This window comes from Mesorhizobium sp. M0051, from assembly GCF_040323235.1.
Classification (GTDB): domain Bacteria; phylum Pseudomonadota; class Alphaproteobacteria; order Rhizobiales; family Rhizobiaceae; genus Mesorhizobium.
In genome coordinates this window covers 1-57,671 of sequence record NZ_JAMYUT010000020.1, presented here as the reverse complement: position 1 = coordinate 57,671, position 57,671 = coordinate 1, and the positions used below count along the sequence as shown (strand labels likewise).

Annotated in this window: 44 protein-coding genes and 1 pseudogene (1 of these 45 running past the window's edge); 25 read left to right on the top strand and 20 right to left on the bottom strand. The window is 62.7% G+C overall.

Going from position 1 to position 57,671, the window contains the following annotated elements:
• From NKJ90_RS20585 to NKJ90_RS20560, 6 genes are all read right to left on the bottom strand, one after another.
• Positions 1-507, bottom strand: the 5' portion of a protein-coding gene (locus tag NKJ90_RS20585; protein ID WP_245266819.1) for a GNAT family N-acetyltransferase. 36 nt of this gene lie to the left of the window's left edge; only the first 507 of its 543 coding nucleotides appear in the window; the start codon lies at positions 505-507; the stop codon falls past the left edge of the window.
• A gap of 18 nt (positions 508-525) precedes the next feature.
• Entirely contained in the window at positions 526-1,845 is a 1,320-nt protein-coding gene (locus NKJ90_RS20580) for a DUF8189 domain-containing protein (protein WP_023761873.1), read from the bottom strand.
• 30 nt (positions 1,846-1,875) lie between these two features.
• Positions 1,876-2,394: a phage tail protein gene (locus NKJ90_RS20575; protein WP_023761874.1), complete on the bottom strand. Its 519-nt coding sequence runs from the start codon at positions 2,392-2,394 to the stop codon at positions 1,876-1,878.
• Positions 2,395-2,403: 9 nt separating this feature from the next.
• Positions 2,404-2,907, bottom strand: a complete 504-nt coding sequence (locus NKJ90_RS20570) for a phage tail protein (protein ID WP_023761875.1) — start codon at positions 2,905-2,907, stop codon at positions 2,404-2,406.
• Between the two features lie 12 nt (positions 2,908-2,919).
• On the bottom strand, positions 2,920-3,420 hold the full coding sequence (locus tag NKJ90_RS20565) for a phage tail protein (protein WP_031260933.1): 501 nt from the start codon (positions 3,418-3,420) through the stop codon (positions 2,920-2,922).
• A 69-nt stretch (positions 3,421-3,489) separates the two neighbouring features.
• Positions 3,490-15,738, bottom strand: coding sequence for an inverse autotransporter beta domain-containing protein (locus NKJ90_RS20560; RefSeq protein ID WP_352486669.1), 12,249 nt, complete (start codon positions 15,736-15,738; stop codon positions 3,490-3,492).
• Positions 15,739-15,995: 257 nt separating this feature from the next.
• Between NKJ90_RS20560 and NKJ90_RS20555 the strand changes: the two genes are divergently transcribed.
• Positions 15,996-16,544, top strand: coding sequence for an invasion associated locus B family protein (locus NKJ90_RS20555; RefSeq protein ID WP_245266820.1), 549 nt, complete (start codon positions 15,996-15,998; stop codon positions 16,542-16,544).
• 110 nt (positions 16,545-16,654) lie between these two features.
• Here the strand turns inward: NKJ90_RS20555 and NKJ90_RS20550 are convergent, their stop codons facing one another.
• Positions 16,655-17,662, bottom strand: a complete 1,008-nt coding sequence (locus NKJ90_RS20550) for an AraC family transcriptional regulator (protein ID WP_023761879.1) — start codon at positions 17,660-17,662, stop codon at positions 16,655-16,657.
• Between the two features lie 221 nt (positions 17,663-17,883).
• Between NKJ90_RS20550 and NKJ90_RS20545 the strand changes: the two genes are divergently transcribed.
• From NKJ90_RS20545 to NKJ90_RS20505, 9 genes are all read left to right on the top strand, one after another.
• The gene (locus NKJ90_RS20545; RefSeq protein ID WP_023761880.1) at positions 17,884-19,266 is read left to right on the top strand and encodes an FAD-binding oxidoreductase; all 1,383 of its coding nucleotides are present in this window, start codon (positions 17,884-17,886) and stop codon (positions 19,264-19,266) included.
• 177 nt (positions 19,267-19,443) lie between these two features.
• Complete coding sequence (locus tag NKJ90_RS20540) at positions 19,444-19,974, top strand: hypothetical protein (RefSeq protein ID WP_352486668.1); 531 nt, start codon at positions 19,444-19,446, stop codon at positions 19,972-19,974.
• Positions 19,975-20,052: 78 nt separating this feature from the next.
• Complete coding sequence (locus NKJ90_RS20535) at positions 20,053-20,181, top strand: hypothetical protein (RefSeq protein ID WP_023761882.1); 129 nt, start codon at positions 20,053-20,055, stop codon at positions 20,179-20,181.
• Between the two features lie 158 nt (positions 20,182-20,339).
• Entirely contained in the window at positions 20,340-23,432 is a 3,093-nt protein-coding gene (locus NKJ90_RS20530) for an ATP-binding protein (protein WP_050589586.1), read from the top strand.
• A complete protein-coding gene (locus tag NKJ90_RS20525; protein WP_023761884.1) occupies positions 23,432-24,580 on the top strand; it encodes a YcaO-like family protein in 1,149 nt (382 codons plus the stop codon). The genes NKJ90_RS20530 and NKJ90_RS20525 overlap by 1 nt, the downstream gene beginning before the upstream one ends.
• Positions 24,581-24,641: 61 nt before the next feature.
• A complete protein-coding gene (locus NKJ90_RS20520; protein ID WP_352486666.1) occupies positions 24,642-25,310 on the top strand; it encodes a TfuA-like protein in 669 nt (222 codons plus the stop codon).
• Between the two features lie 85 nt (positions 25,311-25,395).
• Positions 25,396-26,577: a gluzincin family metallopeptidase gene (locus tag NKJ90_RS20515; RefSeq protein WP_032908001.1), complete on the top strand. Its 1,182-nt coding sequence runs from the start codon at positions 25,396-25,398 to the stop codon at positions 26,575-26,577.
• A gap of 28 nt (positions 26,578-26,605) precedes the next feature.
• Positions 26,606-26,821: a hypothetical protein gene (locus NKJ90_RS20510; RefSeq protein ID WP_352486665.1), complete on the top strand. Its 216-nt coding sequence runs from the start codon at positions 26,606-26,608 to the stop codon at positions 26,819-26,821.
• A 92-nt stretch (positions 26,822-26,913) separates the two neighbouring features.
• Positions 26,914-27,327, top strand: a complete 414-nt coding sequence (locus NKJ90_RS20505) for a hypothetical protein (protein WP_352486664.1) — start codon at positions 26,914-26,916, stop codon at positions 27,325-27,327.
• Between the two features lie 275 nt (positions 27,328-27,602).
• Here NKJ90_RS20505 and NKJ90_RS20500 read toward each other — a convergent pair whose 3' ends face one another.
• Entirely contained in the window at positions 27,603-28,532 is a 930-nt protein-coding gene (locus tag NKJ90_RS20500) for a LysR substrate-binding domain-containing protein (RefSeq protein WP_023761888.1), read from the bottom strand.
• A 279-nt stretch (positions 28,533-28,811) separates the two neighbouring features.
• Here NKJ90_RS20500 and NKJ90_RS20495 point away from each other — a divergent pair.
• The 10 genes and pseudogenes from NKJ90_RS20495 (at position 28,812) to NKJ90_RS20450 (ending at position 38,194) form a co-directional block, all read left to right on the top strand.
• Positions 28,812-29,395, top strand: a pseudogene (locus tag NKJ90_RS20495) (DUF308 domain-containing protein).
• 196 nt (positions 29,396-29,591) lie between these two features.
• Positions 29,592-29,915 (top strand): acylphosphatase, encoded by a 324-nt coding sequence (locus NKJ90_RS20490; RefSeq protein ID WP_245266821.1) that lies wholly within the window; start codon positions 29,592-29,594, stop codon positions 29,913-29,915.
• A gap of 93 nt (positions 29,916-30,008) precedes the next feature.
• Positions 30,009-30,662 carry a Rieske 2Fe-2S domain-containing protein gene (locus NKJ90_RS20485; protein ID WP_023761891.1) on the top strand — a complete coding sequence of 218 codons (654 nt, stop codon included), beginning with the start codon at positions 30,009-30,011 and terminating at the stop codon, positions 30,660-30,662.
• The gene (locus NKJ90_RS20480) at positions 30,659-31,504 is read left to right on the top strand and encodes an aromatic ring-hydroxylating oxygenase subunit alpha (protein WP_023761892.1); all 846 of its coding nucleotides are present in this window, start codon (positions 30,659-30,661) and stop codon (positions 31,502-31,504) included. Before NKJ90_RS20485 ends, NKJ90_RS20480 begins: the two co-directional genes overlap by 4 nt.
• A complete protein-coding gene (locus tag NKJ90_RS20475) occupies positions 31,501-32,160 on the top strand; it encodes a glutathione S-transferase family protein (protein ID WP_023761893.1) in 660 nt (219 codons plus the stop codon). The genes NKJ90_RS20480 and NKJ90_RS20475 overlap by 4 nt, the downstream gene beginning before the upstream one ends.
• Position 32,161: 1 nt before the next feature.
• A complete protein-coding gene (locus tag NKJ90_RS20470; RefSeq protein ID WP_023761894.1) occupies positions 32,162-33,541 on the top strand; it encodes an amidohydrolase in 1,380 nt (459 codons plus the stop codon).
• A 26-nt stretch (positions 33,542-33,567) separates the two neighbouring features.
• Positions 33,568-34,665, top strand: coding sequence for a BMP family ABC transporter substrate-binding protein (locus NKJ90_RS20465; RefSeq protein ID WP_198032272.1), 1,098 nt, complete (start codon positions 33,568-33,570; stop codon positions 34,663-34,665).
• Positions 34,666-34,668: 3 nt separating this feature from the next.
• On the top strand, positions 34,669-36,189 hold the full coding sequence (locus NKJ90_RS20460; RefSeq protein WP_023761896.1) for an ABC transporter ATP-binding protein: 1,521 nt from the start codon (positions 34,669-34,671) through the stop codon (positions 36,187-36,189).
• On the top strand, positions 36,186-37,286 hold the full coding sequence (locus NKJ90_RS20455) for an ABC transporter permease (protein WP_023761897.1): 1,101 nt from the start codon (positions 36,186-36,188) through the stop codon (positions 37,284-37,286). The genes NKJ90_RS20460 and NKJ90_RS20455 overlap by 4 nt, the downstream gene beginning before the upstream one ends.
• Entirely contained in the window at positions 37,283-38,194 is a 912-nt protein-coding gene (locus tag NKJ90_RS20450; RefSeq protein WP_023761898.1) for an ABC transporter permease, read from the top strand. The genes NKJ90_RS20455 and NKJ90_RS20450 overlap by 4 nt, the downstream gene beginning before the upstream one ends.
• Before the next feature lie 202 nt (positions 38,195-38,396).
• Here NKJ90_RS20450 and NKJ90_RS20445 read toward each other — a convergent pair whose 3' ends face one another.
• A complete protein-coding gene (locus NKJ90_RS20445) occupies positions 38,397-38,600 on the bottom strand; it encodes a CsbD family protein (RefSeq protein ID WP_023761899.1) in 204 nt (67 codons plus the stop codon).
• Between the two features lie 341 nt (positions 38,601-38,941).
• The gene (locus tag NKJ90_RS20440; RefSeq protein ID WP_023761900.1) at positions 38,942-40,057 is read right to left on the bottom strand and encodes a LacI family DNA-binding transcriptional regulator; all 1,116 of its coding nucleotides are present in this window, start codon (positions 40,055-40,057) and stop codon (positions 38,942-38,944) included.
• Between the two features lie 575 nt (positions 40,058-40,632).
• On the opposite strand from NKJ90_RS20440, the gene NKJ90_RS20435 reads away from it, so the two are divergent.
• The 3 genes from NKJ90_RS20435 to NKJ90_RS20425 all read left to right on the top strand — a co-directional run bounded on the left by NKJ90_RS20435 (position 40,633) and on the right by NKJ90_RS20425 (position 44,298).
• Complete coding sequence (locus NKJ90_RS20435; protein WP_031260946.1) at positions 40,633-41,595, top strand: sugar-binding protein; 963 nt, start codon at positions 40,633-40,635, stop codon at positions 41,593-41,595.
• A 115-nt stretch (positions 41,596-41,710) separates the two neighbouring features.
• The gene (locus NKJ90_RS20430) at positions 41,711-43,249 is read left to right on the top strand and encodes a sugar ABC transporter ATP-binding protein (protein ID WP_031260948.1); all 1,539 of its coding nucleotides are present in this window, start codon (positions 41,711-41,713) and stop codon (positions 43,247-43,249) included.
• 53 nt (positions 43,250-43,302) lie between these two features.
• Positions 43,303-44,298: an ABC transporter permease gene (locus NKJ90_RS20425; protein WP_023761903.1), complete on the top strand. Its 996-nt coding sequence runs from the start codon at positions 43,303-43,305 to the stop codon at positions 44,296-44,298.
• Between the two features lie 17 nt (positions 44,299-44,315).
• Here NKJ90_RS20425 and phnN read toward each other — a convergent pair whose 3' ends face one another.
• The 9 genes from phnN to NKJ90_RS20380 all read right to left on the bottom strand — a co-directional run bounded on the left by phnN (position 44,316) and on the right by NKJ90_RS20380 (position 54,187).
• Positions 44,316-44,945 (bottom strand): phosphonate metabolism protein/1,5-bisphosphokinase (PRPP-forming) PhnN, encoded by a 630-nt coding sequence (gene phnN, locus NKJ90_RS20420; RefSeq protein WP_023761904.1) that lies wholly within the window; start codon positions 44,943-44,945, stop codon positions 44,316-44,318.
• The gene (locus NKJ90_RS20415; protein ID WP_023761905.1) at positions 44,942-46,096 is read right to left on the bottom strand and encodes an alpha-D-ribose 1-methylphosphonate 5-triphosphate diphosphatase; all 1,155 of its coding nucleotides are present in this window, start codon (positions 46,094-46,096) and stop codon (positions 44,942-44,944) included. Before NKJ90_RS20415 ends, phnN begins: the two co-directional genes overlap by 4 nt.
• 47 nt (positions 46,097-46,143) lie before the next feature.
• A complete protein-coding gene (locus tag NKJ90_RS20410) occupies positions 46,144-46,851 on the bottom strand; it encodes a DUF1045 domain-containing protein (protein ID WP_023761906.1) in 708 nt (235 codons plus the stop codon).
• Positions 46,852-47,003: 152 nt separating this feature from the next.
• On the bottom strand, positions 47,004-47,816 hold the full coding sequence (gene iolB, locus NKJ90_RS20405; protein ID WP_023761907.1) for a 5-deoxy-glucuronate isomerase: 813 nt from the start codon (positions 47,814-47,816) through the stop codon (positions 47,004-47,006).
• 277 nt (positions 47,817-48,093) lie between these two features.
• On the bottom strand, positions 48,094-48,306 hold the full coding sequence (locus NKJ90_RS20400) for a hypothetical protein (protein WP_023761908.1): 213 nt from the start codon (positions 48,304-48,306) through the stop codon (positions 48,094-48,096).
• A gap of 58 nt (positions 48,307-48,364) precedes the next feature.
• Complete coding sequence (gene iolE, locus NKJ90_RS20395) at positions 48,365-49,282, bottom strand: myo-inosose-2 dehydratase (RefSeq protein ID WP_031260951.1); 918 nt, start codon at positions 49,280-49,282, stop codon at positions 48,365-48,367.
• A gap of 185 nt (positions 49,283-49,467) precedes the next feature.
• On the bottom strand, positions 49,468-51,318 hold the full coding sequence (iolD, locus tag NKJ90_RS20390) for a 3D-(3,5/4)-trihydroxycyclohexane-1,2-dione acylhydrolase (decyclizing) (RefSeq protein WP_023761910.1): 1,851 nt from the start codon (positions 51,316-51,318) through the stop codon (positions 49,468-49,470).
• A 33-nt stretch (positions 51,319-51,351) separates the two neighbouring features.
• The gene (locus NKJ90_RS20385; protein ID WP_023761911.1) at positions 51,352-53,286 is read right to left on the bottom strand and encodes a bifunctional 5-dehydro-2-deoxygluconokinase/5-dehydro-2-deoxyphosphogluconate aldolase; all 1,935 of its coding nucleotides are present in this window, start codon (positions 53,284-53,286) and stop codon (positions 51,352-51,354) included.
• A gap of 172 nt (positions 53,287-53,458) precedes the next feature.
• Entirely contained in the window at positions 53,459-54,187 is a 729-nt protein-coding gene (locus NKJ90_RS20380; RefSeq protein ID WP_023761912.1) for an SDR family oxidoreductase, read from the bottom strand.
• Between the two features lie 287 nt (positions 54,188-54,474).
• Between NKJ90_RS20380 and NKJ90_RS20375 the strand changes: the two genes are divergently transcribed.
• Positions 54,475-55,215, top strand: a complete 741-nt coding sequence (locus tag NKJ90_RS20375) for an AraC family transcriptional regulator (protein WP_352486661.1) — start codon at positions 54,475-54,477, stop codon at positions 55,213-55,215.
• On the opposite strand, the gene NKJ90_RS20370 is transcribed toward NKJ90_RS20375, so the two are convergent.
• Complete coding sequence (locus tag NKJ90_RS20370; RefSeq protein WP_023761914.1) at positions 55,212-56,057, bottom strand: MurR/RpiR family transcriptional regulator; 846 nt, start codon at positions 56,055-56,057, stop codon at positions 55,212-55,214. The two genes, NKJ90_RS20375 and NKJ90_RS20370, sit on opposite strands and share 4 nt — an antisense overlap.
• A 156-nt stretch (positions 56,058-56,213) precedes the next feature.
• Here NKJ90_RS20370 and NKJ90_RS20365 point away from each other — a divergent pair, with 156 nt between their 5' ends.
• Positions 56,214-57,323 (top strand): Gfo/Idh/MocA family protein, encoded by a 1,110-nt coding sequence (locus NKJ90_RS20365; protein WP_023761915.1) that lies wholly within the window; start codon positions 56,214-56,216, stop codon positions 57,321-57,323.
• Positions 57,324-57,671 lie beyond the last annotated feature (348 nt).

The window sequence follows — 57,671 nt, the reverse complement described above, 5'->3', positions numbered from 1 at the left end:
GGCCATCAGATCATGGACGCCCTTGTCCTCGACGACCGCGAAGCCAAGCTCGACATAGAGCCGCTTCGCCGGATTGTTCTTCTCGACGTGGATCGAGGCTGATTTGCCGGCTAACCATGCCTCGTCGACGAGATCCCGCAGCAGCGCCGCGCCGTAGCCCTTGCGCCGATGCGCCGGCAGGAACGCAATGTCGATGATGCGGTGCTGGCTCGGCCAGCGCTCGATATAGAGCCGCCCGATGTCCTGTCCGGCTCGTTCCACCACCAGCCAGTCGGCCTCGGGATAGTGTCTTTGGTAATGCGCATGCTGCGCCTGGAACTGCAAGTCGAGGAACGCAGTCTTTTGCCTATCGGTCCACGACGTCACCGCGAGTTCTTCCATGCGCGTGGAGGCGTAGAGCCGCGACAGGAACGGCAGATCCGCCGCCGTCGCCGCACGGAAGCCGAGCCCGGCCTTATCAGACCGGGGCCAGACTGGACGGGGCTGTGCCTGCTTCGCTTCTGTCACGCTGCCGGAAATCAACCGTCAGACCGGCGGCGTCAGGTCGCGAACCACGACAATCTGCTTGAGATTGTTGTCGGCAAGCGTCGTCCAGCCATACTCCCATTCGGAGCTGTCGATGCCCATCTGCGAGATCGTCCACAGCCCGTTCGTACCGTCCGGCATGAGCAGCAGGCTGAACAAAGCGAGCCGGCCATCGGCATTGTAATCGAGCGAGAGCCGTGTCCGCAGCGAAGACATGCTGAAGTCGCGCCATCCCGACCAATTCTGGGTGACGGCATCATATTGGGCGTTGAATGAGTGAACAAGCTGCTGGTCGGATGCGACCAGTACGATGTCGCCGTCGCCCTGGATGCCCGCGGCAAGTGTGTATTTGGACACCCTGCTGTAGCCGGGCGTTGCCCACTGCGTCCAGCTGTCCGATCCGGCAGGCTTCTGGCGCGTGTGCAAGACCTGGCCATTCTGGGTCAAGGCGAACAGATTGGTGGCGCCGAGCGGGCCGACCACCGGCGCCATTTCGATGAACCCACCGGTTTGCCCGGTGTCGATCTGCACCCATTGCGTCCAGTCGGCGACCTTCAGTGCCTGCGGCTTCGCCTGCTGGCAGCGATAGAGATGGAGGCCCGAATTGATGCCGAACAGCGCAATGCGGCCGTCGGCCTGGCGGATCGCCGTGATCGCTACCAGTTGCCCGGTCAGTTGGATCCAATCGCTCCACATCTTGGCGGGCGGCGCGAGCACGTCGACGGTGACGACGATCGGCGTCGTCGAGCCGGGCGGCGTGATGGTTTTCTGCACCTGCACGATCTGGTCCGGATTCTGGTAGATCCACCAGATACGGCCCTGATTGTCGGTGAGGAACACCTCGATGCGACCATCGGCATCGTTGGCCATCGAAAGCTTCTGGTAGGAAGTGGCGCCGGGCGGCGCGCCGATGTCCATCGGCGCGGTCCATTTGTCGATCGGGCCGATCTGGTTTGCGTCCTCGGTGATGAAGGACAGCTTGGTGGTACCAGACGGCTGCGCGATCACCGCCACCCGACCGTCCTTGGTCAGGCCGGCGGTCATGATCACCCAGGCTCCTGGAGCGATGATCGACCAGGCCGCCGGCCATGCGCCGTTCGGCGCATCTTGAGCCTTCTGGATCAGGCGCCCGGCCGCGGAATCGATGCCCACCACCATCAGCCGCGACAGCTCGAAGAACGCCGCGCCGGCCGGCATGTGCTGATAGGCGGGCGGGACGCTGGGCCGGCCGCCGCCTGCCCTGGCTTTGGAAGCCGCTCTCGGCGCTGCCGGCATCTTCGCGGCGGGGGCTTTCGACTTTGGTTCTGCTTTCTTGGCCATGGTCTTGGTCCTGCCCTGTTGGTTCGGAATTCAGGTTCTCGGTGGGAAAACGCCTTCCAGCGCGATGCAGAAATAGAAAGTCAGATAGGGCATCAAATTGTTGTGCGGCTGATCGCCGCCGGCCGGCGCGAGTGCTTCCGGTGCAAGCTGGGCATTCACGGCGGGGTTTGAGCCGAGATACATCTGGTTGCCCGCCGCAAGGAAATTCCCTTGCGGGGTCTTGAAGCTACCATCATCCTCGGATCCCAGCATGGTATGCGAATGGGACGGCATCTCGCTTTCGAGCAATGTCGTGGTTTCCGAGCCGCCGGTCTCACCGAGGTCGTGCAAGGATAGGCCAGGGCCTTGTCCCGGGTGCATTGGCGCGCGGCCCTGGAGGTCGGGCAAGGCGAAATTGGACTTGCCGTTGCCGCCATAGGTGGTGCCAAGCAGGGAAAACAGCGCGGTGTTCTGTGACAGCGGCAGAAGTTGGCCATCGCACCAGGCCCATCCCTTGGGTGCGAAATTGAACGGGAAGATACGGATTTCGGCGACGAATGGATCGGCCATGACGTCCTCTCAAGTCTGGGACGGGAAAATCCCGAACAGTGAAATGATGAAATTGACGCAGAGATAGGGTTGAAAATTATCATGGGGCTGGCTGCCGCCCGCCCCCGCAATGGCATTCGCCGCCATGGGCGACGCGTTGTCAGCCAAATTGTAGTAGGTCTGAGCCTGCGTATTGGCCAATACCGAACTGCCCGGCAGCTGGGACGTTGCTGTCGCCACAGATCCCAGCAGCGGATGCGAATGCGCCGGAATCTGGGAGACCGTCAGCGCAACCCCCTCGGCGCCACCGGTCTCGGCCAGAATGAGACCATTGCCCTGATGGACAGGCAGGCGCCCGCGCAAATCGGGCAAGGCGAACGTACTCTGGCCGTCGCCACCATAAGTGGTGCCTATCAATTGGAACAAAGTCTCGTTCTCCGAGATCGGCAGCAGCTGTCCTTCGCAGAAGTACCAGCCGGCCGGCGCGAAATTACCGGCAAACATGCGGATTTCACCAACATAAGGCTGTGCCATGGTGCGTCTCCGTCAATTCGGCGAGGGGAAAATGCCCTGCAGGGCGATGCAGAAACTCAGCGTCAGGTAAGGTTGCATGTTGGTGTGCGGTTGAGTCCCGCCGATGTTGGAGACGGCAGCCGGCGCCATGGCGATGAGTTGGGTGGCTATGCCATAGGTATTGGCGGGCGCCTTGGCGAGTATCGCTCCATTCGGATTGGCGACCCCTCCGGGATTGCTGTTGGCATTGACCATGTGCGTGTGCTGGGGCAGTTCCGCTACCGAGAGCGTATGGCTCGGCTCACCGCCCCGTTCGCCCAGCGTGTGGCCGCTGCCGACATGCATCGGCATGCGCGCCCGCAAGTCCGGCAAGGCGAAATTCACGCGACCGTCACCACCAAAGGTGGTGCCAAGCAGCGAGAACAGCGCCTGGTTCTGGTTGATGGGCAAAAGCTGACCATTGCACAACGCCCACCCCTTGGGTGCGAACACGAAAGACATCATACGGATTTCCGATAAAAACGGTTCAGCCATGCTGCCCCCCTTGCCTTGCCTGAAACCACTATTCGGCAGACGACACTGTGATGTGACGCGAGCCGTCTCTCAGAAACCGCCGGTCGGCAGAGTCGGCAGCGCGACCGAACCGATAGTTCCGAACGAGCCGCCTGTTGTGACCGTATCACCGTTGTTGTTGGTACTTACCGCGGCGATGCCGCCTTGAATGTTGAACGTTCCGTTCAACTGCCTAAGCCGGATTTCGCCGAGCGCCGCTCCGCCCAGTGTGGTGTTGTTGCCCGATATGTTGAAGTTAAGCGTCTCGCCGTCCCCGGCGCTGCTGTTCACCACATCGAGAACGTGACCGGTCGCGCTGTTGTTAACAAATACGTTGTTGAGAATCGTGGCATTCAGAACGGCAGTCGTTCCGGACGCCGCCGTCCCACCAATGTTGGTTATGTCCAGAGTACCGCCTGTAGCGGCACTGTCGTTGTTTACGGCAATATTGCCCTGAATCAGCAAATTATTGACCATGTCGGCGCCACTCGTAAATGAGTCGAAATTCGTTTCGAACTCGATGGCCGAGCTGCTGTCGGTATTGCCCTCCGTGCCCACCGGCGAGGTGTCGCCGAGATGATTGTTCTGGATTGTCCAATTGGCATCGGTCACGCTGCCGCCGCCAACCGAGACAATGGAAACGTGGACGGCTTGCTTGGAGACGTTGTTGATGGTGTTATCGGATATCGCAACGGCGATCTTTCCGAGATCGTGCGAGTCCGCCTCGACTTGGACGTCGATGGCGCGGCGGCCATTAACGAAGCCGGCGTCGTTGTTGATGGTGTTGTTGCGGATAGAGCCGTTGATCTGCCCACCATCCGGGGTTGAGGCATCGCCACCGGCGGCGTCAACCTGAACGACGCCGGCCAAGGTCGTCAATCTTGCCAGGTTGTGGAAGGTGTTGCCGTCCGCAACGGTCGGCCCGCCAATTGTGAAATTGAGAATGCCGTTGGCGGAATTGCTGAGATAGAGGGTGTTATTGCCGTCGCCGCCGGTGTTGTCAGCATCGTGGAAATTGTTCTTCTGCACGATAGCGTTGACGATGCCGGACCCCTGGTTGCTGATCTGCACAGCGTCCTGATCGATCAGCGTGAATTCGCTGCTGGTCACGTTCACCGTGCCTGAAGTCGTCCCGAACAGGTTGGCAAGGAAGCCGTCCGCGCCCGTAGCCGAAGTGGTGAACAGTGCATGGTCGACAGTGAACGAGGTGAAATTCGTGTTGGTGTTGTAGAGCAGCACGCCGTTCGATTGCGACGACTGCCAGCCGGAAACCTTTGAGTTGTTATCGAAGGCGTTGGTGCCGGTGATGTTCTGGGCGAACCAGCCATTGCCGCCGCCAAAGCCTGCCGGATTGCCGCTCGATCCATCGGATGCCGGATTGGATGCGCCCGGGCTGGTGATGTTAACGGCGGACAGTTTGATGTTGCCGCCACCAATGCTCTGCACACCATCTAGGCCGGCATTGGCGATGTTCATCTGGTGCAGATTGACGTTGAATGCATTGGTCAGCACCACGCCGTCACCGGTGGTGTTCAGGATTGTGCCGCCGGTGCCGTTTAGCACGAGCAGGCCGCCTGACGTGGCGCCATCGCCGGTCACCGTCAATCCACCCGAGCCCGTGTTGTTGAGCACGACGCCGTTGACGGCACCGTTGGCCGAAATGCTCCGGAAGGTCAGCCCGCTCGCGCCGATCGTCGTGTTGGCGACGTTGAGCGCCGTGCCCGTTGTGGACGTGATCGTGTTGCCGGTGCCCTGCACCGCCACCGTGCCGCCACCCGTGGCGTTGAAGCCAGCGCCGCTGGTTGTGGTGATGGCCAACCCACCGCCGGCAAAGTCGATCGTCGCGCCGGTGTTGTCGGTCAGACTGACGCCTGCGACCGTCGTCGAACTGATCGACTTCGACGTACCCGAGAAGGTGATGGTGCCGGCGGCGTTGTCGTCCAGCAGGATACCGGTCTGGGCGGCCACGTTGTGCGCGATGCTGCCAGACAGGGTGATGTCCTGCGCGCCCGCCGCGCGGTCCTGGATGTCGACCCCCTCGCCCGAACCGCTGGTGATGGTGCCAGCATAGGTGAAGCCCGCCGTGCCGCCGCTGTTGGCGGTGCCGAGACCATCGCCGATACGGATTACGGCGCCGTTGATGCCTGTCGCGCCGCCGCCGAGTAGCGCGCCGGTACCCAGGTCGATCGCCCCGCCGGTGACGGTATCCAGGATGACGGCATTGGTGCCGAGGGCCAGCGTCTTGTTGGTCGTGGCGAAATTCACGCCGCCGCCGGCGACGACGACGGTGTCGAGGTTTATGGCGACGCCGCTCGTCGTGGTGATGGAATTGCCGGCGCCCGTCACGGAGACCGTACCGCCACTAACGGCGTTGAAGCCGGTGCCGTTGGTGGTGTTGATCGCCAGCCCGCCATTGGTGAAGTTGATCGCCGTTCCGCCATTGTTGGTCAGACTGACAGCATTGTTGCCGCCTGTGGTCAGCGTCTTTGTCGCACCGCCGAAAGTGATCGTGCCAGCCCCATTGCTGGTGGCGAGGATGCCCAGGCCATTGTCGGTCCGGGTGATCGTGCTGGCAGCGTCGAAAGTGACCGAACCGCTATTCATGCCTTGGATGTTGACGACATTGCCGCCAGGGTTGGTGATGTCGACATTGTTCAGGTTGACGACGGCGCTGACGTCGTTGTTGGGCGGCAGGCCTTGATCGCCATCGATAACGAAGGCGTGGTTCGTCGCCCCGACCGCGGTCTGGATGGCGACATTGTTGAAGGTGAAGGTGCCGGTCGCGTTGTTCAAAGCGTCACCGAGGATGGTGATGCCGCGCGCTCCGGTCAGGCTCGCATTGTTGACGGTGACGTTACCCGCCGCACCGTCGATCAGGATGCCGGTGCCGGTAGTGGCCGAGTTGTTGAGGCCGTTCGCCACCGCTGTGGTGAAATTGACCGCGCCGCCGGTCGTGTTGGCGATGGCGATCATGCGCTGGCCGGCGGTGGCCTGGGTGATGGTGCCGGCATAGGTGACGGTGGCGCTGCCGCCGCTGACATCGAACGATGTGCCCGTCGCGCCTGTCAGCGTGCCCGAGCCGAGGGCGACGGTGCCGGTCACGTTGGTCAGGTTGACATTATTGACGCCGCCGCTCGAATTGGTCGAAGTGAACGTGACCCCGGCAGCAACACCGTTCACCGCGACGGCCTCTGCAGCAGTGGAACTCACGGTTCCGGTGGTGACGTTGACTGTGCCACCATTGCTGGCGCTGAAGCCGGTCGTGCCGTTGGTGGCGATGGCGAGGTTGGAGAAGCTGACCGTAGAGGCGGTGGCATTGTTGTCGATCGAAACGGCGGTGCCGGTCAGCACCAAGCTGCTGCCGAAATCAACGCCGCCGGTGAAGCTGACCGTGTTGGCGGCCGTCGCGCCGGAAACGCTGATGCCGCTCGCCGCGCCATTCGCCACGACCGCGCCGGCAAAGGCGAAGCTGCCGCCACTGCGGTTCGCGATGGTGACCGCCGTGCCACCCGACGTGCTGGCAACGAAGCTCGCCGCATCGAACGCGATGGCAGCGTTGCCGCCGGTAACCTTGATGCCGCCGCCGGCGCCGCCCGTGACATCGACATTGGCGCCGGTGATCGTGCCTTGCGGGCCGGTCCCCCCGCCGAAGACGATGCCGGTGCCGGTCGACGCCGTGGTGACGTTGAGGTTGGCCAGCGTCGTGGTGCCGGTCGTGTTGCGGATATCGAAGGCGATCCCGGTAGCGCCGGTGCTGCTGACATTGGTGATGGTGGTGTTGAGCGCGTTGACGATGACGTCGGTGGCGTTGCCGGCGAATGTCACATGGTCGATCGCCGTGCTGGTCGACGGCGTGATCTCGACGCCGGCGGTGGCGAAGTTCCGGATCGTCATGTGGCTGATGATGTTGCCGGAAGCGCCGCCGCCATTGTCCTTGATGCCCCGCGCCGCGCCTGCGGGGCTGCCGTCGAGGGTGAAGCCGTCGATGAAGTTGCCGCTGGCGCCGAGCGTGATGGCATTGCTGCCGGCACTCGTCGTCAGCGTGGCGGCGCCATCGGCCGTGGCGTCGACGATCGAGATGTTGTTGTTGGCAAGCTGGATGGTGGATGGCACCGTCATCGCCAGATTGATGTTGCCATTGCCAAAGCCGCGCACCTGCTCGCCGGTGGCCAGCACCAGCGTGTCGTTCGCATTGCTGCCGGCCGCGGTGATGGTCCCGCCGTCGTTGACCAGCACCAGGACATCGCTCGTTACCGCCGCCGCTTCCGCCGTGGAAAGCGTCGCAAGATTGTTCTGATCGCGGCCGGTTCCGTCGCCGGTCGCGCTGGCGCCGACGAAATAGATCTTGCCGACGCCGAAGCCGAGGCCGGGGCTGGCGGCAAAGTTGACATCCTGGAAGTTATAGGTGCCCAGCGTCGGCGCGCTGGAGGCGTCGATGCCGACAGTGGCGCCGATGGTCGAACTCTGGTCGATCGCCGATTCGCCGTCGCCATAGGTGAAGGCAAGGTTGGTGGCGCTGTTCAGGTACACGCCGGTGTTGACGCCGGAGATGCTCGAGCTGGCGCCGCCGACAACGGCGTCGCCGAGGCGCACGATCTGGCCACCCGTGGCGCCGCGCAGGTCGATGCCGATTGTGTTGCCGGCTGCCGCCGCGCCGACGTCGAAATCATCGGCTGTGATCGGTGCGTTGATGATCGAGCTGTTGAGGTCAAAACCAACGGCCAACGGGCCGCTCAATCCGATGTTCAGGCTGTCGAAGCTTAGCGCCGCGCCGAGCGTGCCGGTGACATCCACGCCGGCCAGGGTGATGCCGTTCAGGTTGGCCGTGCCGAGAGCGACGGCGCCGCCGCCGGACGATGAGACGTTGGTCAGCAAAATGCCGATTGCCGCGGCGGTGGTGGACACCGAGGAGAAGCTCAGCCCCGCGGACCCGACTGTCACGCCGTTGAGATTCAATGCGGTGCCGCTGGTCGTCCCCAGCACGTTGCCCGTGCCGCTCACACTGACGGTGCCGCCACCGCTGGCGCTGAAGCCGTAGCCGCTGGTGGTGCCGATAGCCAGGCCGCCGGTGAAGTCGACAGTGCCGTTCGAATTGCCAGCCAGGTCAACGGCGTCGGTCGTGTCGGAGTTGATCTGCTTGCTGAGGCCGGAGAAGGCGACATTTGCCGCGGTGCCGTTGTTGATGTTGGCCACGACGATATTGCCGCCGCCGGCAGCGTTCGTATCGGTCAGATTGCCCGAGAGCGTTACCGAGCCGCCGGTCAGTTCCTGGATCGAGACGGCTGCACCCAATCCGGCGCTGACGATGGTGCCGGCGTAGGAGATATCAGCGTTGCCGCCGCTGAGATCGGTGCCCGAACCGACATTGAAGGCGGCGCCGGCGCCCAAGTTGTTCAGCGTGCCGGCACCAAGGTTCAGCGTGCCGGTCAGATTCTGCAGATTGATGCCGTGGCCGGCGCCGAAGGAGGCGCTGGTCGAGGTCAAGGTGCCGTTGACGTTTGCCGAAGTGATGTCGACGGCCTCGCCGGCCTGCGCGGTGATGGTCTTTATGCCGCCACCCGTGAAGCTCAGGCTCGTATTGGCGGGCGTGGCGCCACCGACGGCACGCAAACCGGTGCCGGTGCCGGTGGTGATCGCCAGTGTGCCGTCGAAGGTGGCTGACGTGACGCCGGTTGCGTTCTCGATGTTGACGCCGCGGCCGAACGACTGGGAATTGTCGATCGTCGTGTTGCCGAACATGTAGGTGCCGGCCGAGTTGAGGATTTCGATGCCGGCGCCGTTGGAAGTTGTCACGTTGACCGCGTCGAGATCGACCGCGCCGCCGCTGGCGCCGCTGACCAGCACGCCCTGTGTGCCCGCGTTGGTCGAAGTGACACTGTCGAAATGGACACCGCCAGCGCCGAGTGTGCCCTGCAGCGACAATGCCGTCTGGCCGGTCCCGTCGATCGTCGTCGTGCCGGCATCGGCAACGGTCAGGCTGTTCAGCCCGGCAAGGCTGAGGCCGGTGGCGGTCGATGCCGCGATGGCGAGGCCGCCGTCGAAATTGACCGCCGCCGCCCCGCTACCGCTCGAAATCGCCACGCCGCCGCCATTGATGGTGACCTGGTCGGTGAAAGTCACCGAACCGCCGGTGCGGTTGGCGATATTGATGCCGCCGCCGGTCAGCGTGCCTGCCGGTCCGGCGTTGGGCAGGAAGCCGCGCGAGACCGAGATGGTGCCGGTGCCGCCATTCACGTCGAGCAGGGTACCGGCGACGTTGATGTTGTTGTTGATGACCGACAGATTGCCATCAAGGCCGGCAACCTGGACGGCCCTCTGGCCCACCGAGACATTGCTGATCGTCACGCCTTCGATGGTGATGCCGCTGGCATTGCTGAAGCCGACCGCGCCCTGGTCGATGAGGAAGGCAGCGCCGGTGGCGCCGCTGAAGTCGAAGGCGGTGTTACGCACGGCATTGTCGCCGAGCAGCTCCATGAGATTGGCCGTGCCGCTGACCACGGCCTCGTCGCCGGTGATATTGCCCCCGGTGGCGCCGAGATTACCCTGGACATTGGCCGGCTGGATCGTGCCGGTCGAAACGACGCTGCTATTGCCGAAGCCGGCAATGGTCTGTCCTGAGTCGAGCGTGAAGGCGGTGGCGCCGAGATCGATCGTGCCGACGAAGACGAAGTTCTGCGCGCCGGTCAGCGCATCGGCTGCGGCGAGCGAGATGGAGTTGACGCCCGTGCTGAGATTGCCCGTCGTGCCGGCCGCGATGAAGCCGCCCGATTGCGAAACCAGGGTGACCGAACCGGGCGCCGTGGCCAGATTGGCGCTGCCGGTGAAGGACACGTCGTCGAAATCATAGCTGCCCTTCGTCGGATCGAGCCCGACAGTGTTGACGGTGTAGCCGCCGGATGCCGCGATGATGAAGGATTCCAGCCCGTCGGTCGAATCGCCGTCGCCGAAGGTGAAGGTGGCGTTGGCAGTGGTCGCGGTGCTGAGGCCCGACGACAGGTCGACGCCGATGCCGACATTGTCGATCTTGGAACCTTGCAGGAAGGTGATAGTCTTATTGCCCATCGTCGACGACAGGTCGATACCGCGTGAGGTCAAGTCGCCGGTGCCGGTGATCGTGGTCAGGCCGAAACCGGCGGTCGTGGACGATCCGCTGAAGTCGATGCCGGTCTGGTTGGTGCCGACATTGTTGATGGTCGTGGGGCCGAACAGGACGTTGGCATTGGTGCCGCTGAATTTGATGCCGGCCGTGTTGGCGGACGCGCCCAGCGTCACGGTGGTCACGCCCGAGAACGTCACCGGGCCGGCATTGTTGCTGATGTTTATGCCATCGCCGCCGGCGGTAGTGAGGTCGAGCCCGCCGGTAAAATTGATTGCGCTGCCATTGCCGCTCAAGTCGATCGCGTTGGCCGCACCGGTGCTCGCGGTGATCTTGCCGGCGAAAGTGGCGCTGCCGCCGGTCAGGCCAGAGATCTTGACTGCGTTGGCCGCCGTCGCCTGGTTGATCGTACCGTTATAGGTGACGTTGGGCGTCGCGACGTTGATGTTGAAGGCTACATCGCCCGTGTTGGTGATGGAACTCGCGGCCCCGAAAGTCAGCGTGCCGCTCGAGCCGGTCCAGATAGCGACGCCCCCGCCGCCGCCACTGATGTCGAGGTCGTCGAAGGTGGCCGTGCCGTCGAAATCATTGGCGAACAGCCCGACATTGGCGGCATTGGCGATCGTCGTGCTGCCGGTGAAATTGACCGTCGCGCTCGAATTGGCTAGCGCGATGCCGGTTTGGCTTGCGTTCTGGATGTCAAGATCGTCGACGGAGACCGTGCCCGTCACGCTATTGAGGAAAAGACCTATCCCGGCACTGCTGACCGTCACGCCGTTGATCGTTGCGCCGTTAGCGCCCAATCCGTAGATGGCAAAGCCGGAGCTGCTGACGGTGAGGTTCTCGACGACGTTGCCGTTGGCCAGGTCGATGGTCTTGCCGGCCGCATTGTTGAGCGTCGCACCGCCATTGCCGAAGGGGTCGTCCTGCACCTGCGTGCCGCTGATGACATTCTTACCGGTGACATTGGCGGGCGGCGAGCCAAGGCTGACGGAAGCGCCATTGGCAAAGGACACGATCGATTGGCCGTCGGCCAGCGTAAAGCCGTCGGCATCGGTGTCGATGTTTCCGGCCCCGTTGTTGACCAGAACGAAGATGGTGTTGGCCGGGGCCGCCAGCGCGTCGGCCGTGGTGGCGTTGATCAGGTCGTTGACGCTGGAGCCATCGCCGAGGCCCGTGTTGGCGGCGCCGACGTAGATGACATTGGCGATGTCGAACAGCTGCGGGCCGTTCAACGCCGTGGTGTTGAAGGCATAGGTGCCGCTGCCCGGCGACAGGCCGCGCATGTCGAGCGACGCCGTCGTGCCTGATATGGAGCTGGTGCCAGGCCCGGCGCCGAACGAAAACGCCGTGTTGGCGGTGGTTCCGGCCAAGCCGTTGGTGCCCAGCTGGACGCCGGTGTCGACGCCGGAGATGACGCCGCTGCCGATGGTCACCGAGCCGCCATTGGTGCCGGACAGGTCGATGCCAAGCGAGGTGCCGCCGGAGGTGCCGGAAACGTCAAGCGTGGCGGCGGTGAAGGTCGAGGTGCTGCCCGACATGTCGAGCGCGGTGGAGCAGTTGCACAGGCCGGTGATATCGATGTCGCCGAAGCTGATAGTGCCGTTGCTGCCGACGACGTCGATGCCGTTTCCGAGCGGCTGGTCGATGGTGACCGCGCCGCCGAACGAAACGGCGCCGGTGTTGTCTTCCAGCCAGATACCGTCTCCGGGATCGGTCATGCTGACCGGGCCGCTGAAGGTGATCGCGCCGGCGTTGCCGGTGGCGAGGATGCCCTCGCTGTCGATATGGGTCAGGGTCACCGGCCCGCCGAAAGCGACCGCGCCACCGGAATTCTGGACGAAGATGCCGACGCCGCCCGGGGCGGTGATGTCCGAGATGTCGACGGCTCCGAACGTGAAATCGGCGGTGCTGTCGAAGATCCCGATGCCGCCGAGGATGGTGTTGCTGACAGTCGTTGCGCCGGAAACGGCGAGATTTCCCGACACGCCTGCAAACATCGCACCGAACCCGCCGCCGTCCTGCGTCAAGCTGGTCAGCGTCACGTCGATATTGCCGCCGAGCAAGACGACGCCGGCCGCGCCATTGCCGGAGATCGTGCCGTCGGTGGTGCTGAATGTGCCGGTGGTGGAGAGGACGTTGACGTCGAAGCCGGAATTGCCGGACGCGTTCAGCGTCTGGAATGCGTATGTCCCGTCGCCGACGATGAACAGACCGTTGTCGCCGTTGTCCGACAGCATCGTCGTGCCGTTGAATGCATATGTGCCGTCGCCCTGGATCGACAGGCCCGCATCGGTGTTGCCGCTTGAGCTCAAATTGGCAGCAGTGACGCCGTTGGTGCCGTCGAACACCACGCCGTTTAGACCAGCCCCCGAAACGGACACGCCTGAAATTGTGACATTGCTGACGCCGCTGCCGTAGATGCCATTGGCGCTGCCGCCGGAGACGTTGAAGTCCAGCAGCGAGCTGTTGTCGGCCAGCGTCACGACATCGCCGGCACCGGAATTGGTCAGCGTCGCCGCGCCGCCGGCATCCGAGATGGCGCCGGTATGGGTGACATTGTCGCCGGTCACATTGACCGGGATGCCGCCGAGCGAGAAGGTCCGCCCGTTGCCGAACGAGGCAAGCGTCTGACCGGCGCCGAGCGAGAAGCCGTTCGTGTCGTCGATGGCCGTGCCGCGATTGACCAGCACGAAGATCGCGTTGGCGTCGGTGTTGGCGTCGGCGGTCGCGATCGAGGCCAGGTCCAACAGCGAGGAGCCGGTGCCCGTGCCGGTCGCCGAGGCGCCTACGAAGATGACGTTCTGCTGATCGAACAGCTGTGCGCCGCTGAACGTGGTCGAGCCGAACGCATAGTGGCCGAGCGTCTGGTTCAGGCCGCGCGCGTCGAGCGAAGCGGTGATACCGGCGATGGAGCCGCCGCCGAAGGTGAACTCGGCATTGGCCGAATTGGCCAGCGACCCCGATATGCCGAAGCGCACGCCGGTGTCGACACCGGCGATCGAGCCGCCATTGGTGATGATGATCGTCGCCCCGCCCGCACTCGGCGACGCAAGGTCGATGCCGATCGACCCGACCGCGCCGGGGCCGGTGATGTTGAGCGACTGCGCGGTGAAATTGGTCTTGGATCCGGAGAAGTCGAGGCCGGCTTGGCCGACTCCCAGGCCGGAAATGACGATGTTGCCGGCGACCACCGCCGCATTGGCACCGGCAAACGACATGCCGTCGCCGCCGGGTGCCGAGATGGCGACGTCGCCGAAGCGGATCGCCGCCGGCGAATCCGAGATGGCGATCGCCGGTCCGGCCGTGTTCGAGATCGTCGTCTTGCCATTGACGGTGAAGCTGCCCGAAACATTCTCGAGCACGACACCCGACGTGCCGCCGTTCTGGTCGATCGAATCCAGCACCACATGCGCGGTGATCGGGTCGATGAAGACGCCGATCCCGCCATTGCCCGAGATGGCACCGCCAGTGGTGGTGAACGTGCCGCCGCTGCCCTGAGCGGTTATGCCGCGGTCGGCATTGTCCTGCGCGTTGATGATGGCGAAGGTGTAGGTGCCCTTGCCGGTGATATCGAGGCCGTCGTCGAGATTGCCCTGCAGCAATGTCGTGCCGGTAAAATTGTAGGTGCCGTCGCCTTCGATGTGCAGGCCGTCGAGGCCGTTGCCGGTCGCGGTGAAATTGGAACCGGTGATGCCGGTCGAGCTGCCCGTGAAGTCGGCGCCGTTGCCGCCCGCGCCAGTGACCGTGACATTGGTCACCGTCGCGCCGGTGATGTTGTCGCCCAGGATGCCATCGCCGCCGCCGGTGATGGTGATGCCGTTGAGCGTGTTGCCATTGCCCAGCGTTATGACCGGGTTGGCGACGTTGGTGCCCTGGATCGTGCCGTCGCTGCCGCCCAGGTTGAAGGTGCTGGTGCCGCCGCCAAAAAGCTTGGCGGTGACGCTTTCGCCGCCGCCGATGACGGTCTGGCCATCGGCGAGCGTCACACCGTCGGTTGTCAAATTGCCGTTGCCGCCGAGCGCTACCACAAACCCGCCGCCGCCGGCCTTGGTGACGGCATCGTCCAATGTTGTCGGATCGGCTTGGGTGCCTGCGCCCGCCAAGCCGCCATCGGCAAAGTAGAATTTTCCGAAGGCCGCATTGGAGGCGGCGTTGATGGCGACGCGCGTCGTCGATCCGCCGTTCAGTTCCTGCGACTGGATCCTGACGCCGATATCGCCGCGCACCCGCTCGTTGACGCGTTTGCGCAGCCCCTCACTGACCGGATAGACCGGCTCCGGCCCGCTGTCGGCCCCGCTGTCGGCCCCGTCGTCGGCATTGTCCGAACCGTGGCCTGGATTGAACGGGATGTTCAGCCGCACACTGCCGGCGAACTGGGTGTCGTCGCGATTGTCGTTGCGGACCTCGCCGGCGAGCACCAGTTCGGTGCCGCTGCCGAAGACATCGCCGATCGTGTATTCGAACCCCGCCTTGGCGCCGGTGACGCTGTGGTCGTTGTCGTGCGGATCCTCGAAACGATAGCCGCCGATGTCCAGCCGCAGCGAATGCTTGTCGGGTAGGTTGACCGGCACCTGCGCGCCGATCTCGCCTTCGATACCCCATGCCGCGTAGTCGCGATGGTCGAAGACCGAAATCTGCTCCAACAGCTGGTTGCCGACCATTGACAGCGTCGAACTCGACGAGTGATCGGTGTGGTCGCCCTTGATTGGCAGATAGACGTTCACATGCGCGTCGAAATGCGGCGTGATGGCCTCGGCGCCCAGCGTGGCTGATGTGAACTGGTGGGAGTTATAGTTCTCGACGTTGAGATAGGCGTAGCCGCCGATCATCAGGTCAGGGTTGACGATGCGGCGAATGCCGAGGCCGACATCCTGGCCGAAACTGTCCTTGAAATCATGCTTGGCCCGGACATCCAGGAACAGCACTGATTCGGCCGTCTGCTTGAGCGGGATGAAGCCTTCGAGCGCGGCGTTGCCGCCATTGTTGTCGGCGCCGATGATGGCGCGGATCTGCGGCTGCCACAGCCCGTTCGGGTCGCCATGGGCGGCCATGCCGGAAAGGCCGATCGCCAATGTCGTAAGCGCCGTCGTCTTCCACAGATACCTTGCAATTCGTGAACTGCGATAGCCGGCGCGCACGTGGAAATCCTCCCCATGCGCCGCCGCCCCACCAACTTGCCGAGAATTCTCGGTAGTTCCCATCCCTGGCGAGTCCTTCCGGGACTACACGTGCCCCGTGTAAATTCTTACTCGAATTCTATTGTATAGCGAGTCTCTGGCCCTTCAATTTCTAGAAGTTTCCTGCAAAGTCGCGTGGTGTGCCCGAAAGGTCACAGTATCTTAGTCGGCTTTCTTGTCTCCGGCCCAGCTTTCGGAACCGTCCCGACTGTTGTATCAAGCCCTACCGAGGCGAATACCTGGTGGGGCGAGGAAACATGCAAGGCATCCGACAAAAGATCATGGTATTTATTTTAGCGCAAGCTAATCTACTTGGCGTGGCGGCGGGATGCGGCGCCCTGTGGCTGGCCTTGGCGGCAGCGGGACCGGCCCTTGCCGAAGACGCCAAGCCGGCCCAGCCGAAACCTTCCGATGCCAATCCGTGGGCGGTGAACTGCTCCAGCGGCTCTGCGAACGCCGAGCTTCAATGCCAGGTGTCGCAGAACCTGACCGAAGCCAAGACCGGACAGCGCGTGCTGACCGTGACCGTGCGCCGCGACAGCGGCAACGGTGGCCTCGCCATGCTGCTTGCCTTGCCGCACGGGCTGTTCCTGCCGTCCGGCGCCTCCTTCCAGATCGACCAGGCCCAGAAGACGATCCTCGCGATCCAGACCAGCGACCAGAACGGCGCCTATGCCGCCACGCCGCTGTCGGCGGACCTCGTCAAGGCCATGAAGTCCGGCACAAATCTGAACATCGGCATGGAATCGGTCACTCGCAAGCCGGTCACCATTCCGGTGTCGCTGGCCGGCTTCACGGCCGCCGTCGCCAAGCTGGAATCGATCAAGTAATTGGGCTGTCCGCTGACGGCCGGTTGGTTGCCGGCAGAAACGGGCATTCGAGCTCTGCGTCGACGTCGGCTTGGCACGCAGCCCGAGCCGTGAACACGCGCCATTTTTGCCTACTGAACGACGACAGAGGCCAACTTTTGGGCTTTCAGCAAACCCGAACGTCCCTTGCGCCAGGTACCAGGTGGAATGCCGACGAACTTTTTGAAGGCGCGATTGAACGCGGCCTCCGACTCGTAGCCGACCTCAGCTCCCACCTGCGCGATGCTGACATCGGGCCGTTCGAGCAGGCGTCCCGCCAGCTGCAGACGCCAGCGCGCAAGATACTGCATGGGCGAGACCTCGACGTAGTGGCTAAAGCGGCCCGCAAAAGCAGTGCGCGAGAGCCCTACGGCGCGGGCGAGACGGTCCAATGTCCATTCCTCCGTAGGGCGTGCGTGAATGAGTCGGAGCGCCTCGCCGACGTGCGGATCGCGAAGGCCGGACAGCCATCCACGCGAGTCCTCGGGCAGGGTCTCAAGATAGCCGCGGATGACCTCGACAAACATCAATTCGCTCAACTTGGCGAGAACCGTTTCGCCACCGGCGCGCCCGCTGCCACCCTCAGCCAACGCCTGGCGAAACAGGTCAGTAACCCAGCTGCTGCCGTCGGCAGGTTTGTGGGCGCACAGTATGGCCGGCAACGCGGCGAGCAGGGGATTGAAGGGACGCGCATCGCAGCCAAGGTACCCGCAAATAAACCGGGTCCGCTCGTCTCCACCACCGCCATGAATCACCGCGAACGGCAGGTTCTCGTCTACCGGCCGGTAGTACATTGCCATGTTGGCTTTGCCCCGCGTCCCCGGCGAGGAACTCATGACATTCGGGGCACCTCCGGGGAAGACGACGATATCGCCGGCGTTAACCCGTACCGGAGGCATAGAATCGTCTCCCAGCGCGGCCCAGCACGATCCAGACATCACTGCATGAAAGGAAATGACGTGCTCGGCCTCCGGCATGATGGCGGCGGCAATCTGGGCGGTACCCGGCGACTCTCCGACCCAGGGAGAACTGGCGTCGATGTCGAAATAGATCGCACCCGTCAGGCGAACGGCTCGGAGCACATCGGAAAGGACATCCATGCACTACACCTCCGGAAACGATCGACTACTCCCTGAATGACGAATTTTTCGGCCGGACATCCCGAACTATCCAGCAATACGGCCATATGAGCAAGCGCGCATATGCGCGATCCTACTCTGAACGATCGGGCAACAGAATTGGACGATGTGACATTTTCGCGAGCACCGGATGGGCTAGCGTCCATCGACCGGACCGACAGGTTTCGGTAGGGAGGAATGCCATGAACGACGAAGACATCACCAAATTCGCAGCAAGCCTGCGGGGCGAAGTCATCCGCACCGGCGACGCGAACTATGACGAGGCCCGCAAGCTCTACAACGGCATGATCGACAAGCGACCGTTGGTCATCGCCCGCTGCGTTGACGTCGCCGACGTGATCACAGCGGTGAATTTCGGTCGCGACAACAAGTTGCTGGTTGCGGTACGTGGCGGCGGCCATAACGGACCGGGGTTAGGGAGCTGCGACGACGGTCTGGTGATCGACCTGTCGGCGATGAAAGGCGTGCGCGTCGATCCGGACGTCTGTACGGCGCGGGTAGGCGCGGGCTGCACTCAGGGCGACGTCGACCACGCCACCCATGCCTTTGGGTTGGCTGTCCCGGCGGGCATCATCTCGACCACTGGGATCGCCGGACTGACGCTGAGTGGCGGCCACGGCTATCTGACGCGCAAATACGGTTTGACCATCGACAATCTGATCGAGGCCGATGTCGTGCTTGCCGACGGAAGCTTCGTCACTGCCAGCAAGGAACGGGACCCCAACCTGTTCTGGGCGCTGCGTGGCGGTGGCGGCAATTTCGGCGTCGTCACAAGTTTTGTGTTCCAGCTTCACCGGGTCAACATGGTCTTTGCGGGGCCGATCGCATTTGATCAACAACACGCCCGTACCATCATGCAGCGTTATCGCGAGTTCCTGCCGGACGCGCCCGAGGAACTCGGGATCTTCCTCGGGCTCAAGACGATCCTCTCGAGCGCGCCGTTTCCGGAAGAGTTTTGGGGCAAGCGGATGTGTCTCCTGATGTGTTGCTATAGCGGCCCGGAGGAAAAGGGTAGAGAGGCGCTGGCCCCGCTCATCGATGCGCTCCCTGCGCCTTGGTTCAATTGGATGGGAACGATGCCCTATCCCGCCGTGCAGAGCATGTTCGACGGGCTCTACCCGAAGGGGATGCAGTGGTATTGGCGGGGCGATTTCGTCAAGACACTGTCTGACGCGGCGATTGACGCTCATCTCAAGCAGGCGGCGAAGACGCCGAGCGAGCTATCGCTCATGCATCTCTATCCGATCGATGGCGCCGTTCATCGAATCGGCAAAGACGAGACAGCTTGGAATTGCCGTGATGCGACCTGGTCGATGGTTATCGCAGGGATCGATCCGGACCCACAGAAAGCGGGGCCGGTGACGCGCTGGACCAAGGCCTATTGGGAGGCGGTGCATCCGTTCGATCTGGGTGGCGCCTACCTGAACTTCATGATGGATGACGAGGGCGATGCAAGGCTCAAGGCTGCTTATGGAGACAACTACGAGCGCCTGGCTACGCTGAAGAAGACATACGACCCGAACAACCTCTTCCGGGTGAACCAAAACATCCGGCCGGCTGCCTGACGGGCGGCCGCTCGTCAGGCGGACCGGCGTCACATCCTGAGTGACCCCCGGTAATATGAGGAGTATCTTATGTATGCGGCGCGTTCCAGATCCTAGGGCAGCAGCCAACTCCAAAGAGCGGGAGCTGTGCTCGTTGCGAACTCGCCGGCAAAATCTGCGCTCGCTAAGGAGGAGGAAATGCGCATCCATTCAAGCCCTGTGTTTTTGGCAGCTATTGCCGCCGCTTGGGCATTCCCCGCACCTGCGGCTGACAAAAGCGATGAGCAGTTGATTGAGAATGCGATTACGGCAGCACCGGAGGCTGTCGGCAAAAACGCCGCCGTCGTGAACTGGGAGATGAAGACGTTGAGGAAGGGCACGAACGGCTTCACTTGCATCCCGGACGACCCTGGAACTCCCGCCGATGACCCGATGTGCACAGATGAGAACGGGATGGCGTGGATGCACGCGATCATGTCAAAGAGCGAGCCACCGAAAGGCAAGGTCGCTTTTGCCTACATGCTGAAGGGCGGCGATGCAGCCAGCAATACCGACCCCTTTGCAACCAAGCCGGCGGAAGGGGCCGAATGGCTATATGACGGTCCCCATGTCATGATCATGAACGCACCGGAAATCATGGCGTTATATCCCCACGAACCAAACCAGACACAGCCATATGTCATGTTCCCCGACACGCCCTACGCACACCTGATGATTCCAGTGAAGTAGTCCAAGCAAGACCTGCCGCTTAACGCAGTGGCAGGTCACCCTCGTGGACGGGAGGTTTGGGTTTTCAAGCTCGCGGCCATGACGTTAGCAGCCGTGCTTATTGCAGGCGCTGCGCTGGCGCACAAAGAGGCGACGGGTACCATCGCCGAGCGCATGACGGCGATGAAAAACATGGGCCGCGAGCTGAAGGCAGGCGAGAGGTCCTGAGCAGCCGTCGCAGGTTCCGGCGATCGCCGCTCTGTAATTTGTGCTCTGTCATACTTTTGATAGTATGCCCTGTCAGCGAGGGTGACATGTCGCATAAGAGCCGAGTTGATGTTCCGAAGGCGGGGACTGGCTCGCGCCTTCCGATCGGCAGGGGGTTGATGGACGACGGCGTCGAGTCCCGTCACGAGCGGCGCGTATTAACCGCCCTTTGCTACGATCTTGTAGGCTCCACCGAGTTGCTCGGCCTGCTCGGCATCGAAGATTTTGAGGAACTTATCTTGGCGTTTCAAATGGCCGCCAAGAAAGCAATCGTATCGTGCTCCGGAACCGTGAGGGTCGAGGTCGGCGACGGCGGCGTCGCCGTGTTCCCAGTCGATCTGGGTGCGAAGGATGCGGCGTCGCTGACAATCAGCGCCGGACTTGAGATCGTCAGGGCGTGCAAGCTCCTTGCCGCGGAAAAAGGGAGGAGCGACCTGCATGTAAGGGTCGGCGTGGCGACCTCGATGACGCTAATCCTGAAGGGCGACACCGCTGTAGGGCAAGACACGGTAACCGGCCCTGCATTCGCGCTGGCAACCAGGCTGCAGGCAATCGCCCGGCCAGATACCGTCGTCGTGTGCAACGAGACGCGCAATCTGACACGGCGCTCACACGTATTTAGCTTCTGCGGTTCTCACGTCATCAAAGGCTTCGCGCACCCCGAGCAGGTCTGGCAGGCGCTGAGCCACAAACGGGGGGTAGACCGTTTCTTCGCGTTCGGACGCCTCACCAGCCCCTTGATCGACCGCACGGACGAGGCCGAGCTGATACATGAATGTTGGAATGAAGCTGTTTCGGGACGTGGCCAGGTCATCGTGATCGAGGGCGAAGCCGGCATTGGCAAGTCGCGCATCCTGCACGAGGTGCGTCGGCGAACGCGCTTCCAACGCAACAGGTTGCTCCTCTTCCAATGTATGCCAGGCGACTCGCGTTCGACGCTGTATCCACTGCGGCAGGCGATGCTGGGCAATTTCGACGACGGCGGTGCACTCACCCCCGCGCTTCTAGCCGAGGCGTTCGCCGCACATGACGTTCACGACGCCGAAGTCGTCGACATCTTTTCTTTTCTGCTCGGCGTGGAAGGCGCGGGGTCCGGTTTCCATGAGATGGGCCCGGAAGCAATCCGGGAGAAGGCCGATTGGGCCGCGCGCCATGCGTTACAAGCAACGTGCGCCGGTGGCCCAGTGGTGTTGATCGTTGAAGATATTCATTGGATCGACCTGACGTCGAAGCAGCTGCTGGGTGAACTTGCAAAGCTGGTTCCGAGTTCCCCCGTGCTCTTGATCGCAACGACGAGGCCGGGATCTGGCGACTGGCTGGACGAAAGAAGCAAGCATGTCCTGCTCGCTCCCCTTGAGCATGCCGACACCTTGCGGGCAATCGCAACGATGTGGCCTCAAGGCAAGCGAGCGCCTGCGCCTGAGTTGATAGAGTTGGTCGAGCGCGTCACCGGCGGTGTACCCCTGTTCATCGAGGAGGTTTGCCAATGGATGGCGGAGAATGCCGCTAGCGGTACGGAGCAGCTGCCACAGGGCGTTTCGCTCGGCCGCGCGGCGGTATTGGAAACAGTGATAGATGCCCGGCTGGAGCCTCTCGGCCGCGCCCGCGAGGTGGCGCGAGCGGCCGCCGTCGCGGGCAACAGATTCAGCCTGGACTTGCTGTCGGCGCTCTTGCCGGAATTTGACCGGGGCACGATCTCTGCGGCACTCGATGCCCTGGCCGAGGCAGGCTTCGTACGTGCCAGGCACGCAGCGGCGACAGTGTACGCGTTTCGGCATACGCTCATCCAAGAGACGATCTACAATGGAACACTGCGGAAACGGCGGCAGACTCTGCATCAGCGTCTTTACGCGGTGGCTAGCGGCAACCGCAGCCTCGTTGGCTGGCTAACAACGGCAGCTCTTGCCGATCATGCTGAGCGAGGCGGCCTGCTTGACGAAGCGATCGGCGAGTTCGTCAATGCCGGCATGGAAAGCTCGTCCCGCTCGGCCATGGCTGAGGCAAGGCAGCTGCTCGAGCATGCCATCGCGCTTTGCGGGCAGGTTTCTGATCATGACAAACGGGATGCGCTGCGGCTCTCGGCGATGGTTGTGCTCGGGCCGATACTGACTGCCGTCGAAGGGCCAAATTCCGAACACGCCCGCAGGCTCTATGACGACGGCGTAAAGATCGCACGGCGTCGGCCGATAGCGGAGCGCGCCAAGTGGTTCCCGATCTATTGGGGTTGGTGGTTCACGGGTTCGGTCGTTGATGGCGAGCGGGCGCAGGCTGTCGTCAATGATTTGAAGGAGGTTAACGACCCCGAGATTCAGCTCCAGGCTAGGCACTGCTTGTGGGCGGTCGATTTCAATCGCGGAGACCATGGTGGATGCATAGCCGCGATTGATGCTGGATTGCCGCTCTATGACGTGAGCCAGGGGCACGCGAATGCCACGCGTTTTGGGGGGCACGACGCGCGCGTATGCGGCTTGGCGCATCGTGCACTGTCGCTGTGGTTTTCGGGACGAGCGACGAGCGCTCTCCGCTCCATGTCGGAGGCCCGCCGCTTGGCGCAGCAGACTGGCCATGTCAGCAGCATTGCGCATGCCTGTATCAACGACGCGATGCTGAGTTGCTATCGCCGCGACTTCGCTTCGTTGCGTGACGTGATTGAGGATCTGCGACAGCTGACGGCGCTTCATCACCTGCCTTCGATAGTCGTCTCGGCACAGATCTTCGAGGGCTGGTGCGATGGCAACGCTGGCCAACTTGAGCGGGGCAAGGACAAGATGCGTGAGGGCCTCGGGCTGCATGGACAAGTGCAGACACCCGAGGACGAGCCCGTCTATTGCGGCATGCTGGCGGAACTTCTCGCGCGCTCGGGTGAGATCGGTCATGCGCTTGCGCTGCTTCATTCGGCGGTGGTGCAGGCCGAGGCTGGTGGCAGCCGATATTGGCTGGCGGAACTACATCGGCGAATTGCACAACTGCTCGTCCTTGACAGGGCGGCAGCCAGCCGGGTGGCGGCTGCCCTTGAGAAGAGCCTCAATACTGCAGCCGAGCAAAATGCCGTGCCCATCCTCATCGCGGCCTACGAGACGCTCAGCGCGTCAAATCTCTCGCCCGTACTGCTTCGGAGCTACAACGACCGTGTCGAAGCGGCAAGGAAGTCGGTTGAGCCCGGCGAACCGCTGGTCGTGAACCCTGAGCCGGAACTGCGGGCCAGCCGATAGTGGAACAATATGAGCGCGTTGGTCCTCCGGCAGACGAAGCGCTGACCTATCTGATGTCGATGCGACAAACGTTGGGCATCACCCGTATTGCGGACATTACCGGCCTGGACCGTGTCGGCATCCCGGTCGTGCAGGCAACGAGGCCGTTCTCGTTTTCAAATGCGGTCGCGCAGGGAAAGGGTGCCAGCCTGGCTCGCGCTGCCATATCGGCCATTTTGGAATCCGCTGAGAGCTTTTTCGCCGAGCGCATCGAACATCTTGATGCAGCTTACGCTTCGGCCAAGTTACTCGGAATACCCTACGGGCGATTTGAGACGTGGCTGCGAGAGCCCGCACCTGCTGATTGGCGCGGCCGAGAAAACGCTTGGGTAGAGGCGGAGAACCTGCTGGGCGGCGGCCGCGACTTCGTTCCGCTGGAATTGGTGCACACGGCCTATCTCGTACCGCCCAGCCCCCGTGACGGAATTTTCACGCCAACGACAACCGGACTGGCGGCCGCGCTTGATGAAGCAGACGCCATCACACACGGAATATTGGAATGCGTCGAACGCGATGCCATCGCCCGCGCTCTCAAGACACATGGTTTTCTGCAACACCAGCGAATCGATCCAGCGACCATCGATGACGCAAGGGTCTTGGCCCTATTGGATGAACTTGCACGAAAGGACATGATCGTCGGCCTTTGGCTTGCGCCGTCGCCTGTTGGCCTGCCTGTGATTTGGTGCCATCTGATGGAAAGCAATCCTCGCGAGACGGCATTGCTCCATCTGCCAGCCGACGGCTCGGCCGCTGCATTCGATCCGGCGGCAGCCGCCGTCCAAGCGATCCACGAGGCGGCGCAGGCGCGGCTTGCGGCAATCTCGGGTGCACGCGATGACATGACACGGACGTCTTATCCGAAATATCCCGACTGGCAGCTTATCGAGGCGCACCGCCAGCTGATCACCGGCGGCCGCAAGGATGTGAGCTTCACCCGTCAGCCTGCCTATCGAGTGGCGGGCGGGCAGACCTTGCTTGGTAGCCTTCTCGCGAGACTGGAGGAAAGCGGAATCAACGCCGTGTATCTGATCCGCCTCAACACCAGCCCTTGGAACCGACTGTCGGCCGTCAGGATAGTTATCCCCCAATTGTACCCTTTGGTGGAGTGAGCGGATGCGACCTCGGCTCGTTTTCACCGGCCCCACGCTATCGCACCCAGAGGCACAGCAAGTGGCCGACGTGATCTGCCTGGCGCCCGCGGTGCAAGGCTCGATCATAGCTGCTGTGCAGCGTTATGACCCGGCTGCAATTGTCATCATAGACGGCGCCTTCCAGGCTGAGCCGGCAGTGAGGCACAAGGAGATACTGTGGGCGATCAGCCAGGCCATCCCGGTGATTGGTGCTGGAAGCATGGGAGCCTTGCGAGCCGCCGAGCTTTACCCATACATGCACGGCGTTGGCCTTATCTATCGATGGTACCGCCGCTTTGCTTTCCTGCCTGATGACGCAGTGGCAGTGCTGTACGGTCCGAAGGCGGTGAATTTCTCGCCCCTAACGCACGCTTTGGTTGATTTGCGAATGACCGTTCGCGCCGCTTGGAGGCGGAACCTGATCTCCACCGATTTGTCAGGAAGGCTTGAGAATGCGGCGCGGAACCTCAATTTTAGGGAACGTACGCTGTCGCGAATGGTCCGCGAGGCACTACGGGAAGCCAGTGACCATGATATCGAAGCCTGCCGGCAAATTCTCGCAGGAGCTTTCATTCAGCAAAAGAAACGCGATGCACTGTCAGCTCTGCAACTTGTGCAAGAAAATGCATTGGTGGCGGCGGAATTGAGGAATTTCAGAATGACGGTCGCGTTTGCCCAAGATCTGGAGGACGCCGGCTTAGCAATCTGACGACAGAGTTGCCGGTGATACCTGGTGCAATTTACGAAATGCAGGCTTCGTGCTAGTGTCGCCGACCATGAGAGGGGCCGCGCAAGTGAACGCGCTCGATGTCGCCGGTCGGGCGGGGATGTCGGCTGGAACACGCTTCCTGCTATACCCACAAGCGCCTCACGTTTCTGGGTACGAGCAACCCGAGGCGGTCTGGATTTCAACATCGCCTGGTTTGATCCATCCGGGCCCGGAGGATCATCGCATATACGTGCGTGATCCCTTGCTGGACAAGCAGCCGTACGGGTATCCCTACCTGCCGCCCTTCGTCGGCGCGTATTTCCCACCCGCCGAGCCCGGCGTTGATGGTCATTTCGACCACCTCGCTCTTCAGTCGCGCCAGTTCCTGGCAGCGCATGCGTTCGCGGCTGCGAGCCGGGTGCTGGACATCTGGGAAAGCTATCTGGGCAAGCCGATTATCTGGTACTTCGCCGAAACATACGAGCGGCTTGAGATCATTCCCTGGGTTGACTGGGAGAATGCGCAATCGGGGTATGGCTATCTGGAGCTTGGCCGCGAGCGTGGAGCCGACGGGAGCGGCCATCCGTACGCCCTCAACTTCGATGTGATCGCGCATGAAATGGGTCACTCCATACTCTTTTCTCTCTTCGGAGTGCCCACGCAGGGCCTGCAGGACGGCGATTTCGGGCCGTTCCACGAAGCCAACGCCGATCTTATTTCGCTGCTTTCGTTCCTGCATTTCGACACCGGGATGGATCGATTGTTACGGCACAGCCAGGCAAACCTGCTTGTCCTCAACGAGCTCAACCGCATCGCCGAACTGACGGGCGACCGACAGATCCGCCTCGCCAGTAACTCGCGCAAGATGACGGAAGTGACCGAAGAGATTCATGACCGGTCTCGCCCATTCACGGGAGCGGTGTTCGATACCCTGGTCGATCTCTACCATGCCGGCCTGGTGCGGCAGGGCCTGGCCGACGAGCGCCTGCTTCGCTTCGACATCAGGCAGGTTAGTGAAGCCGACATGCGGCGCATCTCTAACTTTACGGGCGATGCATTCCGGGCCAGTCCGTTCCTTTTCAAGACCGAGCTAGTCAAGGCGCGCGACGATGTCGCGCTTTCGCTCGCGCGCGCGTGGACGCGCCTCGATGCCGACCATCTCACATTCGCAATCGCAGCCTCCACCATCATCGAAGTGTCCGACCGCATCCGCCCGGCGATAGCGGCAAGCTTCGAAGAGAACTTCAGATGGCGGGAAATTTTATGAATTGGTGATTGCAACGGAGGGTAACGACATGAGCGACGATTTTCACCGACCGACACTGACCTTTCCCGATGGCGCATATAACGCCAGCCAAGTAAGGCTCTACGGCATCCCCGGGAGTGGCGGTCTCGTGTTCCCAGGGAACTCAAAGGCCGTCGGCACAAAAAATACAAGTATTTCGTCAAACATGTCGACGGGCGATCCCAAAAAGATGAGAAAGCAAACGCAGAAGTTAAGAAAATCGTAGAAGAATTAAGAGGCAAAGGAAGAAATATATTATCTGATGAAGAAATATTCAAGAATCTTATTACATTACCGCCGTTTCCATTACCTACAGGAATGTCGTACCAAATTGTACTCGACACGCGAAAGTTTGGAAAAATTGCTTTATCAACATTAGTAACACTCGAAGAGGCAGCAAGGGAAGGGAAATTTCTTTCCTGTGGCATTATTGTTGGTTATTCCTATGAAGGACAGTGCTATGATTTACCAAAACCGAAAATAATGCTGATCTCGGCCTTTCCTCAAGAAATTCCACTCGACGATTGCGGCTATGACAAGAAAAAGCCGAATGTGGGGGACAGATACATGCTTTGGATAGTCGACAAGCTTGATCAGTGCATTGAATTCGAAACGAACCAGGGGTTCGTCGAGCAGATCGTTCTCGAAGCCAATATGCCGGGTAAGCGCTCGCCCACGATGTATGCTTCCCGGATGATGACGGGCCATCGCGGGGGGAGACTTGGCGACTGACAGACGCGAGTGCGCGCATGACCGATGGCGAGTTGTTGTCGGCTAGCCCCCGGCTCGGCTTCCAGGGTTGTTGTCCAAATCCACCGGCCTATGGCGATTATACACCGCTATAACTCAGCTTGCCGGACTACTGGCCGCTTTGACCTTTGTTGGCGAATTGGCGGTTTTCGACCCCACGGTGGTGATGCGGCAGTCGGCGGCAATATCGCACAAGCTTTCGCTTGGCGCGATGATCTCTGGAAGATCACGCTGAGGCGTCGCGTGATCGTCAGTTCTCAAGTTATGAAACTGGCAGCGACCTCTTCGAGCGTCCGTTCCATCCATAGATGGCCGGGATCACTGTCGTTCCGCCGGTGCCAGTAGAGACGTTCCTCGATGATCGGCATGTCGAAGGGCACTGGAAGCGCCCTCACATTGTAGCGGTCGCTCTGCATCGCAACCAGCAGCGACGGCAGGATCGTCGCCATATCAGTCCTGCCGACCGTATTCAAAGTGAGATGGAAGTTCGGCAGCCACCCGCATGTGTGCGGTTGCTTAGGCTGCTGGCGCCAAAGCTGCTCAGCGACGCCAGCGATCACCCCGCCAAACCGAGTCTCGATATATCCCATCACACATAGCTCGTCGAAAGTGATGGTCTGGGCGGTGTGCGCATTATCTTTGGAGATCGCCACAACGAACTTGTCAGTGAATAGTTTCTGCGACCGTATGAACTCGTCATAGGCCTGCATTTTGTCGAGCAGTCTGGCTGAGATTGTGATCGCGAAGTCGATCTGACCGTCCAGAATGCGGTCTGCGGTATCCGCCGACAGCTCCTCGAACTGCACGCTGATCAGCGGAGCGATCTCCCGCAGCGAAGATATCAAATGCGTGGCCAGAAGCTCGCAGCAGTAGGTTGTCGCAGAAATCCGAAAAACACGTCGCGCGGCCGACGCATCGAAGCTGGTCGGCTGATCGTTAAGCTCGCTGACCTGAGAGAGAATAGTCTTGACAGGGTCGGCGAGCGCGCGGCCCCTGGCGGTCAACTCGAGATTGCGGCCGATTTGCTCTAGCAGCGGATCGGCGAAATGGTGGCGCAACTTCCGCAGCGCCGCGCTCATCCCGGGCTGAGAGATGTGAATGCGCTCCGCGGCGCGGGTGACATTCCTTTCGGTGAGGAGCGCATCGAGCGCAACCAGAAGATTGAGATCGAGCCCTCGAAGATGCATCCGATCCCCCAATATGTGCCGATAAGAGCGAGGGTTTCTAGCTTTTTAGGTCCGTTCGAGCACCAATGCAAATAAACCACCTGGTTAGCACGGAGCCTTCTCTGCCGATCTTGCGGGGGGTTCGCAGATTACAGACGAACTCGGCGCCTCGCGGCAAGGGACTGATGATCAAGGGATTCCTGCGAGGAATATCCGAGCTGGATTGCTGGTATTTGAACAAACGATTTCCGTGCCGACGATCCGTCTTCTAGCTGGTAGGCAATGAATAGGAGACTCGACATGGTTACGCAGACGATCGAACACCGACCCGCCCCGTCGGCCTCGGGCTGGCTCAAGCGCTATTATTTCACCCGGTTCGCCTTCTCGGCGGCGTGGGTCGTGATTGCCTTCTCGGTCGCCAAGAGCGTGCCACCGCTCGCCGCGATCATGCTCGTCGGCTATCCGGCCTGGGACGCGCTCGCCAACTTCATCGATGCCCAGCGCAGCGGCGGCCTCGGCCGCAACAAATCGCAGCTGCTCAACTTCATCTTCAGCATTCTCACCGCGATCGCCGTCGCTGTCGCGCTTCGCAGCAGCATGCACAGCGTGCTGATCGTCTTCGGCATCTGGGCCGGCTTCTCCGGCATCTTCCAACTCGCCACCGCCGTTGGTCGCTGGAAATCCTTCGGCGCCCAGTGGGCGATGATCCTGAGCGGCGCCCAGTCCGCCCTTGCAGGCGTCTTCATGATCTTGATGGACCAGACCCGGTCGGCATCGCCAACATCGCCCCCTATGCGGCGTTCGGCGCCTTCTATTTCGCCGTCTCGGCCATCTGGCTCGCCATCAGCGATGCGCGAAAAGGCGTGATTCGCACCGCGAGCTAAGACGCGGCGCCAGCCACGCCTTCGGGCCGCGGCTCCGACCCCATTTCCCAGTATCGGCTTTGGCTTTTTATGCCCTTTCGCCCCTCGCAGCCGTTCGCGTATGGATCCGCTGCAATTGCACGCGTCGATTACCACTTCCGCCCGTTCGGTCTCACGCTATGCTGCTGACCATGATACCAAAGCCGCGAGGTCCGTCATGATGAAGCAAGGTCAGCACCATGAGCGGATGACCATTCGCGGCCAGCTCCAACCCGCGTCCTTCGTGCCCTGGATCATGCGCCATGCGGCCAAGCTTGGTCTCGCGCACCATGTCACTCATGCAAGTACCGATCGCATCGAGCTCGATATTGCCGGTGCGGCGGAACTGATCGACATGATGGAGATGGGGTGTTCGCTAGGGCCCATCGAGGTCTGGGTCGAGACGATCGACCGCGCGCCTGTCGAGCAAAAAACACATGGCTTTGCGCGTGGTTACCGTCCGTCTGCACTTAATTTAATCAATGTTGCAGTTGCGAAATAATTATGCATACGTCAGACTATCGAGCGGTTCGCCAACTCCTTGCGCTGGCATCTCTGGCCGGCAAACAGTGGTATCAGTACGGAAAGTAAGGTCATGCTGTCCGACAAGACGGACACCTGGGTGCCGGTCGCCCTTTCCCAGGATCTGCCGACAGGACAGGCAATGCCGGCGCGGACGCTCGCCGGTCCCATTGCCCTCTGGCGAAGCCAATCGGGGCGCTTGGCGGCATCGGCGGATCGCTGTCCACACCGCGGCATGCGCCTCTCCCATGGCTTCGTGCGCGGCGAGGCGCTCTCCTGCATCTATCACGGCTGGACCTATTCGCAGGCCGGTCGGTGCCTGCGCATTCCCGCCCATCCCAGCCTCACGCCGCCGGAGACGATTCGCGTTGCGACCCGGTCGGTCGAAGAGGCAGGCGGCATCGTCTGGGTTGCTGATGGAGAGCCCGACGGCAAGCCACCGCTTTTCGAGGGTTACGTCCCGCTCCGTTCATTGACGGTCCGTGCCGGAGGTTCGGCACTTTCTGCGGCTACCGGTACGAAGGCCGCCGTGGAAGGATTCGTCTGGCGGGCGCCCGGCGCGCCAGCAATCCGCCTGCTGCCCGTCCCGCAGGAAACCGGCGAGACGCTGATCCATGTCCTTGTTCCAGCCGATTGCGGTGTGTCCGAGCGCGTCGCCGCCTCGCGAGCCGCCGAGAGCCTTCGGCGCATGGCCGAACGGATCGAGGCGAAAGAGGCCGTGCCATGAACGACGATGCGATGCGCGACGAATGGTATCCGGTCGGGCTTTTCAGCCAGCTCGACCGCGGTGGGCGCGAGACCACCCTGATGGGCGCGCCGATCAAGGTTGCGCTCGACGCCAATGGCGCGGCGAAAGTGACAGGAGAAGACGGGCGCGTGCTGCCGGTCTCGGTGCGCTATGGCCATATCTGGTCGTCGCTCGGCGAACCCAGGAAACCGGTCTTTCCGATTCCCGAGGCGGACCAGCCCGGGCGCCGCTTCGTCGATGTCGGTGTGGTGCGGGTGCGCTGCTCGCCGCTCCGCGCCGTCGAAAACTTCCTCGACATCGCACACTTCCCCTTCGTCCATACCGATATTCTCGGCTCGGAGCCGCATACCGAGGTCGAAGACTACAAGGTTGAGATCCGCGAGGAAGAGGACGAGGTCTGGGCTACCCAGGTGAAGTTCTACCAGCCGCAGGCGGCGAAATCGGCGAGCGGGGGTATCACGACGGAATATATGTACCGGGTGCCGGCTCCGACCTGCTCGGTCCTTTACAAGACCTGCCCGCCGCGCCCAGGCGAATGGGATGTCATCGCGCTGTTCGTCCAGCCGCTTGCGGAGGACCTCTGCGACGTCTGGCCGTGGATGGCGCTCTTCGACGACGAGACCCCACTGACCGACCTCATCCATTTCCAGCAGACGATTTTCCTGCAGGACCGCTCGATCCTCGAAAACCAGATCCCGCGGCTTCTGCCGCTCGATCCCGGCATGGAAATCCCGACGCGCGCCGACCTGACTTCGGTCGCCTATCGCCGCTGGCTGAAACGCCACAATTATACCTACGGCGCGCAGTTGGTGGCACAATGAGGCTTTACGACTACGTCCTCTCCCCAAGTTGCTACAAGGTGCGCCTGATGGCAGCGCTGTCGGGCGTGAAGCTCGAAATCCGTCCGGTCGACTTCCATCCCGGCGCCGAGCATCGCGGCCCCGAGCTCATGGCGCTTAATCCGGGAGGCTCCATCCCGATCCTCGAAGACGGTGACCTGATCCTGACCGAATCTTCCGCCATGCTTGGCTATCTCGCCGCGAAGGCAGCACCGGCCTGGCTCGGCAGCGGCGCCCCTGAGGAGACGGCGCGCATCCAGCAATGGCTTTCCTTCTCGCACAGGCTGACCGCCAGCCTCGGCGGCGCGCGCCTGCACGAGATGCTGCTGCGCCCCGGTGACATCGGTGCGCTCCAGGCCAATGGCATAGCGGCACTGCGTGAACTGGAAGCCGGCCTCTTCGAACAAAAAATGCGTGGCAATCGGTTTCTCGCGTGCGACCGGCCGACGATTGCCGACATTGCCTGCTTTCCCTATGTCGCGCTGGCGCCCGACGGAGGCGTTTCCCTCGACCCGTATCCCACGATCCGGCTCTGGTCGCGAGCGCTCCGCAGCCTCGACAACTTCATCGAGATGCCCGGTATCCACCGGCTGCACGAGCTGAAGCCCGAACCGCGACCATGCCCGGACGAGGCGTGAGATGACCGGCTATCTCCTGAAGAATTGCGCGGCGGTCATCACCGATGAGGGCAAGGGTCCGAGCGTCCGGCGCAATGTCGATGTGCTGACGAATGGGCCGCGGATCGAGGCAATCGGGGAAGGCCTGCACAGAGGCGAACTGCCGGCCGGCACCATCGTGCAGGACGCCGACGGCTGGTTCGTCTATCCCGGCCTCGTCAACACGCACCATCATTTCTTTCAGTGCTTCGTGCGCAACCGTGCCGAGCTCGACTGGACGAAGCTGTCGGTCATCGAATGGCTCGACCGGATCTATCCGATCTTCTCCCGGCTCAACGAGGATTGTTTCTACCACGCCTCGATCACGGCGATGGCGGAGATGATCAAGCACGGTTGCACCACGGCCTTCGACCACCAGTACAATTTTCCCCGCCATGCCGGAAAGCGGCTCATCGACCGGCAGTTCGAAGCAGCCGACCTTCTCGGCATGCGTTTCGACGCAGGCCGCGGCGGCAACACGCTGCCGAAGTCGGAAGGCTCGACCATTCCGGACGAGATGCTGGAGACCACGGACGAATTCATCGCCGACTGCGCTCGCCTCATCGACACTTATCACGACACCAGCCCCTTCAGCATGCGCCAGGTCGTCGTCGCTCCCTGCCAGCCGGTCAACTGCTACCGCGAAACCTTCGTGGAATCGGTTTCGCTGGCGCGTGATCGCGGGTTGCAGATGCACACCCATGTCGGCGAGGGCGAAAGCCCGGTCATCGAAGCCCGCCATGGCATGCGCACGGTGGACTATCTCGAGGAACTCGGATTTGCCGGCCAAGACACTTTCTATGCCCATTGCTGGGAGCTGACGCATGACGAACTACGGCTGATGGCGGCGAGCGGCACCGGCGTTTCGCATTGCCCGGAGCCGGTCTATCTGGTGGGTGCGCAGGTGACCGATATTCCCGCCATGTCCGCCTTCGGCCTGCGCGTCGGTCTCGGCTGCGACGGTGCCGCCTCGAACGACAATTCCAACCTCATGCAATGCATCCATTCCGCCTACATGCTGCAATGCCTGGCGGCCTCGACGCGCGCTCATCCGGTGCCCGCGCCGGCCGATTTCCTCGGCTATGCGACAACGGGCGGCGCCGCGCTTCTCGGTCGCAAGGACATCGGCCGACTGTCGCCCGGCATGGCCGCCGATCTCTTCGCGATCGACACGCGCCGCATGGATTATGTCGGCACGCGCCACGATCCGTTGAGCCTGATTGCCAAGGTCGGCATCGGCATGCCAACCGACATGACCATGATCAACGGCCGCATCGTCTGGGAAAAGGGTGCGTTTGCCGGGCTGGACGAGGCCCGGCTTGCCGCGGACGCGGAAGCCGCGCTTGCTACGGTGGAATTCTGATAACTTAAAAAAGGGGAACTGACATGCTGAACTACCTGACTCGCAGAACTCTGATGAAGGGCCTTGCCGCGACGGGGCTTGCCGGCGCGCTTGGCGGCCGTCCCGCCCTTGCGGCCGACGAACCGCTGGGTATCACGCTCGTGCTCCCGTCGCCGGTCGGCGATGTCGGCTGGGGCCATGCGCTCGCCGCCGGCCTCGAGCCGGTCAAGGCCGCATACGGCGACAAGGTGAAGATCACCGTCATCGAGAACATCGCCGAGGGGCCGGACGCCGACCGGATCATGAACAAGACCGTCGCCGACGGTAACAAGTTCCTGATCGCCGGCTCGTTCGGCTACCAGAATGGCGCACTGCAGATCGCCCGCCGCGATCCTTCAGTCACTGTGCTGCATGCCTCCGGCTTCCAGACCGCACCGAATTTCTCGCCCTTCGCGGCGAAGTATTTCCAGGGCACTTACCTGCTCGGCATGGCCGCCGCAGCTCTTTCCAAGACCGGCAAGTTGGGCTCGGTCTCGGCCTTCGCCATTCCGGAGCTGATCACCTCGATCAACGCATTTACGCTCGGCGCGCAGACCGTAAATCCCGCTATCGAGGTATCGGTCGTCTGGGTGAACTCCTGGTTCGACCCGGCCAAGGAACAGGAAGCCGCCAAGGCGCTGATGGCACAGAACTGCGACGTGATCTTCTCGAACGCGCAGGATACGCCCTCGGTCATCTCGGCCTGCGAGGAGGCTGGCGTCTACGCGTTCAACCTCAATTCGTCGATGAAGAAATATGCGCCGAAGAAATATCTCGGCTGCATTGCGACGGACTGGTCGCCCTTCTTCAAGGCTTCCGTGGATGCCCATATCGCCGGAACCTTCAAGGGCGCCAACGCCTTCCTTGGCGTCGCCGAAAAGGTGGTAGAGGTCGTGGACTGGAACTCGGATGTCCCAGCCGACACGATGGCGAAGATCAAGGAAGTGGCGGCGAAGATCGCCGACGGCAGCTTCTCGCCCTTCACAGGCCCAATCTCCAAGGCCGATGGCAGCGAAGCCGCCGCCGCCGGTGCGACGATAGCGGATCCTGAGATCGTCGCGATGGACTGGCACGTCAAGGGTGTCACCACACCGCTGCCCAAGTAAGTCATGACCCCGCCCCTTCTGTCGCTCCGCGGCATCTCGAAGAGCTACGGCCAGATCCGTGCCAACCAGGCCATCGATCTGGACGTGGCGCCCCAATCGATCCATGCGATTCTAGGGGAGAATGGGGCGGGCAAATCGACGCTGATGAAACTCATCTATGGCGTTGAACAACCGGACGAGGGCACCGTCGTCTGGAACGGAGAGCTCCTGAGCCTTGCCTCGCCGGCCGAGGCACGGCGCAGGGGCATCGGCATGGTCTTTCAGCATTTCTCGCTGTTCGAGACGCTGACGGTTGTCGAGAACATCCAGCTCGTCGTGCCCGGCAGCAAGGCGGAGCTGGCGGGGCGCATCCGCATCCTCGGCCAAGATTTTGGCCTTGAAGTAGATCCTCTCGCCGATGTGCACGCGCTTTCGGTCGGCGAGCGGCAGCGGGTGGAGATCATCCGCTGCCTGATGACGGACCCGAAGCTGCTCATTCTCGACGAGCCGACCTCGGTGCTGCCGCCGCAGGCGGTGAAGAAGCTGTTCGACACGCTCAGGCGCCTTCGCGATCGCGGCGTGTCCATCCTCTTCATCTCCCACAAGCTGGAGGAAATTCGCACGATCTGCGACCGGGCGACCATCCTGCGTGGAGGGCGCGTTACTGGCACCGTCGACCCGCGCGACCACGATACGCACGACCTCGCCCGCATGATGATCGGCCGCGACATGCCGGAGGTGATGCCGGCATTGGCCATGCCCGAGGGGGAGAAGCGGCTGGAAATAATAGGCATGGATTACACGCCGGATGACCCCTTTGCCACGCCGCTCTCCGGTATCAGCCTCACGGTACGATCGGGCGAGATCCTTGGCATAGCCGGAATCTCGGGCAATGGCCAAGGCGAACTTGCCGCGCTCATCTCGGGCGAAGCCATGCTGAAGGAACAGCGCGACCGGATCTACATGATGGGCCGCGACGTAGGCACACTCGATGCGGCGGCGCGCAGGAGATTCGGGTTCGCCTTCGTGCCCGAAGACCGGCTCGGGCGCGGCGCGGTCCCTGAAATGTCGCTCGTGCTCAACACCGTTCTTACCGCCCATCCTTTCGATCTCGTGAGGCACGGCCTCATCGACAACGCCGGAGCGACGGCTTTCACCAGCGAATGCATCCGCCAGCACGACGTCCGCGCCTCCGGCCCGGCTGCCGAAGCGGGCTCGCTGTCCGGCGGCAACTTGCAGAAATTCATCGTCGGTCGCGAGATGATGCTCTCGCCAAAACTGCTCTTCGTGGCGCAGCCGACCTGGGGCGTAGACATCGGCGCTGCGTCCGCCATCAGAAGGCGACTCATTGCGTTGCGCAACGAGGGCATGGCGATCCTCGTCATTTCCGAGGAACTCGAGGAACTCTTCGAGCTCTGCGATTTCATCCAGGTGCTGCATCATGGCATGCTCAGTCCGCCTCTGGTCACGCGGGACGCGCGCCCCGAAGACATCGGCCGATACATGATCGGCGCTCATGCCTCGCCAGAGAAGGTTCCTGCATGAACATTTCGGCCGCGACGTTCCTCCCCGCGCTCGTCCGCCGGGAGCATGCCTCGCTCGTCGCGGCCATGCTGGCCCCGGTTGCCGCGCTTGGCATCGCGATCTTCCTCAATGTGGGCCTTTATGCGCTGATAGGCCGCGATCCGGCGACCGTGCTGTACGCGATGCTTCTCGAGCCGTTCCTCTCCTGGACATCGTTCGCGGAGGTGCTGCTCAGGGCCGGGCCTCTTCTCCTCATCGCGCAGGGGCTGGCGATCGGTTTCCGCGCAAAGGTTTTCAACATCGGCGCGGAGGGCCAGTTCATCCTCGGCGCTATTTTCGCCTCGGCGATCCCTGTCTGGTTTCCGCAGGTGACCGGGCAGTGGATCTGGCCGTTGATGCTGCTTCTCGGGGCCCTCGGAGGTGCGCTTTGGGCATCTATCACCGCCTTCTGGCGCGTCAGGTTCAATGCGAACGAGATCCTGGTCTCCCTGATGCTGAGCCTCGTTGCCGCGCAAGTCCTCAACTACCTGCTGCTCGGCCCCTGGAAGGACCCGGCCGGCTTCAATTTCCCACAATCCGTGATGTTTCAGAACGACGCGATGGTGCCGACCCTGATCGCGGGTACCCGCGTCAACGTCTCGCTGCTCATCGCACTCGCGCTTTCGCTGGCGGCCTGGGTTTTCATGCAGCGAAGCTTCATGGGTTATAAGCTCCAGGTCGGCGGCCTTGCCCCGCGCGCGGCCGGCTACGCCGGCTTTAGCGAAGCGCGTGCGATTTGGCTGTCGCTTCTGATCGGCGGCTTCGTGGCGGGACTGGCAGGCGCCGCGGAAGTCGCGGGGCCGCTCGGCCAGTTACAGCGCTCGATCTCGACCGGCTACGGCTATGCGGCCATCATCGTCGCCTATCTCGGCGGCTTGCATCCGATCGGCATCATCTTTTCTGCGCTCTTCATGGCCGTACTCTATATCGGCGGCGACGATGCGATGGTGTCGGCAAACCTGCCGATCGCCGCCGTCCGGGTCTTCCAAGGCAGCTTGCTGCTTGCCTATCTCGTCGCTGTGGCCTTCGTGCGCTACCGCATCGAGTGGCGCCGCCCTCATCTCTGGAGCCAGCCATGAACGCCGTCGAGTTCATTATTTCGGGGATGCTCGCAGCCGCAACCCCCTTTCTGCTTGCCGCACTCGGCGAGCTGGTGGTCGAGCGCGCCGGCGTCCTTAACCTTGGCGTGGAGGGCCTGATGGCCCTCGGCGCGGTGCTCGCGTTCATCGTTGTCTACCATGGCGGTGGACACTTGCTGGGCTTCGTCGCCGCCGGTCTCGGCAGCGCCGTCCTGTCCCTCGTCTTTGCAGCGCTGGCACTCGGTTTCAGGGCAAACCAGGTCGCCACAGGCCTTGCGATCGGCATCCTCGGCCAGGGCCTTTCGGCGCTGTTCGGCAAAAGCTACGAGAGCCTGACGGTCAAGGGGCTGCCGAAACTTGCCTTTCCCGGCCTCTCGGAAATCCCGGTAGTCGGCAGGCTGTTTGTCGAGGACGTCGTGGTATGGCTTTCCCTTGCCGTGACGTTCGCGATCTGGGCGATGTTTGCCTATACGAGGGTCGGCCTTGTCGTGAGGGCAATCGGCGAGAATCCCAAGGCTGCCCACGCCATCGGCTATCCGGTCATCGCAATCCGTGTCGCGGCGATAGCCTTTGGTGGCATGATGGCGGGTTTTGCCGGCGCCTATGCGGCAGCAGTGTACACGCCCCTTTGGGCGGACGGCATGATTGCCGGACGTGGCTGGATCGCGATCGCACTCGTTGTCTTTGGCACCTGGCTTGCTGGCCGCATCTTCCTGGGTGCCTGCCTCTTCGGCGCGGTTTCGTTGATGAGCCTCGCCGCCCAGGCGACCGGTCTGGACGTGCCGTCGCAACTGCTTTCCAGCCTTCCCTATCTCGTTACGATCGTCGTGCTCGGTATCATCTCGGCGGACCGCCGCCTGCTCAGGCTGAACGGCGTCGCCTCGCTTGGCGAACCCTTCGAACGCTAGCCACGATGTGGATTTGCGAAGCTCGGCGCAAGTTGAAGCGCCCTTGGCGGTCGACTGCTCGCAGGCAATCAGGCAGCGACTGGCAAAAATTTACGGCGCTCGACCAAACCCGTGGCGGTCGAGAACCGCGTGCATCGTCGAGATCGCTCCAACGAAAGCGGCGCAATCCATAACGCCTCAAAATTGATTGGCTCAAAGCTGTCTACCAGCCTTGTCGGCTGTACCATTCGTCGATGTCTCGGCGTACGCGATCCTTCGCCAAGCCGTAGCGTTCCTGGATCTTGCCTTCGAGCTGATCGCGCTTGCCGGCGATGCGATCGAGATCATCATCGGTGAGCTTGCCCCACTGTTCCTTCACCTTGCCTTTGACCTGCTTCCAATTTCCTTCGACGCGGTTCCAGTCCATGGTGGCGAACTCCTTCGTTTCTCTGGTGGAAAAACGGTCGTATGGCCGTGGGGTTCCGCTACAATGCCGAGAAGCGACAACCGCGATTGGAAGCGGATTTCGTTTCGATCAAACAGCCTCGATGGAACATTAGCAGTTTCTAAATGTTGATGTGTGCGGCAGGCGGTGCCCTCCATCGCCTGCTGAAGATTGGGGCGACAGCCCCGATCGGCCCGCGCTCTCCGCCAGAGGCGCGGGCTTTATTTTATCAACTCACCAAGGGAAGCGATGACCGACAAACCGGTAACAAACTACGTCGTCAGCGTGTCCGAGAAGCCGCGTCGGCGATGCGATATCTCCTATCACACGGCCACCATGGCCCGCACACTCTCCCGCTCCACCAGCGGGCACTCCAGCTTGGTGATCGGATACCGTCCTCGCCCCGGCACCGCCGGCGCCTCCAGCTGCTCGATCGCCCATTGGCCCATCGCCATGTGCGGCAGGATCGAGGTGGTCAGCGGCGGGAACAAGTGCCGGGCGATTTCCTCGTCGTCGTAGCCGACGACGGAGATGTCCTGGGGGATGTGCAGGCCGGCTTCCTTCAGCGCTTCGTAACAGCCGATCGCGGTGCGATCGTTCTGGCAGAAGATGGCGGTCGGACGGTCCTTCAGCGCCAAGAGCTTGACGGTCGCGGCATAGCCGGCACTGGCCGACCAGTCGCCCTCGACCACCAGCTCGGGATCGAACGGGATGTCGGCGGTGGCGAGTGCGCGGCGATAGCCCTTCAGCCGGTCTTGTGCCGCCTGCATCCACGGCTCGCCGGTGATGGTCGCGATGCGGCGGTGGCCGTGGCTGATCAGATGCCGGGTCGAGTTCTGGCCGCCGGCGATCTCGCTCGGCACCACGGCCGGGAAGGCGTAGTCTGATGTGTAGCAGTTGAGCAGGATCACCGGGATGTCGAGGCCGTAGAGATAATCGGGCGCGGTGATCTCGCGGGTGAAGATAGTCATGTAGATCAGCGCCGAAATGCCCCGCTTGGTGAGTGCCGCGATGGCGCGCGGCTCCATGACGGCATCGCCCAGCGTCTGCGCCACCAAGAGCACGTTTCCGGCATTCCACGAGGCCTGCCGCGCGCCCTCGATGGCGACGACGGCTTCCGGGCTGGTGGCGAGCTGGTCGACGGCGAAGCCGATCACACCGTCGAGTCCTTCGAAGGCGGGCTCCTCGAAGGCAGGCAACGCCGGGTGAAGCGCCGAGAAGGCGGGCGCCGTATAGCCAAGGGTCCGCGCGGCCTCGATCACCCGTTCGCGGGTCTGCTGCGACAGCTTGATCCCTGGCGAATTGTTGAGCACGAAGGAGACGGTCGCCTGCGAGCAGCCTGCTGCCCTGGCGATATCGGTCATGGTGACACGACCTCTTGCGCCCTTCGCCACCGCCTTGCGGCGCCTCGCTTTGTCGATGGCCGGACTATCGCTCATGTCGCTCCCTCAGCCTGTCTGGCGACGGCCTGTCGGGCCGCCAAGATGGCGTGGACGTTGTCGGCTTATAGAAATCGCCACAACTCATTTATATGTATTAGCAACCTTGAGGTCCACTCGCCATGCGAATCTGGACAACTCACAACTCAAGCGCCACAAAGTCCGGGCGTTGTTGCAGCCAGGCGACTGCTCGCGCCAGATACGCCGCGAAACCGCAATCCCGTCCCGGATGCCACCTCGAAACTAATACTGTTTACTAATACAAGAATGCGCTGTACCGTCAATTTGTCGCGTCCGGGCCGCCTGGGTCCGGGCCCGGCTGCAGTGTGTGCAAATGGCCGATGGCGAGCGGATATCATCTCCGCGAGCCTTGTCTCGGGCATACGATATGTCAGACAAATCGGACTATTTACGAACGAGAGATGAGTCTCTAAGGTCCATGATCGTGGCTGGAAGGGCGCCATTCTTTCGTTGCCGGAAACCCTTTGAGGAGGAGGGGCGTCCAAGCTGCAAACGGCAAATTCAGGTGACTAAGACCAGTCTGTCTGATGACTAAACCAAATGGGAGGTTGAACATGAAATCTTTGATACGAAATGCATCCGTGGCCACCGCGGCGCTGCTGCTCGGCCTGTCGGCCACGGCAATCGCGCGCGCCGACGACAAGCCGACGCTGGCCTTCGTCGTCAACGGCGCTTCCGATTTCTGGAAGGCCGCCGAAGCCGGCGTCAAGAAGGCGCAAGGCGAACTGCCGGATTACAATCTCGAACTCAAATATCCCGAGCAGTCCTCGGTCGCCATCCAGCAGCGGCTGATGGACGATCTCGTGACGGCTGGCGTCAAGGGCATCATGGTCTCGGCCGTCGATCCCAAGACCTCGACAGACGGGCTCAACAAGATCGCTTCGGAAACGGCTCTGTTCACCACGGACAGCGACGCCCCGCAGACCAAGCGCGTTGCCTATATCGGCTCGTCCAACGTCGATGCCGGCAAGCAGGCGGCTGAAATCGCCAAGAAGGCGATGCCCAATGGCGGCAAGTGCCTCGGCTTCGTCGGCCTGCTCGGCGCCGACAATGCCAAGGAGCGCATCCAGGGCATGAAGGACGGCCTGGCCGGCACCAAGATCGAGCTGATCGACGTGCGCGGCGACGATATCGACCAGGCGCGCGCCAAGAAGAACGTCGAGGACGCGCTGGTCGCCAGCCCCGACGTCACCTGCATGGTCGGCTTCTACTCCTACAACACGCCGCGCATCTATGAAGCGCTGCGCGACGCCGGCAAGCTCGGCTCGATCACCGTCGTCGGCTTCGATGACGATCCGATCACGCTGGGCGGCGTCAAGGAAGGCACAGTTGCCGCAACCGTCGTGCAGCAGCCCTTCGAATGGGCCTATCAGGGCATGAAGCTGATGGCTTCCTATCTCAAGGGCGACAAGTCGGGCATCCCGGAAGGCGGCCTCATCATCGTTCCCACCAAGATCATCGGCAAGGATGATGTCGACGCCTATGCCGCCAACCTGAAGGCAATGTCTGGAAACTAAAACTTGAAGCAGTTCAGCCGGCTCAACTTCGCTTGGGCCGGCTGCTCGCATTGACGAACCGCGCGAGGATCGTCAGTCTGCCACAAGGTCAGCCCGCCAACTGCTGTCAGGCATGATGAACTATTCCGACACATCCATCGCTACAACCACCCCGTTCCTCAGCCTCGAGAGCGTGCGCAAGACCTATCCGGGCGTCGTGGCGCTCGATGGCTTCTCCATGGAGGTCAGGCCGGGCGAGGTCATCGGCCTCGTTGGCGAAAACGGCGCCGGCAAATCGACACTGATGAAGATCCTCGGCGGCGTCACCACGCCGGACACCGGCACGATCACGGTCGACGGCACCGCCCACAAGGGCCTGACGGTCGAAGCCAGCCTGGGCTCGGGCATCGCCTTCGTCCACCAGGAACTCAATCTGTTCGACAATCTCGACGTCGCCGCCAACATCTTCTTCGGCCGCGAGCCGTTGCGCGCCGGGCCGTTCAAGCTCGTCGACCGCGCAAAACTGCGCACCATGGTGGCGCCGCTGTTGAAGCGCGTCGGCGCCAATTTTTCCGCCGACACACCGGTTGCGACCCTGTCGCTGGCGCAGCAGCAAATGGTCGAGATCGCCAAGGCGCTGTCGATCGAGGCGCGGCTGGTCATCCTCGACGAGCCGACATCGAGTCTGCCGCTCGCCGAGACCGACAAATTGCTCGACGTCATCAAGGCGCTGAAGGCCGACGGCATCAGCGTCATCTTCATTTCGCATCGCCTGCACGAGGTCGAGCGCGTCGCCGACCGCGTCGTCGTGCTGCGTGACGGCATGCTGGCCGGCACCTTGCCGAAGAGCGACATCGGCCACGACCAGATGGTCAAGCTGATGATCGGCCGCATGCTGAAGGAGCGTGAAAAGGCCTCCGAGGCCGCGCGCGCGCCCGGCGCCACCGTCCTCTCGGCCAAGGCCATCCGCACCCCTGCCTATCCCGGCCGGCCGGTCGATCTCGACGTCAGGCGCGGCGAAATCCTCGGCCTTGCCGGCCTTGTCGGCTCCGGCCGCACCGAGCTGGCGCGGGTGTTTTTCGGCATCGACTCAAGCCTTGGCGGCGCGCTCGAGCTCGACGGCAAGCCGCTTGTGCTGGGCTCGGCGGCCGATGCCGTCGCACATGGCATCTTCCTGGTGCCGGAAGACCGCAAGCTGACCGGCATCCTGCTCGACCTGTCGATCGCCCAGAATATTTCGCTGCCCAATCTGCCGGCGCATGCGCGCCGCTCGCTGGTGTCCACAAGTGCCGAGATTGCCACCGCCGAGAAGCAGAAGAAGGATCTCGGCATCAAGGCGCCGTCCGTGCAGACGCGCACCGGCACTCTGTCGGGCGGTAACCAGCAAAAGGTCGTGCTCGGCAAATGGCTGGCCATGAATCCGAAAGTAATGATCCTCGACGAGCCGACGCGCGGCATCGACATCGGCGCCAAGGCGGAAATCTACGGGCTGATGCGCGCTTTGGCCGATGCCGGCGTCGCCGTGCTGATGATCTCCTCCGACATGGAAGAGGTGATCGGCGTGTCCGACCGCATCGCCGTCATGCATGAAGGCCAGATCTCGGGCATTCTCGACAAGGACCTGTTCAGCCAGGAAAACGTGCTGCTGCTGGCGGTGGGCAAGCAGCCGAAATAGGGTTTTGCCGGGGTCTCGCGCAAGCGCGGGCCGCTCAGCATGGGGAGAAGACGATGAGCAAGAAAGATCTCGGCCTGCTGATCCTGATCCTGGTGGTCGGTGCCATCGTGGCGATCATCAATCCGCGCTTCCTGTTGCCGATCAACCTCGCCAACACCTCCAACCTGATCGGCCTGTTCGGCATCCTGTCGATCGGCCAGGCCTTCGTCATCATCACAGGCGGCATCGAACTGTCGGTCGGCTCGGTTGTTGCGCTGCTGGGGACGTTGTTCATCGACTTCATCGCCGTGCGCGAGGTGGGCTGGCCGCTGGCCTTCGTGCTGATCCTCTTGCTCGGTGCCATCATCGGCCTGGTGCATGGCTGGCTGATCACGCGGCTCAAGCTGCAGCCGTTCGTCGTCACGCTGTGCGGCCTCTTGATCTACCGCGGCGTCGCCCGCTTCTACACCGCCGACGGCACCGCCGGCTTTGCTTTCGGCCAGAATTTCCCGAGCCTCGAGTTCCTCACCGCCGGGCGTTCATATGGCGTTCCCAACAGCTTCATCGCGCTGATCGTCATCGCCATCGTTATGTGGGTGGTGCTACACCGCTCGGTGTTCGGCCGCTATCTCTACGCCATCGGCAAGAACGAGGAGGCGGCGAAATATTCGGGCATCCGCACCGGCCGCGTCGTCATGGCCGCCTACGTCATCTGCGGCGTGCTGACGGCGCTGTCGGCGATCTATTTCGCCATGTACACGCGCTCGATCTCGCCGGCCAGCCACGGCCAGTTCTACGAACTTTACGCCATCGCGGCGGCCGTGCTCGGCGGCTTCTCGCTGCGCGGCGGCGAGGGCTCGCTGATCGGCGTCATCCTTGGCACGGTGCTGCTGCAGGAGCTTCAGAACCTCGTCAACCTGCTCGGCATCCCGTCCTCGCTCAACTTCGCGGTGATGGGCGGCGTCATCCTCATCGGTGTGCTGGTCGACCAGCAATGGGGCGTGTTCCGGGAACGGCGGCTGATGGTCGACGCCACTCGCAAAAGCGCCGCTGGTGCGGCCGCGGAATAGGCCGGGCTCGAAGCAGGTTAGATCAGCCCCGACATATCGGAAAAGGCCATCGCCTTGCGCAGTACCTCGGCGAAGCGCTCGCCGGCCGCGTCGCGCGGGCCGCTATTGTCGATCGAGGTGACGCCAGGGCCGGACAGAGTGACATTGGCGCTTCGCGCCAGCCGCGCCAGCACTTCGCCGCGTGACTCGCGGCCGCGCATCGCCAGCCGCTCGGCCAGCACTTCAGGCGAGGCGGTGATCTCGACGATGGCCAGATTGGCATAGCGCTCGCGCAGCGTCGGGATAATCGCGCGCGACACATTCGCAACCGCGACACGGCCATTGGCGACGGACCAGTCGACATCGACGGGGATGCCATAGCGCAAGCCGTGCGCCTCCCAGGAAATGGCGAAGGCGCCATCGGCTTCGGCTTCCACGAAAGCGGCCTCGGCCAGCGTGTCGTGATCCTCGCTGGCGGCATCGCTCGGCCTGGTGATGACCCGGCGGACGAACTCCAGCCGGGTCTCGTCAGTGAAGCAGGCGCGGGCAAAGCCGATCACCGTGTCCTTGCCGGCGCCGCTTGGGCCGACGACGGCGACGAAGACGCCATCGCGGATCGGAAACGTCTCGGCCGACAATTCACGCTCGATCGATGCCGAGACCATCATGCGACGCGGCGTCCTTGGCGCCAGACGGTGCGTACAACCGGGACATGGTCGTCGACGCGCACGCGCACGAGGTCGGCGCGGCGGCCCTGCTCGATGACGCCGCGGTCGGTCAGGCCAATCGCCTCGGCCGGGTTTTTTGAGACCATGGCGACCGCCTGCGGCAGGGAAATGCCGTCGACGACGTCGCCGAGGAAGAACGCCGACTGGATAAGGCTGAAGGGGATATAGTCGGACGACAAGATGTCGAGCAGGCCGTCGCTGGCCAGCGTGCGGGCCGAGACATTGCCCGAATGCGATGCGCCGCGCATGACGTTGGGCGCACCCATCAGCACGCCAAGCCCAGCCTCTTTCGAGGCCCTCGCGGCTTCCTCCGTGGTGGGGAATTCGGCGACGCGCACGCCCTGTTCGATCGCCTCGCCGACATGGCCAAGCGTGGCGTCGTCGTGGCTTGCCAGCACGATGCCGCGCTCGTGGCAGGCGGCGGCGATCACTGCCCGGTTCGGTACCGAATTGCGCGCCGATTCCGCCATGCGTTTTTCGCAGAACAGTTTGAAGTCACGATCGGTCAGCTTGAGCTTGCGCTGGTAATAATAGGCATAGGTCTCGAGATTGACGAACTGGCGCTGGCCAGGCGCATGGTCCATCAGTGATGCCAGCTTCACCCGTTCGTCGCCGTCGAAATTGGCAAACGCCTTGAGGCAGTCCGGCGCCGAAACCTCGCAGCGCAGATGGATGAAGTGGTCGGCCCGCAGACGATCCTGCTGTACGCTGTCCTCGATCGCATCGGCCAGCTTGCGGATGTCGGCGGATGTCAGGTCGGCGTCCTCGTCCATGCCGACACGCAAGGCGTCGAGCACGGTGGTGATGCCCGCGGTCGCCACTTGCGCGTCATGGGCGAGCACGGCGGCGATCGGATTCCAGCGCACCTTGGGCCGCGGCGCGTAATGGCCTTCGAGGTGGTCCGTATGGAGCTCGACCAGCCCGGGAATGATGTAGTCGCCGCCCATATCCTCGCCGGCCATGCTCCCATTAGTCTGGCTGGCGCCGGCGTCGATACCGGCGATAAAGCCGTCGCGCAGCACCAGCGAACCCTCGACGATCTCGTCGGCAAGCACGATGCGGGCGTTGTGGAGAACAGTCTCGGCGGTCATTTCAGGCAGCCCTTGGTTATTCCGGCTGGGGTTATTCCGGCTGGGTGTCAGGCAGTTTTTCTGGCCGGGCGGCGCCCGAGCGCATGATGCGAAAGCACCATGAACGGTGCGCCCGGTTCGGTTTCGACGAACAACGTCAGCGCATCCACCAGCAGCGGCTGTTGCAGCACCTGCGCAAACAGACTGTCGATTGCTGCGCGCAAACGAGGGCTTTCCTGTGGCCCCGCTCGGCCGGACAGCGTCATGTGGAAGCGAAAGGTCTCGAATACATAGGGGTAGCCCCATTGGCAGAGATTGCGGAACTCGGCCGGCTTCAGCGAATCCGGGCTGCGCCGCTCGATTTCCGCCTCGGTCAACGGCGCACGAAACCGGTCGAAGCCGAGCACCACATCATCGGCGAAGCGGTTGAGCGCCGGCAGCGGGCCTTCCGGCACCAGTGCGAAGAAGCCATCGATCTGGCTGACGATGAGACGCGGGATGCTCACCGCCGGCGTCGCCTCGGCAAAATGGTCGAGTGCGGCGCGCAGCGAGGCGTCGGTTTCGCTGGCGGCCAGGCGGAAAGGGGCTTTCAGCGTCGCGTGAAAACCATAGCGGCGCGCCGAAGCTGTGTGGAAAGCAACCTCCGCCGCCGACAGGTCGGCCACCGCCTTTGCCGGCGTTGTCGCGCCGCCAAATGGGTCGCGGCCAAGCCAGTTGGCGGCGATCCGCGCCAGTGGCTCGTCCTGCCGGGGGGTGAAATAGAGGGCGTAGCGCATGAGGAAGTCCTCGTCAGTCCCTTGCCATAGGTGATTTCCATGACGGATTGACGAAGCTTTGACGGGTTTTCGAAGGCAAATCGAGCCTTCCGGTCTTTAGCCGACGTTTTTTCCGGGTTGGACCAACAGCTTTACCCGGAAGAGACGATCGATCAGGCCTTCATCAGCCATTCGTGCTCAGGCGCATTGTGGAATTTCCACGTCCGCTTCGGTCCGGCCATCACGTTAAGATAATAGAGGTCGTAGCCGTGGCAGGCAGCGCAGGGATGATAGCCCTTGGGAACCATCACGACATCGCCGTCCTCGATCGCCATCGCTTCGTCGAGCGCGCGATGGCCATTCTTGTCGGCGTCGGTGTAGACGCGCTGAAAGGCAAAGCCCTGCGGCGGGTTGAGACGGTGATAGTAGGTTTCCTCGAGATAGGATTCCTCAGGCAGATTGTCCTGGTCATGCTTGTGCGGCGGATAGCTCGACGTATGGCCGCCGGGTGTGATGACCTCGACCACCAGCAGCGAATCGGCCGGCTTGCCCTCCGGCAATATGTTGGTGACGTAGCGCGTGTTGGTGCCCTTGCCGCGCACCTCCTGGCCGAGATCGTTCGGCGCGATGACGCGAACCGGCAGGCCGCCGCCAAGGCCCGGCGCCGAGCAGACGGCGAGTTCCAGCTCGGTGTCCGCCGTCACCGACCAGTCGGATCCCTCAGGCACATAGACCGACCACGGCTTGCCCTCGAAGGGCGACATGCGCTCGCCGAGCAGGCCGAGCTCCTTGTCGCCGGCGGAAGCCGTGCCCTTGCCGGTGACGAACACCAGGCAGACTTCGCGATCATCGGTTTTTCCGGAAGCGCTCTCGCCGGGCTTCAGCCGATGCAGGTCGAAACCGACATAGGTCCAGCTGGCGTTCTCCGGCGTCACATGGGCAACGCGGCCATGGCCCTTATTGGCTTTGACGAGCAGCTTCGACATTGTGTCTCTCCTATCGCAAATCTTCGAGAATTGGCCGAAGTCTCCCAACTTCGTCATCCTAGGGCGTAGCAGGAGCGAAGCTCCGTCGCGGAGACCCTAGGATCCATGCCGTAACCTCAGTCCAAGAGCGCAGCGGAACGGAATTCTGCACCGCGGCGGCTGTTTTGATGTCGCGGCATGGATCCCGGGGTCTGCGCTGCGTCGCTTCGCTCCTTACTCCGCCCCAGGATGACGAAGCGAGAAGCGCCGCAAGCTAATCGCCAACGCATGCGATCAGTCACTCCTTCGGTTCGGCCTCGGCCTTGCCCTCGTCGGCCGGCTTATAGAGGTAAAAAAACTGCCAGACGGCGTAGCCGGCGAAACCAAGCGCGATGACGCCCCAGAACGGCGTGCCGGTGGCGAACTCGATGATCGACCAGATGACGCAGACCGCGACGACGGCGACACGCCGCCACAAAGGCCGGAAGAAGGGGTGTTCGTAATCTTTCATCGGGCCAATCTACAGCAATCGGCTTCGCCGGGAACCCATCGCATCAGGCCTCCCTTGATCAGAAATTTGGAAAGCCTTGCGTTTCGACCGTGTAGCCGGCGGCGGTCATGACGCGCATCAATTCCTTGTAGCCGACCTGCGCCATCCTGAGCGGCGGGTTCTTCTTCGGATCCTGCTCGGCCTCGACCACGAACCAGCCCTCATAGCCATGGTCGGCAAAGCGCTGCACGATGGCGCCGAAATCCAGCGAGCCGTCGCCCGGTACCGTGAAGGCACCCAGCGCCACCGCGTCGAGGAAGGACTGTTTCGTGCGGTCGAGTTTCTCGATCACGCCCATGCGCACGTCCTTCACATGAACATGGCTGATGCGCTTATGATGGTTGTCGATGGCGCGCAGCACGTCGCCGCCGGCGAATGCCAGATGGCCTGCATCGAGCAGCAATGGAATGCCTTCGCCCGAATAGCGCATGAAGGCATCGAGCTCCGGCTCGGTCTCGACCACCGCCGCCATGTGGTGGTGGTAGGACAGCGGCATGCCTTGCTCGCCGCACCATTCGCCGAATTCGGTGAGGCGCTTCGCATAGGCCTTCATCTCGTCGTCCGACAGCTTCGGCTTGGTGGCCAGCGGTTTGGAGCGGTCGCCCTGGATCGAGCGGCCGACCTCGCCATAGACGATGCAAGGCGCGTTCACCGCCTTGAACAGGTCGATCATCGGCTGGATGCGATCCTTATTGTCAGCCATCCCCCCATCGACCAGCGTGCCGGAGAACCAGCCGCCGCACAGCGTCACGTCTGCTGCCTTGAGGATCGGCAGCATGACATCGGGGTCGTTGGGAAAACGCCGGCCCATTTCCATGCCGGTGAAGCCGGCCGAACGCGACTGGCGCAAGCACTCCTCCAGCGACACGTCATCGCTGAGTTCCGCGAGATCGTCGTTCCACCACGCAATGGGGGACATGCCCAGTTTGGCTTTCAAGTCGTCACTCCAGTTTCAGTTCGTATTCACTCTCCCCCTTGTGGGGGTCCGAAGGACGGGCGAGACCCGTGGCTCGCCCCGGCAAGTCGCTGCGAAGCAGCGGGTGGGGGTGCGGCGCCGGACCTCACCCGGACCTTCGGTCCGACCTCCCCACAAGGCGGAGGTAGGGGCTTGGCCGCGTTACATCAATCGCCGATTGTCTGCATCTGCCGCTTCTCATCATAGGCTTTGCGCGCCGCGTTAACCTGCGGCCGCGCCGATACTTCCGGCACCGCCACATCCCACCAGTGACCGCCGGCATCGGTGGAAACCAGCGGGTCGGTGTCGATGACAAGCACCGTGGTGCGGTTGTTCTTCGTGGATTTTTCCAGAGCGTTTTCCAATCCGGCGATCGACGGCACCTTTTCGGCAATCGCCCCCATGCTCGCCGCATGCGCGGCGAAGTCGATATCGGGCAGGACTTCGTGACGCGCGTCCTTCAGGAGGTTGTTGAAGTTGGCACTGCCGGTCGCCATCTGCAGCCGGTTGATGCACCCATAGCCCCTGTTGTCGAGCAGCACGATGGTCAGCTTCAGGCCGAGCATCACCGAGGTGGCGATCTCGGAATTCAGCATCAGATAGGAGCCGTCGCCGATCATGACGACGACCTCTTCGTCGGGCTTCGCCATCTTGGTGCCCAGCCCGCCGGCAATCTCGTAGCCCATGGTCGAGAAGCCGTATTCGGCGTGATAGGAGCCGGGCGCGCCAGCCTGCCACAATTTGTGCAACTCGCCCGGCAGACCGCCGGCGGCATGCAGCAGCGTGACGCCGGAGCCCATCGCGCGCTGCACGGCGCCGATCACCTGCGCATCCGACGGCAAGGCGGCATTGGTCGACGCTGTCACTTTTGCCGCCTCGGCTTGCCAGGCCTTCTTGCCGGTGGCCGCATTGTCGGTCCAGGTCGCCGGCGCCTTCCAGCCCTTCAGCGCCGCACCGAGTTCGGCCAGAACCTCGGCCGCATCTGCGACCAGCGGCAGCGCGCGGTGCTTGCCGGCGTCGAAGGGCTGCACGTTGAGCCCGATGATGGTCTTGCCCGAATTCTTGAACAGCGCCCATGAGCCAGTGGTGAAATCCTGCAGGCGCGTGCCGATGGCAAGCACGACGTCGGCTTCTTCGGCCAGCCGGTTGGCGGCGGAAGTGCCGGTGACGCCGACCGCCGCCATGTTGAGCGGATGGTCGTCCGGCAGCGAGGATTTGCCGCCTTGCGTCTCGCAGACCGGAATGCCGGCGCTCTCCACGAATTTCGCCAGCTCGTCGGAGGCTTGCGAATAGAGGACGCCGCCGCCGGCGATCACCAGCGGCTTTTTTGCTCCCTTCAGCGCCGCGACAGCAGCCGCAAGCTCGTGGCGGTCCGGCCGCGGCCGGCGCTGGTGCCAGACCCGCTCGGCAAAAAAGCTCTCGGGATAATCATAGGCCTCTGCCTGCACGTCCTGGCACAGCGACAGCGTCACCGGCCCGCACTCGGCCGGATCGGTCAGCACAGCCATGGCTCGGCCCAGCGCCGGAATGACCTGTTCCGGCCGGGTGATGCGGTCGAAATAGCGCGACACCGGACGGAAGCAGTCGTTGACCGTCGCCGTGCCGTCGGAAAAGTCCTCGGCCTGCTGCAGCACCGGATCTGGGATGCGGTTGGCGAAGACATCGCCGGGCAGAAACAGGACGGGCAACCTGTTTACATGGGCGAGCGCCGCGGCCGTCACCATGTTGAGCGCACCAGGACCGATTGAAGAGGTCGCGGCCATGAAGCGACAGCGGAAGTTGGCCTTGGCGTAGGCGATCGCAGCATGCGCCATCGCCTGCTCATTGTGGGCGCGGAAGGTTGGCAATTCGTCGCGCACCTGATAAAGCGCCTCGCCTATGCCGGCTACATTGCCGTGGCCGAAGATCGCCCAGACCCCGCCGAAGATCGGGACCTTGTTGCCGTCGATCTCGGTCATCTGCTTGCTGAGAAAACGGGTCAGCGCCTGCGCCATCGTCAGGCGGATTGTCTTGCTCATGGTGTCTCCTCCGCAGTCGTTGTGCCGCGCTTCTTATGCCGCTTTGCGGCCGCGCGCGGCAAGCCACGCTTCGGTCAACTGTTCGAAGCGCTGCGCCATGTCGGCGATAGCCTCTTCATCCGACATCTTGCCGGCCAGCCATTGTTCGGCAGCGTGGACGAAGATGGTGCGGCCGACGGCAAAACCCTTGACGATGGGCGCCTTGGCGGTGGCTGCGAAAGCCGCTTCCAGCTCGTCCTGCGGCGCTTCCAGCCCAAGCAGCACGACGCCGCGGCACCAGGGATCGTGCTTCAGGATGACGGCTTCGATCTTGGCCCAGGCGCCGCTCGACGCCTGCGGCTCGAGCTTCCACCAGTCCGGCTTGATGCCGAGCCCATAGAGTTCCTCCAGCGCGCGCGGGATCGTCGTGTCGTCGAGCTTGCCATGCTTGCCGGCAATGATCTCGATGAGAAGTTCTCTGCCTACTTTCCGCGCGCCTTCGAACAGCGCGCGCAGCTTCTGCTGCTGTTCTTCCTTCAAGGCTGCCGGATCGTCGGGATGATAGAAGCACAGGCACTTGATGCAGTGATCGACCGGCCATTCGGTGAGCTGCGAGCCGATGTCCTGCGAGAATTCGAAGCGCAGCGGCCGCGAGCCGGGCAGTTCGACCGGCCGGCCGAGCCAGGCGAAGGGATGGCGGGCGAATTCGAACATCGCCTTGCGGCCATGTTTCTCGTCGATCAGCATGCCATAGCCGTCGCGGCCGGCGGCGACCTTCGCTGCCGCCTTGACCGCCAGCACCTTGAATTCTTCGATCCGCGCCGGATTGGCGCCAGCTTTCGCCGCCACATCCTCGAGCTGCACACGGTGGTCGCAGGCGAGCGCCATCAGCGAGGGAATGTCGCGCCGGCGCGTCGTCGCCCAATGGATGTGGTTGATCGCCTCGTCCTTACGCAAGGCGAGATGCTTGCTGCCATTCTTGAGGAAGAACTGCAGCTCCTCGAAGGTCGGATATTCCGGCGCGCAGAGCAGCCGCGACACGGCGAAGGCGCCGCAGGCATTGGCCCAGGTCGCGGCCGTCGCATGGTCTTCGCCACCCAGCCAGCCGCGCAGGAAGCCGGACATGAACGCGTCGCCGGCGCCGAGCACATTGTAGATCTCGATCGGAAAGCCCTTGCCGACGATGCCGTCCTCGAGATCGTCGCTGATCGGTCCGTCATAGACGATGCAGCCCATGGCGCCACGCTTCAAGACGATGGTGGCGGACGACAGCGAGCGGATCGTCTTCAGCGCGCTCAGGCAGTCGTCGGCGCCCGACGCGATCATGATCTCTTCCTCGGTGCCGACGATGAGGTCGCAATCGGGCAGCACTGTCTTCAACTGGGCCGAGACACGGTCCGATTTGACATAGCGCTCGAAGCCTTCGGCATGACCGGCAAGACCCCAGAGATTGGGCCGATAGTCGATGTCGAACACCACCTTGCCGCCCTTGGCCTTCATGATGCGGATCGCCTTGCGCTGCGCGGCGTCGCTGTTGGGCCGGGAAAAATGCGTGCCGGTGACGACGATTGACCGGGCCGAGGTGATGAAGGCCTCGTCGATGTCTTCCGGCGCCAGCGCCATGTCGGCGCAGTCCGAGCGGTAGAAGATCATCGGTGAAACGCCTTCATCCTCGACCGACAGCAGCACCAAAGCGGTCAGCCGCTCCTTGTCAGTCTTCAGCCCGTCGACATTGACGCCTTCACGCGTCAGCTGTTCGCGGATGAAGCGGCCCATCTGCTCGTCGCCGACGCGGGTCAGCAGCGCAGAGCGCAGGCCGAGCCTGGCCGTGCCGACCGAAATGTTGGCCGGGCAGCCGCCGACCGACTTGGCGAAGGAGGTGATGTCCTCCAGCCGCGAGCCGATCTGCTGGCCGTAAAGGTCGACGGAAGCGCGACCGATGGTGATGACGTCGAGCGGCGCCTGTTTCGCGTCCACGGCTTCGCTCATTGGAACCTCCCGTCGGCCTTGTTGTTTTGGGGTACACGCGCGAGCGGCAGCGTGGCGCCGGGAATATGAAATAATAATTCCAATCCATAGTCAATATGGAATGAGCATTCCTTCGGTGAAAAGTACTACTAGGCGTCGCATGCGGGAAGAGAATTTGGCTGGTCTGCCCCGTTCACCACGGAAGCGGGCCATCGTCGTTGAAGTATCCGGCGTTCGGACCATCGGCGTCCAAGGTCGCCAGGCGTATGACGATCTCGGCCGCCTGCTGCACGGTGCGGTGACCCCTAAATCCATTCAGGTCGGTGGCGGTATAGCCGGGCGCCGCTGCATTGACCTTAATGCCTTGTGGCGCAAGTTCGCGGGCGAAGGCGACGGTGATGGCATTCAGGGCCGTCTTGGAACTGCCATAACCCATCAGGTTGACCGATTGGTTCGGCGTGCCGGAATCGAGCGCGCGCCCGATGGATCCCGTGGAACTGCTCACCATCACAATGCGGGCGGCCGGCGCCGCAAGCAGCAGCGGCAGAAAGGCTTGGGTCACGCGGATCGGTCCGAAGACATTAACGTCGTAGGTGGCCCTGACATCGGCAAGATGCTGCTGGCTCGGCGGCAGCTCGTAGTTGATGGCGATCCCTGCATTGTTCACCAGCACGTCGAGACAAGGGCTTTCCGCCCTGACAGTCTGGGCTGCAGCCGCCACGCTTTCGTCCTGTGTGACATCCAGCTCAAGCCATTGCACGTCCAGACCTTCGGCGCGCAATTCCTGCGCTGCCGCCATGCCACGCTCGGCATTCCTGGCGCCAAGCCACACCTTGAAGCCCATCGTCGCCAGCCGTCGGGCGATTTCGTGGCCGATGCCCTTGTTGGCACCCGTCACCACAGCGGTTTTCGATCTCGTCATTTGGGTTCTCCATCTCTTCCTGTCGAAGACCAAGAGATGACGCCCTGCAGGAAACGCCGCGCGCCGAAAACTCTCCGGCTCTTGCCTAATCCTCTCATATGGGTTGCGCGGCCCCTGTGGATGCGCGAAGCTGACATCATGAGCGAGGCGTTGCAGGAGCTGATCGAAATCGCCGGCCGTCATGCGCGCGGGCGACGAACGACAACGGCGATCCCCCGCGTTTCGATCGGCCGCAGCGAAGTCGCCACGGCGCCAATGGCGGGGTATGGGGGTCGGGAATCCTGTTTGTGCTGCAGGGCGCGAAAACGGTTCTGATCGGAGACCGGACCCTTCGCTACAGTCCCGCCAGCTATTTCATCTACACTGTCGACACACCCACCATCAGCCAGTTGGTCGAAGCGAGCGCCAAACATCCTTACCTGGCAATCGGCTTCGCCCTCGACCTGCAGGCCGTCGCCGCCCTCCTCGTCGAGCACGAGCCGGCGCTCGGCGGCGACAGTTTCTCCACCTCGCCCGTCAATGAGGACCTGCTCGACGCATTGCGGCGAATGATGCGGCTGCTCGACCGGCCAGGGGAGATTCCCGTGCTGTCGGCCATGCTCGAACGCGAGATGCTGTTTCGGCTGTTGCAAGGCCCCCAGGGCGCAAAGCTTCGCCAGCTTGCGCGCGCCGACGGCCATCTGTCCCGGATTGGCCAGGCGATCGCCTGGATCCGCGCACATTGCCATCAGCCGGTCCGGGTCAGCGATCTGGCCGAAATCGCCCATATGAGCAACGCTGCATTCTACCGCCACTTCAAGGCGGCGACGGCCATGAGCCCGATCCAGTATCAGAAACAGATCCGGCTGCTGGAGGCGCGCCAACTGCTGGCTGCCCAGCCAGGCAATGTTGCAAGCATCGCCTTCGCCGTCGGCTACGAGAGTGCTTCCCAGTTCAGCCGGGAGTATGCCCGCCAGTTCGGCTCGCCGCCTGCGCGCGACGCAGCCCGGCTTTTGGCGGCAGGCGAGGCGACTGTAGAGGTCCTCTAACCTTTGCGCTTGCGGCCCGTGTCGCGTCGCTTCTCGCCGACGCCGACAGTCAGCGCCATGGCCAGCGCCATCGTTGCCGATAGCGAGCGGAAGCCAGCGAAATCGGCCTCGGCAACCTCAAACCAGACCTTGGCGAACTGGGCGAGCGGCGAAAACGAGCTGTCGGTGATGGCGACGATCGGCACGCCCTGTTCCGAAATGCTGCGCGCCTCTTCGATGGTGGCCGGCGCATAGGGCGAGAACGAGATGGCGATGACGGCGTCCGCCGGCGTGGCGAAGGCGATCATCTCGGCATTCAGGCCGGCGGCTGATTCGATCAGCTGGTTGCGGATCTTGAGCTTGCCCAGCGCATAGGCGATGTAGGACGCCACCGGATAGGAGCGGCGCTTGGCCAGCACATAGATGGTCTCGGCCTTCGCCAGCAACGAAATCGCATCTTCCAGATGCGTGTCGTCCAGCGTGCGCGAGATGTCGTTGAGCGAGGTGCTGGCGGCGGCGACGAAGCCGTCGAAGATCGCCCGGTGGCCGGCGGCGCCCTCGGCCTTGGCGCGCAAGGCTTGCAGCCTTTCGTCGTAGGATGAATTGCGCTCGCGCAGCCGCTCGCGAAAAACCTGCTGCAGGCTGGTGAACCCGTCGAAGCCAAGCTGCTGGGCAAAGCGGATCAAGGTCGAAGGTTGCACGCCCGCCGAAGCGGCGATGCTTGCGGCGGTGCCGAAGGCGATGTCGTCGGGATTGTCGAGCGCGTAGGCGGCGATCTGGGCGATGCGCTTCGGCAGGCTTTCGCGCCGATCGAGGATCGTTGCGCGCAGCGTCTCGAAGTCGCGAGGTACCCGTTCGTCCATCGTCGCTCTGTCCAAGCTCATGCGTGAAGCGTCCCTCTGTGCATCATCATAGCGAGGCTGCGCAAGAACACCATAAAAAATGAGGCAGACATTCCATTCCAAGAGAAAATGGATTAATTCATCCACGCAACGCTTCAGGCAGTGGAGGAACGGGAAATGGTCGGCGTCGGTCTCATCGGCACGGGTTTCATGGGCAAATGTCACGCCATCGCATGGAGTGCTGTCGCTGCCGTCTTTCCCGATGTCGCCAAGCCACGGCTCGTGCATCTCGGCGAGGTCAATGAGGAGCTTGCCAGGCGCAAGGCAGGCGAGTTCGGCTTCGCCAAGGCGTCCGGTGACTGGCGCGCCGTCGTCAACGACCCGGAGGTAGATGTCGTCTCGCTGACCACGCCCAACCAGTTCCATCCGGAAATGGCCATCGCCATCCTCGAGGCCGGCAAGCATCTGTGGTGCGAAAAGCCGATGGCGCCAAGCTTTGCCGAGGCTGAAGCCATGGCGGCGGCGGCGAAAAAGTCCGGCAAGGTTGCCGCGCTCGGCTACAACTACATCCAGAGCCCGGCGATCCGTCATATCGGCGCGCTGCTCGATGAGAAGATCATCGGCGAGGTCAACCATCTGCGCATCGAGATGGATGAGGATTTCATGGCCGATCCCGAAGCGCTGTTCTTCTGGAAGCACGAGGCGGCCTCCGGCTATGGCGCGCTCGACGATTTCGCCGTGCACCCGCTGTCGCTGGTCAGTGTACTGTTCGGCCGCGTCGCCAGCGTTATCTGCGACATGGCCAAACCCTATGCCGACCGCAAGGTGGCTAGCGGCGGCCGTCGCGCGGTGGAAACCTATGATATCGCCAGCGTGCTGATGCATCTGGAGAACGGCATTGCCGGAACGCTGCTGGTCAACCGCTCGGCCTGGGGCCGCAAGGGCCGCATTGCCATCCAGATATTCGGCTCCAAGGGGTCGATCCTGTTCGACCAGGAACGATCGAACGAATTCCAGCTCTATCTCACCGCCGATCGGCCGACCGAACAGGGCTATCGCACCATCCTGGTGGCGCCGCACCACAAGCCCTATGACCTCTTCGTGCCGGCGCCGGGCCATGGCCTCGGCTTCAACGATCTCAAGATCATCGAATGCCACGAATTGCTGACGCGCCTTGCCGGCAATCCGGCGCGGCTCATCGAGTTTGCCGAAGGGCTGGAGATCGAGCGCACGGTGCACGCAATGGCACGCTCCTTCGAGGAAAAGCGCTGGGTAGATGTAAGGTAGAGCCATGTAGTTCGTCGAGACGGGGAAGGTTACTGACTCTCGGCAGGCAAGATTTCACCATTCATTTGGTGAGCCGTCGCAGACATTCGCGATTGGACGAAGCCCCCCTGACGCTTCGTCATCCTATGGTCTGCGCCGCGTCGAGTTGTGTGCGTCAAGTTCTGCAGAAATGGCGTGGCGGTAGCTGTGACGTCGGCGTGTCCGCCGCGCAGCTCCCGTGTTTAGCGGAGCGGCGGACACATGACGATGCTCAGGCGGCCAATGCCCTCAGGCTCTCCTTCTTGTGCTCACGCAGATGATCCATGTTGAGATAGCGGGTCGCCTCGAGCCAGTTCTCGTGGATCTCGA

Excerpts from the sequence above, each read along its gene's own strand:
- NKJ90_RS20505 (WP_352486664.1), top strand. The coding sequence starts at position 26,914 with ATGTCGTACCAAATTGTACTCGACACGCGAAAGTTTGGAAAAATTGCT.
- NKJ90_RS20575 (WP_023761874.1), bottom strand. The coding sequence starts at position 2,394 with ATGGCCGATCCATTCGTCGCCGAAATCCGTATCTTCCCGTTCAATTTC.
- NKJ90_RS20430 (WP_031260948.1), top strand. The coding sequence starts at position 41,711 with ATGAACTATTCCGACACATCCATCGCTACAACCACCCCGTTCCTCAGC.
- iolD (WP_023761910.1), bottom strand. The coding sequence starts at position 51,318 with ATGAGCAAGACAATCCGCCTGACGATGGCGCAGGCGCTGACCCGTTTT.
- NKJ90_RS20570 (WP_023761875.1), bottom strand. The coding sequence starts at position 2,907 with ATGGCACAGCCTTATGTTGGTGAAATCCGCATGTTTGCCGGTAATTTC.
- NKJ90_RS20400 (WP_023761908.1), bottom strand. The coding sequence starts at position 48,306 with ATGAAAGATTACGAACACCCCTTCTTCCGGCCTTTGTGGCGGCGTGTC.
- NKJ90_RS20555 (WP_245266820.1), top strand. The coding sequence starts at position 15,996 with ATGGTATTTATTTTAGCGCAAGCTAATCTACTTGGCGTGGCGGCGGGA.
- phnN (WP_023761904.1), bottom strand. The coding sequence starts at position 44,945 with ATGATGGTCTCGGCATCGATCGAGCGTGAATTGTCGGCCGAGACGTTT.
- NKJ90_RS20455 (WP_023761897.1), top strand. The coding sequence starts at position 36,186 with ATGAACATTTCGGCCGCGACGTTCCTCCCCGCGCTCGTCCGCCGGGAG.
- NKJ90_RS20425 (WP_023761903.1), top strand. The coding sequence starts at position 43,303 with ATGAGCAAGAAAGATCTCGGCCTGCTGATCCTGATCCTGGTGGTCGGT.
- NKJ90_RS20490 (WP_245266821.1), top strand. The coding sequence starts at position 29,592 with ATGATGAAGCAAGGTCAGCACCATGAGCGGATGACCATTCGCGGCCAG.
- NKJ90_RS20540 (WP_352486668.1), top strand. The coding sequence starts at position 19,444 with ATGCGCATCCATTCAAGCCCTGTGTTTTTGGCAGCTATTGCCGCCGCT.
- NKJ90_RS20485 (WP_023761891.1), top strand. The coding sequence starts at position 30,009 with ATGCTGTCCGACAAGACGGACACCTGGGTGCCGGTCGCCCTTTCCCAG.
- NKJ90_RS20410 (WP_023761906.1), bottom strand. The coding sequence starts at position 46,851 with ATGCGCTACGCCCTCTATTTCACCCCCCGGCAGGACGAGCCACTGGCG.
- NKJ90_RS20415 (WP_023761905.1), bottom strand. The coding sequence starts at position 46,096 with ATGACCGCCGAGACTGTTCTCCACAACGCCCGCATCGTGCTTGCCGAC.
- NKJ90_RS20535 (WP_023761882.1), top strand. The coding sequence starts at position 20,053 with ATGACGTTAGCAGCCGTGCTTATTGCAGGCGCTGCGCTGGCGCACAAA.
- NKJ90_RS20510 (WP_352486665.1), top strand. The coding sequence starts at position 26,606 with ATGAGCGACGATTTTCACCGACCGACACTGACCTTTCCCGATGGCGCA.
- NKJ90_RS20365 (WP_023761915.1), top strand. The coding sequence starts at position 56,214 with ATGGTCGGCGTCGGTCTCATCGGCACGGGTTTCATGGGCAAATGTCAC.
- NKJ90_RS20545 (WP_023761880.1), top strand. The coding sequence starts at position 17,884 with ATGAACGACGAAGACATCACCAAATTCGCAGCAAGCCTGCGGGGCGAA.
- NKJ90_RS20580 (WP_023761873.1), bottom strand. The coding sequence starts at position 1,845 with ATGGCCAAGAAAGCAGAACCAAAGTCGAAAGCCCCCGCCGCGAAGATG.
- NKJ90_RS20445 (WP_023761899.1), bottom strand. The coding sequence starts at position 38,600 with ATGGACTGGAACCGCGTCGAAGGAAATTGGAAGCAGGTCAAAGGCAAG.
- NKJ90_RS20440 (WP_023761900.1), bottom strand. The coding sequence starts at position 40,057 with ATGAGCGATAGTCCGGCCATCGACAAAGCGAGGCGCCGCAAGGCGGTG.
- NKJ90_RS20380 (WP_023761912.1), bottom strand. The coding sequence starts at position 54,187 with ATGACGAGATCGAAAACCGCTGTGGTGACGGGTGCCAACAAGGGCATC.
- NKJ90_RS20470 (WP_023761894.1), top strand. The coding sequence starts at position 32,162 with ATGACCGGCTATCTCCTGAAGAATTGCGCGGCGGTCATCACCGATGAG.
- NKJ90_RS20460 (WP_023761896.1), top strand. The coding sequence starts at position 34,669 with ATGACCCCGCCCCTTCTGTCGCTCCGCGGCATCTCGAAGAGCTACGGC.
- NKJ90_RS20385 (WP_023761911.1), bottom strand. The coding sequence starts at position 53,286 with ATGAGCGAAGCCGTGGACGCGAAACAGGCGCCGCTCGACGTCATCACC.
- NKJ90_RS20475 (WP_023761893.1), top strand. The coding sequence starts at position 31,501 with ATGAGGCTTTACGACTACGTCCTCTCCCCAAGTTGCTACAAGGTGCGC.
- NKJ90_RS20500 (WP_023761888.1), bottom strand. The coding sequence starts at position 28,532 with ATGCATCTTCGAGGGCTCGATCTCAATCTTCTGGTTGCGCTCGATGCG.
- NKJ90_RS20560 (WP_352486669.1), bottom strand. The coding sequence starts at position 15,738 with ATGGGAACTACCGAGAATTCTCGGCAAGTTGGTGGGGCGGCGGCGCAT.
- NKJ90_RS20480 (WP_023761892.1), top strand. The coding sequence starts at position 30,659 with ATGAACGACGATGCGATGCGCGACGAATGGTATCCGGTCGGGCTTTTC.
- iolB (WP_023761907.1), bottom strand. The coding sequence starts at position 47,816 with ATGTCGAAGCTGCTCGTCAAAGCCAATAAGGGCCATGGCCGCGTTGCC.
- NKJ90_RS20450 (WP_023761898.1), top strand. The coding sequence starts at position 37,283 with ATGAACGCCGTCGAGTTCATTATTTCGGGGATGCTCGCAGCCGCAACC.
- NKJ90_RS20370 (WP_023761914.1), bottom strand. The coding sequence starts at position 56,057 with ATGGACGAACGGGTACCTCGCGACTTCGAGACGCTGCGCGCAACGATC.
- NKJ90_RS20565 (WP_031260933.1), bottom strand. The coding sequence starts at position 3,420 with ATGGCTGAACCGTTTTTATCGGAAATCCGTATGATGTCTTTCGTGTTC.
- NKJ90_RS20435 (WP_031260946.1), top strand. The coding sequence starts at position 40,633 with ATGAAATCTTTGATACGAAATGCATCCGTGGCCACCGCGGCGCTGCTG.
- NKJ90_RS20530 (WP_050589586.1), top strand. The coding sequence starts at position 20,340 with ATGGACGACGGCGTCGAGTCCCGTCACGAGCGGCGCGTATTAACCGCC.
- NKJ90_RS20550 (WP_023761879.1), bottom strand. The coding sequence starts at position 17,662 with ATGGATGTCCTTTCCGATGTGCTCCGAGCCGTTCGCCTGACGGGTGCG.